The sequence below is a fragment of the Acinetobacter sp. YH16053 genome (assembly GCF_013417035.1).
GTDB lineage: Bacteria > Pseudomonadota > Gammaproteobacteria > Pseudomonadales > Moraxellaceae > Acinetobacter > Acinetobacter towneri.
Genome location: NZ_VPEP01000001.1, coordinates 230,687 through 288,357 on the forward strand (window position 1 = coordinate 230,687; position 57,671 = coordinate 288,357).

Annotated in this window: 54 protein-coding genes, 9 tRNA genes, 1 other RNA gene and 1 pseudogene (1 of these 65 cut by a window edge); 34 read left to right on the forward strand and 31 right to left on the reverse strand. The window is 41.9% G+C overall.

From position 1 onward, the window contains the following. The first annotated feature begins 260 nt into the window (after nt 1-260). On the forward strand, nt 261-695 hold the full coding sequence (locus tag FTV43_RS01100; RefSeq protein ID WP_179994681.1) for a hypothetical protein: 435 nt from the start codon (nt 261-263) through the stop codon (nt 693-695). A gap of 39 nt (nt 696-734) precedes the next feature. Here FTV43_RS01100 and FTV43_RS01105 read toward each other — a convergent pair whose 3' ends face one another. The 3 genes from FTV43_RS01105 to folD all read right to left on the reverse strand — a co-directional run bounded on the left by FTV43_RS01105 (nt 735) and on the right by folD (nt 2,522). Then, nucleotides 735-1,403 (reverse strand): methyltransferase, encoded by a 669-nt coding sequence (locus FTV43_RS01105; RefSeq protein WP_004972140.1) that lies wholly within the window; start codon nt 1,401-1,403, stop codon nt 735-737. Further along, nucleotides 1,400-1,591, reverse strand: a complete 192-nt coding sequence (locus FTV43_RS01110) for a hypothetical protein (RefSeq protein WP_179994682.1) — start codon at nt 1,589-1,591, stop codon at nt 1,400-1,402. Before FTV43_RS01110 ends, FTV43_RS01105 begins: the two co-directional genes overlap by 4 nt. A gap of 82 nt (nt 1,592-1,673) precedes the next feature. Continuing rightward, on the reverse strand, nt 1,674-2,522 hold the full coding sequence (gene folD / locus FTV43_RS01115) for a bifunctional methylenetetrahydrofolate dehydrogenase/methenyltetrahydrofolate cyclohydrolase FolD (protein ID WP_104488415.1): 849 nt from the start codon (nt 2,520-2,522) through the stop codon (nt 1,674-1,676). A gap of 152 nt (nt 2,523-2,674) precedes the next feature. Here folD and FTV43_RS01120 point away from each other — a divergent pair. The 3 genes from FTV43_RS01120 to FTV43_RS01130 all read left to right on the forward strand — a co-directional run bounded on the left by FTV43_RS01120 (nt 2,675) and on the right by FTV43_RS01130 (nt 3,690). Beyond that, nucleotides 2,675-2,748: transfer RNA gene (locus FTV43_RS01120), tRNA-Cys, on the forward strand. Nucleotides 2,749-2,763: 15 nt separating this feature from the next. Further along, nucleotides 2,764-2,849 (forward strand) — tRNA-Leu (locus tag FTV43_RS01125). Nucleotides 2,850-2,958: 109 nt separating this feature from the next. Further along, the gene (locus FTV43_RS01130; RefSeq protein ID WP_178318547.1) at nt 2,959-3,690 is read left to right on the forward strand and encodes a hypothetical protein; all 732 of its coding nucleotides are present in this window, start codon (nt 2,959-2,961) and stop codon (nt 3,688-3,690) included. Between the two features lie 79 nt (nt 3,691-3,769). Here FTV43_RS01130 and FTV43_RS01135 read toward each other — a convergent pair. Continuing rightward, nucleotides 3,770-5,502, reverse strand: a pseudogene (locus FTV43_RS01135) (alkaline phosphatase). 209 nt (nt 5,503-5,711) lie between these two features. Between FTV43_RS01135 and FTV43_RS01140 the strand changes: the two are divergent. Then, nucleotides 5,712-5,797 (forward strand) — tRNA-Leu (locus FTV43_RS01140). A gap of 119 nt (nt 5,798-5,916) precedes the next feature. Further along, nucleotides 5,917-6,342, forward strand: coding sequence for a hypothetical protein (locus FTV43_RS01145; RefSeq protein ID WP_179994683.1), 426 nt, complete (start codon nt 5,917-5,919; stop codon nt 6,340-6,342). A gap of 25 nt (nt 6,343-6,367) precedes the next feature. On the opposite strand, the gene FTV43_RS01150 is transcribed toward FTV43_RS01145, so the two are convergent. From FTV43_RS01150 to rlmE, 4 genes are all read right to left on the reverse strand, one after another. Continuing rightward, a complete protein-coding gene (locus tag FTV43_RS01150) occupies nt 6,368-6,682 on the reverse strand; it encodes a DUF5713 family protein (RefSeq protein WP_131260668.1) in 315 nt (104 codons plus the stop codon). Nucleotides 6,683-6,772: 90 nt separating this feature from the next. Then, nucleotides 6,773-7,627 (reverse strand): dihydropteroate synthase, encoded by an 855-nt coding sequence (gene folP / locus FTV43_RS01155; protein WP_218950760.1) that lies wholly within the window; start codon nt 7,625-7,627, stop codon nt 6,773-6,775. Nucleotides 7,628-7,802: 175 nt separating this feature from the next. Next, nucleotides 7,803-9,692 (reverse strand): ATP-dependent zinc metalloprotease FtsH, encoded by a 1,890-nt coding sequence (gene ftsH / locus FTV43_RS01160; RefSeq protein ID WP_004972155.1) that lies wholly within the window; start codon nt 9,690-9,692, stop codon nt 7,803-7,805. Between the two features lie 136 nt (nt 9,693-9,828). Beyond that, nucleotides 9,829-10,479, reverse strand: coding sequence for a 23S rRNA (uridine(2552)-2'-O)-methyltransferase RlmE (gene rlmE, locus FTV43_RS01165; protein WP_004972157.1), 651 nt, complete (start codon nt 10,477-10,479; stop codon nt 9,829-9,831). 297 nt (nt 10,480-10,776) lie between these two features. Between rlmE and yhbY the strand changes: the two genes are divergently transcribed. Then, a complete protein-coding gene (gene yhbY, locus FTV43_RS01170) occupies nt 10,777-11,100 on the forward strand; it encodes a ribosome assembly RNA-binding protein YhbY (protein ID WP_004972158.1) in 324 nt (107 codons plus the stop codon). A 6-nt stretch (nt 11,101-11,106) separates the two neighbouring features. Continuing rightward, nucleotides 11,107-11,646, forward strand: coding sequence for a DOMON-like domain-containing protein (locus FTV43_RS01175; protein ID WP_179994684.1), 540 nt, complete (start codon nt 11,107-11,109; stop codon nt 11,644-11,646). Between the two features lie 125 nt (nt 11,647-11,771). Here FTV43_RS01175 and FTV43_RS01180 read toward each other — a convergent pair whose 3' ends face one another. Next, a complete protein-coding gene (locus FTV43_RS01180) occupies nt 11,772-12,251 on the reverse strand; it encodes a hypothetical protein (RefSeq protein WP_179994685.1) in 480 nt (159 codons plus the stop codon). A gap of 323 nt (nt 12,252-12,574) precedes the next feature. Here FTV43_RS01180 and carA point away from each other — a divergent pair, with 323 nt between their 5' ends. The 6 genes from carA (at nt 12,575) to FTV43_RS01210 (ending at nt 19,203) form a co-directional block, all read left to right on the forward strand. Continuing rightward, a complete protein-coding gene (gene carA / locus FTV43_RS01185; protein WP_179994686.1) occupies nt 12,575-13,714 on the forward strand; it encodes a glutamine-hydrolyzing carbamoyl-phosphate synthase small subunit in 1,140 nt (379 codons plus the stop codon). Between the two features lie 15 nt (nt 13,715-13,729). Beyond that, nucleotides 13,730-16,960 carry a carbamoyl-phosphate synthase large subunit gene (carB, locus tag FTV43_RS01190; RefSeq protein ID WP_019836765.1) on the forward strand — a complete coding sequence of 1,077 codons (3,231 nt, stop codon included), beginning with the start codon at nt 13,730-13,732 and terminating at the stop codon, nt 16,958-16,960. An 81-nt stretch (nt 16,961-17,041) separates the two neighbouring features. Further along, nucleotides 17,042-17,518: a transcription elongation factor GreA gene (greA, locus tag FTV43_RS01195; RefSeq protein ID WP_179994687.1), complete on the forward strand. Its 477-nt coding sequence runs from the start codon at nt 17,042-17,044 to the stop codon at nt 17,516-17,518. A gap of 110 nt (nt 17,519-17,628) precedes the next feature. Beyond that, a complete protein-coding gene (locus FTV43_RS01200; protein WP_070153934.1) occupies nt 17,629-17,841 on the forward strand; it encodes a hypothetical protein in 213 nt (70 codons plus the stop codon). A 93-nt stretch (nt 17,842-17,934) separates the two neighbouring features. Further along, the gene (locus FTV43_RS01205) at nt 17,935-18,573 is read left to right on the forward strand and encodes a CatB-related O-acetyltransferase (RefSeq protein WP_179994688.1); all 639 of its coding nucleotides are present in this window, start codon (nt 17,935-17,937) and stop codon (nt 18,571-18,573) included. 189 nt (nt 18,574-18,762) lie between these two features. Continuing rightward, nucleotides 18,763-19,203: a universal stress protein gene (locus tag FTV43_RS01210; RefSeq protein WP_019836772.1), complete on the forward strand. Its 441-nt coding sequence runs from the start codon at nt 18,763-18,765 to the stop codon at nt 19,201-19,203. A 181-nt stretch (nt 19,204-19,384) separates the two neighbouring features. Here FTV43_RS01210 and FTV43_RS01215 read toward each other — a convergent pair whose 3' ends face one another. The 3 genes from FTV43_RS01215 to FTV43_RS01225 all read right to left on the reverse strand — a co-directional run bounded on the left by FTV43_RS01215 (nt 19,385) and on the right by FTV43_RS01225 (nt 21,676). After that, nucleotides 19,385-19,723 carry an MGMT family protein gene (locus FTV43_RS01215; RefSeq protein WP_179994689.1) on the reverse strand — a complete coding sequence of 113 codons (339 nt, stop codon included), beginning with the start codon at nt 19,721-19,723 and terminating at the stop codon, nt 19,385-19,387. Between the two features lie 86 nt (nt 19,724-19,809). After that, nucleotides 19,810-20,715, reverse strand: coding sequence for a neutral zinc metallopeptidase (locus FTV43_RS01220; RefSeq protein ID WP_179994690.1), 906 nt, complete (start codon nt 20,713-20,715; stop codon nt 19,810-19,812). Nucleotides 20,716-20,749: 34 nt separating this feature from the next. Then, entirely contained in the window at nt 20,750-21,676 is a 927-nt protein-coding gene (locus FTV43_RS01225; protein WP_004972181.1) for a DUF808 domain-containing protein, read from the reverse strand. A gap of 206 nt (nt 21,677-21,882) precedes the next feature. On the opposite strand from FTV43_RS01225, the gene trpS reads away from it, so the two are divergent. Continuing rightward, nucleotides 21,883-22,896, forward strand: coding sequence for a tryptophan--tRNA ligase (gene trpS, locus FTV43_RS01230; protein ID WP_004972183.1), 1,014 nt, complete (start codon nt 21,883-21,885; stop codon nt 22,894-22,896). Between the two features lie 593 nt (nt 22,897-23,489). Here the strand turns inward: trpS and sucD are convergent. The 9 genes from sucD to sdhC all read right to left on the reverse strand — a co-directional run bounded on the left by sucD (nt 23,490) and on the right by sdhC (nt 35,566). Continuing rightward, nucleotides 23,490-24,383, reverse strand: a complete 894-nt coding sequence (gene sucD, locus FTV43_RS01235) for a succinate--CoA ligase subunit alpha (RefSeq protein ID WP_179994691.1) — start codon at nt 24,381-24,383, stop codon at nt 23,490-23,492. 11 nt (nt 24,384-24,394) lie between these two features. After that, nucleotides 24,395-25,561 carry an ADP-forming succinate--CoA ligase subunit beta gene (sucC, locus tag FTV43_RS01240; RefSeq protein WP_070153939.1) on the reverse strand — a complete coding sequence of 389 codons (1,167 nt, stop codon included), beginning with the start codon at nt 25,559-25,561 and terminating at the stop codon, nt 24,395-24,397. Between the two features lie 174 nt (nt 25,562-25,735). Continuing rightward, nucleotides 25,736-27,169: a dihydrolipoyl dehydrogenase gene (gene lpdA, locus FTV43_RS01245; RefSeq protein WP_179994692.1), complete on the reverse strand. Its 1,434-nt coding sequence runs from the start codon at nt 27,167-27,169 to the stop codon at nt 25,736-25,738. Nucleotides 27,170-27,229: 60 nt separating this feature from the next. Continuing rightward, nucleotides 27,230-28,444: a 2-oxoglutarate dehydrogenase complex dihydrolipoyllysine-residue succinyltransferase gene (odhB, locus tag FTV43_RS01250; protein ID WP_179994693.1), complete on the reverse strand. Its 1,215-nt coding sequence runs from the start codon at nt 28,442-28,444 to the stop codon at nt 27,230-27,232. A gap of 16 nt (nt 28,445-28,460) precedes the next feature. Next, on the reverse strand, nt 28,461-31,283 hold the full coding sequence (locus FTV43_RS01255; RefSeq protein WP_179994694.1) for a 2-oxoglutarate dehydrogenase E1 component: 2,823 nt from the start codon (nt 31,281-31,283) through the stop codon (nt 28,461-28,463). Nucleotides 31,284-32,166: 883 nt separating this feature from the next. After that, complete coding sequence (locus tag FTV43_RS01260; protein ID WP_004972196.1) at nt 32,167-32,877, reverse strand: succinate dehydrogenase iron-sulfur subunit; 711 nt, start codon at nt 32,875-32,877, stop codon at nt 32,167-32,169. Nucleotides 32,878-32,891: 14 nt separating this feature from the next. After that, on the reverse strand, nt 32,892-34,790 hold the full coding sequence (locus FTV43_RS01265; protein ID WP_004972199.1) for an FAD-binding protein: 1,899 nt from the start codon (nt 34,788-34,790) through the stop codon (nt 32,892-32,894). Between the two features lie 12 nt (nt 34,791-34,802). Beyond that, complete coding sequence (sdhD, locus tag FTV43_RS01270) at nt 34,803-35,168, reverse strand: succinate dehydrogenase, hydrophobic membrane anchor protein (protein WP_179994695.1); 366 nt, start codon at nt 35,166-35,168, stop codon at nt 34,803-34,805. Further along, the gene (sdhC, locus tag FTV43_RS01275) at nt 35,168-35,566 is read right to left on the reverse strand and encodes a succinate dehydrogenase, cytochrome b556 subunit (RefSeq protein ID WP_026438062.1); all 399 of its coding nucleotides are present in this window, start codon (nt 35,564-35,566) and stop codon (nt 35,168-35,170) included. The genes sdhD and sdhC overlap by 1 nt, the downstream gene beginning before the upstream one ends. Before the next feature lie 1,154 nt (nt 35,567-36,720). Between sdhC and gltA the strand changes: the two genes are divergently transcribed. The 3 genes from gltA to FTV43_RS01290 all read left to right on the forward strand — a co-directional run bounded on the left by gltA (nt 36,721) and on the right by FTV43_RS01290 (nt 40,688). Continuing rightward, entirely contained in the window at nt 36,721-37,995 is a 1,275-nt protein-coding gene (gene gltA / locus FTV43_RS01280) for a citrate synthase (RefSeq protein ID WP_004972202.1), read from the forward strand. A 205-nt stretch (nt 37,996-38,200) separates the two neighbouring features. Further along, nucleotides 38,201-38,707: a hypothetical protein gene (locus FTV43_RS01285; protein ID WP_026438293.1), complete on the forward strand. Its 507-nt coding sequence runs from the start codon at nt 38,201-38,203 to the stop codon at nt 38,705-38,707. A gap of 355 nt (nt 38,708-39,062) precedes the next feature. Then, complete coding sequence (locus FTV43_RS01290; RefSeq protein WP_179994696.1) at nt 39,063-40,688, forward strand: NAD+ synthase; 1,626 nt, start codon at nt 39,063-39,065, stop codon at nt 40,686-40,688. A gap of 144 nt (nt 40,689-40,832) precedes the next feature. Here FTV43_RS01290 and FTV43_RS01295 read toward each other — a convergent pair. Beyond that, nucleotides 40,833-40,909 (reverse strand) — tRNA-Met (locus FTV43_RS01295). A 179-nt stretch (nt 40,910-41,088) separates the two neighbouring features. On the opposite strand from FTV43_RS01295, the gene FTV43_RS01300 reads away from it, so the two are divergent. Next, the gene (locus FTV43_RS01300) at nt 41,089-41,514 is read left to right on the forward strand and encodes a hypothetical protein (RefSeq protein WP_179989241.1); all 426 of its coding nucleotides are present in this window, start codon (nt 41,089-41,091) and stop codon (nt 41,512-41,514) included. 40 nt (nt 41,515-41,554) lie between these two features. Here FTV43_RS01300 and FTV43_RS01305 read toward each other — a convergent pair. The 4 genes from FTV43_RS01305 to coaD form a co-directional block, all read right to left on the reverse strand. Further along, nucleotides 41,555-41,631 (reverse strand) — tRNA-Met (locus tag FTV43_RS01305). Between the two features lie 73 nt (nt 41,632-41,704). Continuing rightward, nucleotides 41,705-42,082: RNase P RNA component class A (rnpB, locus tag FTV43_RS01310), an RNA gene on the reverse strand. A gap of 27 nt (nt 42,083-42,109) precedes the next feature. Further along, entirely contained in the window at nt 42,110-42,373 is a 264-nt protein-coding gene (locus FTV43_RS01315; protein ID WP_004972206.1) for a YfhL family 4Fe-4S dicluster ferredoxin, read from the reverse strand. A 1-nt stretch (nt 42,374) separates the two neighbouring features. Then, nucleotides 42,375-42,866: a pantetheine-phosphate adenylyltransferase gene (coaD, locus tag FTV43_RS01320; RefSeq protein ID WP_004972207.1), complete on the reverse strand. Its 492-nt coding sequence runs from the start codon at nt 42,864-42,866 to the stop codon at nt 42,375-42,377. A 179-nt stretch (nt 42,867-43,045) separates the two neighbouring features. On the opposite strand from coaD, the gene smpB reads away from it, so the two are divergent. Then, a complete protein-coding gene (gene smpB, locus FTV43_RS01325) occupies nt 43,046-43,522 on the forward strand; it encodes an SsrA-binding protein SmpB (protein ID WP_004972209.1) in 477 nt (158 codons plus the stop codon). Nucleotides 43,523-43,600: 78 nt separating this feature from the next. On the opposite strand, the gene FTV43_RS01330 is transcribed toward smpB, so the two are convergent. The 3 genes from FTV43_RS01330 to rluD all read right to left on the reverse strand — a co-directional run bounded on the left by FTV43_RS01330 (nt 43,601) and on the right by rluD (nt 46,077). Next, nucleotides 43,601-44,170 carry a flavodoxin family protein gene (locus FTV43_RS01330; protein ID WP_004972210.1) on the reverse strand — a complete coding sequence of 190 codons (570 nt, stop codon included), beginning with the start codon at nt 44,168-44,170 and terminating at the stop codon, nt 43,601-43,603. 39 nt (nt 44,171-44,209) lie between these two features. Then, the gene (pgeF, locus tag FTV43_RS01335; protein WP_167845845.1) at nt 44,210-44,953 is read right to left on the reverse strand and encodes a peptidoglycan editing factor PgeF; all 744 of its coding nucleotides are present in this window, start codon (nt 44,951-44,953) and stop codon (nt 44,210-44,212) included. A gap of 71 nt (nt 44,954-45,024) precedes the next feature. Beyond that, nucleotides 45,025-46,077, reverse strand: a complete 1,053-nt coding sequence (gene rluD / locus FTV43_RS01340) for a 23S rRNA pseudouridine(1911/1915/1917) synthase RluD (protein WP_004972212.1) — start codon at nt 46,075-46,077, stop codon at nt 45,025-45,027. 71 nt (nt 46,078-46,148) lie between these two features. On the opposite strand from rluD, the gene FTV43_RS01345 reads away from it, so the two are divergent. Together FTV43_RS01345 and FTV43_RS01350 are read left to right on the forward strand one after the other, a co-directional pair. Beyond that, the gene (locus FTV43_RS01345; protein ID WP_178866169.1) at nt 46,149-47,129 is read left to right on the forward strand and encodes an outer membrane protein assembly factor BamD; all 981 of its coding nucleotides are present in this window, start codon (nt 46,149-46,151) and stop codon (nt 47,127-47,129) included. A gap of 198 nt (nt 47,130-47,327) precedes the next feature. Next, on the forward strand, nt 47,328-49,292 hold the full coding sequence (locus FTV43_RS01350; RefSeq protein WP_179994735.1) for a DNA primase: 1,965 nt from the start codon (nt 47,328-47,330) through the stop codon (nt 49,290-49,292). A 68-nt stretch (nt 49,293-49,360) separates the two neighbouring features. Here FTV43_RS01350 and hemA read toward each other — a convergent pair whose 3' ends face one another. Next, complete coding sequence (gene hemA, locus FTV43_RS01355; protein WP_136144465.1) at nt 49,361-50,635, reverse strand: glutamyl-tRNA reductase; 1,275 nt, start codon at nt 50,633-50,635, stop codon at nt 49,361-49,363. A gap of 78 nt (nt 50,636-50,713) precedes the next feature. Here hemA and FTV43_RS01360 point away from each other — a divergent pair, with 78 nt between their 5' ends. The 11 genes from FTV43_RS01360 to panD all read left to right on the forward strand — a co-directional run bounded on the left by FTV43_RS01360 (nt 50,714) and on the right by panD (nt 56,814). Continuing rightward, on the forward strand, nt 50,714-52,426 hold the full coding sequence (locus FTV43_RS01360; protein WP_004972219.1) for a tetratricopeptide repeat protein: 1,713 nt from the start codon (nt 50,714-50,716) through the stop codon (nt 52,424-52,426). Nucleotides 52,427-52,433: 7 nt separating this feature from the next. After that, the gene (lolB, locus tag FTV43_RS01365; protein WP_179994697.1) at nt 52,434-53,012 is read left to right on the forward strand and encodes a lipoprotein insertase outer membrane protein LolB; all 579 of its coding nucleotides are present in this window, start codon (nt 52,434-52,436) and stop codon (nt 53,010-53,012) included. A gap of 19 nt (nt 53,013-53,031) precedes the next feature. Next, nucleotides 53,032-53,862 (forward strand): 4-(cytidine 5'-diphospho)-2-C-methyl-D-erythritol kinase, encoded by an 831-nt coding sequence (ispE, locus tag FTV43_RS01370; RefSeq protein ID WP_179994698.1) that lies wholly within the window; start codon nt 53,032-53,034, stop codon nt 53,860-53,862. Further along, nucleotides 53,861-53,935: transfer RNA gene (locus FTV43_RS01375), tRNA-Gln, on the forward strand. The genes ispE and FTV43_RS01375 overlap by 2 nt, the downstream gene beginning before the upstream one ends. A 27-nt stretch (nt 53,936-53,962) precedes the next feature. Then, nucleotides 53,963-54,037: transfer RNA gene (locus FTV43_RS01380), tRNA-Gln, on the forward strand. 19 nt (nt 54,038-54,056) lie between these two features. Then, nucleotides 54,057-54,131 (forward strand) — tRNA-Gln (locus FTV43_RS01385). Nucleotides 54,132-54,224: 93 nt separating this feature from the next. After that, nucleotides 54,225-54,299: transfer RNA gene (locus FTV43_RS01390), tRNA-Gln, on the forward strand. A gap of 36 nt (nt 54,300-54,335) precedes the next feature. Beyond that, entirely contained in the window at nt 54,336-55,289 is a 954-nt protein-coding gene (locus tag FTV43_RS01395) for a ribose-phosphate pyrophosphokinase (protein ID WP_004972226.1), read from the forward strand. Nucleotides 55,290-55,390: 101 nt separating this feature from the next. After that, nucleotides 55,391-55,687 carry a 50S ribosomal protein L25 gene (rplY, locus tag FTV43_RS01400; protein ID WP_168418024.1) on the forward strand — a complete coding sequence of 99 codons (297 nt, stop codon included), beginning with the start codon at nt 55,391-55,393 and terminating at the stop codon, nt 55,685-55,687. A gap of 18 nt (nt 55,688-55,705) precedes the next feature. Then, nucleotides 55,706-56,287 carry an aminoacyl-tRNA hydrolase gene (pth, locus tag FTV43_RS01405; protein ID WP_178318531.1) on the forward strand — a complete coding sequence of 194 codons (582 nt, stop codon included), beginning with the start codon at nt 55,706-55,708 and terminating at the stop codon, nt 56,285-56,287. Nucleotides 56,288-56,433: 146 nt separating this feature from the next. Further along, complete coding sequence (gene panD / locus FTV43_RS01410; RefSeq protein WP_179994699.1) at nt 56,434-56,814, forward strand: aspartate 1-decarboxylase; 381 nt, start codon at nt 56,434-56,436, stop codon at nt 56,812-56,814. A gap of 95 nt (nt 56,815-56,909) precedes the next feature. Here panD and FTV43_RS01415 read toward each other — a convergent pair whose 3' ends face one another. Continuing rightward, on the reverse strand, nt 56,910-57,395 hold the full coding sequence (locus FTV43_RS01415) for a DUF1289 domain-containing protein (protein ID WP_004972234.1): 486 nt from the start codon (nt 57,393-57,395) through the stop codon (nt 56,910-56,912). A gap of 217 nt (nt 57,396-57,612) precedes the next feature. On the opposite strand from FTV43_RS01415, the gene FTV43_RS01420 reads away from it, so the two are divergent. Beyond that, on the forward strand, nt 57,613-57,671 hold the 5' portion of the coding sequence (locus tag FTV43_RS01420; RefSeq protein ID WP_004972236.1) for a rhodanese-related sulfurtransferase. Its footprint extends 874 nt past the window's final position; the window shows 59 of its 933 coding nt (coding positions 1-59); its start codon is at nt 57,613-57,615; its stop codon lies off the right edge, out of view.

Consider the following 57,671-nt stretch of genomic DNA (forward strand, 5'->3'; position numbering starts at 1 on the left):
GTGACCTTTTTTATTGCCCTAATATTTTAGTTGCTAAAAACATCAACATTCCAGCTTCAACATCCCCCGCTGATGTGTAAATACTAAATAATACGAAGATTCAAGGTAAAAACATGACATCATCAAAACACACTTATCACCCCCAATATAGACAGCCTACCACATCACCAACAAAGCCATGCTTTGTCCACTCAGCTATGGCATACTTAAAACAAGAATGAAATGACATCAAAACATGAGACATGATCATGAATAAAACCATGAAGAATACAATGATTATTTTGGCTATGACGGGACTTGGGTTAGGTTTATCCGCTTGTCAAAGTTTGCCTGAGCAAAACGAGAATAGTTTTATTGGCTATAAAGTCGAAAGCAAAACTGATCGCACTGCCGTATTGGCTTATACGCTTGCAGGACGTCAAAACCAACAGCGCGATGAAAGTAAATTACAGCGTGCCTGCCAAAAAGAACTTGGTGCGCATAAAACTTATCAATTGCGGATTTTAAGTATTAATGAAGTGGTGAATCCTGCAGCCAACCAACAAGACCCGTATGGTCGCCAACTTGGGCAAAGCCGCACCTCTATTGGCTTATCGAACACACCTGAGCTACATAGCAGTGAAAACTATGCTACACGTCAGGCCTTAGATGCTCGCCCAAGCACACTGCGCATTGTGCGTTATAGCTGCAATTAATTCGCGCCACAAAACTGGCTTCCTATAAGACGTGATGAGTTATCGCGTCTTATAAAAACTCACATTACGGAACTCTTTGGCTTCATCCAAATCTGGCCATGTGGTCGCGCTGCGTTCATCTATTTTTATATATTGTGGATGACTAAAGTTTTTCACTCGGCTGTCTGCCACCCAAACTTCTGGGGCGAACTTTAAGAACTCATCTAAAAAAAAGCGATTGCATTGATCATAAAGTACATCGGCAGCCAACAATACATCCACTTGTTCTGCTTTGTATAGATCATCTAAATATTCAAGCACCACATCATTCAATTCAGCATTGGCTCGACAGGCTGCAAGGCTAATGGGGTCAATATCACAACAAATTACCCGTTTGGCACCTGCCATTTTTGCAGCAATCGCCACCACGCCCGAACCTGCACCAAAGTCTAAAACGACTTTATTTTTTACTTGCTGCGGTTCTGCCAATAACCATTGCGCCATTGCAAGTCCTGAAGCCCAACAGAAAATCCAGTACGGCGTATCATTCCAAATACGACGAATCACTTCATCATCTAGCTTGTCGGTAGGAAATACTGGTGGAATAAGCCAAAGTGAAATAGGCGTTTCAGGCAATTGCTGTGCCAGTAATTCACAATTTGGAATTACATCATGTAAAGCATCTAAAAGATGTTCAGGGGCTTTAGGAAATTGAAAGGTACAGCTCATTGGATTTTTATTCGTTCTAATTTAAAAAGTTCCCTCTGCTTTTTTAAAGGAGAGGGAGCATTCATTATTTTTACAATGAATTCCCCACTCTTTTTTAGGAGAGTTAGGGAGAGAATTTTTAAGCCCTCATCCCAGCCTTCTCCCTGAGCCGTATACGGCGCAAGAGAAGGAGCATCCATTATTTTCACAATGAATTTCCCCTCTCCTGAGCAAAATTTAAAGCACTGCTTTTAAATTGAAGCGCAAGAGAGGGTTAGGGAGAGGTCTTCATCAACCTAACGCTTTCTCAGCCGCTTCAACCGTTTGACGAATCAAAGTTGTAATGGTCATTGGGCCAACACCACCCGGTACAGGCGTATATGCAGAAGCGATTTCTTCAATCCCTTGTAGTTGAATATCACCCACACCGCCACCATCACGTGGATGGAAACCGGCATCAACCACTACCGCACCCGGCTTAATCCAGTCTTTTTGAATCAATTCTGCTTTACCAACAGCACCCACAATAATGTCGGCCTGTTTTACAAAGTCTGCCAAGTTTTGTGTACGTGAATGGCAAGTTGTTACCGTTGCATTGGCTTCAAGCAGCATCGCAGCCATTGGTTTACCTAAAATTGCTGAACGACCTACAACAACAGCATGTTTGCCTGCAATTTCAATGTTGTTTTCTTTTAAAATGGTCATAATGCCTGCTGGCGTTGCAGAACCATAAGCAGCCTCACCCATCGCCATGCGCCCATAACCAAGGCAAGTCACACCGTCTACATCTTTTTCAAGCGAAATTGCATCAAAGCAAGCACGCTCATCAATTTGCGCAGGAACTGGATGTTGCAACAAAATACCGTGCACATCCGGATTCGCATTCAATTTTTCAATTTCTGCCAAAAGTTGTTCTGTGGTGGTTTCTGTAGGCAATTCCACCTTTAAAGAATCCATGCCCACACGGCGGCAAGCATTGCCTTTCATGCGCACATAAGTTGCAGATGCACCGTCATCACCGACCAAAATAGTCGCTAGAATTGGGGTACGACCTGATTTTGCTTTTAACGCTTCTACACGTGTTAACAGATCAGCTTCAATTTGTTTTGCCAATGCACGACCGTCTAAAATTAATGCCACGGCACATCTCCAAATGTTGATATGAATCAATTTTGCAAATAATACATGATTATTTAGACTATTTTATTCTATATGTCGAATTAATGTGCATCTGCTCATTTAATAGTATTGTTTTTTTTTCAGAGCTTGCTAATATACGCATCACAAGACGCGGCGGGGTGGCAGAGTGGTCATGCAGCGGACTGCAACTCCGTGGACGCCGGTTCGATTCCGACCTCCGCCTCCAATCTTGTAAAACTATGCCCGAGTGGTGAAATCGGTAGACACAGGGGATTTAAAATCCCCCGCCCTCAAAGCGTGCCAGTTCGAGTCTGGCCTCGGGCACCATTTTAAAATAGATTAAAATGGTGCAAATAAAGAACCCAGCATTAAGCTGGTTTTTTTATGCCTAAATTTTAGGTTTTCCCCTCTTTATTCAATATTCAATGATGCCTCTATGAACCCTAAACAAGCGCTTCTTGATTTGCAGCAATTGCAACAACAATACCCTGCTGCATTTAAAAGAAATATTTTGTTTTATGGTTTTATTCAAAGCAAAGGCATGCTGGATGATTGGAAAGAAATGATTCCATGGGTCTTGGCCTGCCTGATTTTTATTCCTATTTCAATCAGTCTGGCGCACGGGATTCAAAACTTTGCACCGCAGTACGATGCCTTTCAAGCCAAGGCATTGGCGATTTTAGCCATCATGTTAGGTTTTATGCTGCTTCTACCTTATGTGTTGTATCAAATTAAACACAGTTCGGCATCGTGGTATCAACTACAGCAACATGCCACCATAAAAATAGCAGTATTGATTCTGCTACAAGCGGTAAATTTCGCCTATTTTCAGAGTGCAATTCTGCAAGGGATTTTATTCTTTTTCTGCATCAGTTTTGGTTTTGTACGTTTCTATAAAGAGAATATGTTCCGTGACCACATAAGCCTTGAACAAAAATATTGCTTAACGCAATTTCGCCGTGCTGCGTATTGGTCATATCGTCAAGCTGCTAAAATTCAATATCGGATGTATTTTTCCAATAAAAATAGCCCTCGTTTTGCCCAATTGAATCAGCAATATCAACATGCAATTCAGTTACATCAACAACTGATGCAGGCTGAACACAATTTATGTAAAAGGATTAAGTACATAGATTTAGATAGTTATATTCAAGATAAACTCGATTAAAACATCACGCCAAACATCAGAAAGATTATCAAAAAACCGAGCAACTTAGGCTCGGTTTTCTGTAAGTATCAGACTGATTTTAAGCAGTTTTAGCGACATCACTGATTGGTTTTAAGTCTACACCATACTTCTGTTGATGACCACGCGTATCATCGAGTTTGTATTCACGTGCCTTAACCGTATCTATAAACTTCCAATCTGCAACCACTTGCGCACGATCAAAAGTCACCGTTAAATAACCACGTTGATTTAACTTGCAATAATCCAGTTCATCAATCAGTTCTTGAAAGGCATATTCCAACGCTGCCATTTCGTCTGCAGGCACATTTAAGTAATACTCAATTCCGGGCGATGATACCGAGCTGGTCGCGAATTCCAACCCAACCTTATGATTTGTTTCATGTGTATGCAAGGTTGCAGCCCAAGCATTGTGAGTATCACCTGCCAACACCACTGCTTTTTTCCCAAGTTGCTGCAATGTCCCATACACAACTTCTCGCTCGTAGGCATAACCATCCCAAGCATCGAGGTTATAAGGTGCAACCGCATACAAACGTGCCTTATCTACTGCTGTCAAAGTTGGATCATTCGCTTTTAAACGCAATTTCAGCGTGACCAATTCTGTAATTTTCTGCTTCATTTGTGCAAGTGTTTCAGGTTGCTGATCACCATTGGTGATTTTTGCTAAAGGCAATAACAGTTCTTGTGGAATCAGCATTTTCGCCATCAACACTTGTTGAGCCAAAACATTCCAAGTAGCCTTAGACTGCCCCAACTGCTTTTGCAACCATTCTCGTTGAACTCCACCCATCAATGTGCGTTGATCACTAAATAAATCTGCCTGAAATTTAGCAGCATCAATTGACGCGCCAAAATACGCGTATCCAGCATCATCAAATTCACCAAACCACCAAAATCAAACTGGCGATAAATATTCAAATGATCATTTTCTGCAACTGGACGAATTGGCATCCACTCGAAATAAGCCTGTAATGCCGCAATTTTACGTTCTATAAAGCTGCCTTCACCTTCTTGATGATTATCTGCACCCGCTTCCCAAGTATCATTACTGAGTTCATGGTCATCCCAAATGACAATAAATGGATGGCGTTGGTGAGCAGTCTGCAAATCAGCATCGGTACGATATAAAGCATAACGTTTACGATAATCATCTAACTTGATAATTTCTTTATCATTGTCTGCAGCAAAGGTACGTCCTAACTGTTTTGCATCGTCAGTCGCGTAGCCACCTTGTCCATATTCATAAATATAATCACCCAAGTGAATAATCACATCCAGATTGTTTTCCTGTGCCATTTCTTTATACACATGAAAATAACCTGCGGGATAGTTCGAGCAAGAACAGACCGCAAATTTCACTTGATCGCTGCGTTGTGGCAAGGTTTTGGTCTGTCCTATAGCAGAAACCGTATTACCAAAGCGGAAACGGTAATAATATTTAGTCCCTGCCTGTAAACGATCTGCGTCCACTTTAACAGTAAAATCTTGCGCTGCGCTGGTTTGTACTTTGCCAGTATTTACCAATTGCTTAAACGCCTCATCGCTGGCAATTTCCCAAACCACTTCAATGCATGCTGCCATGTCACTTGGCGTTACACGTGTCCATAAAATGATACGATCATGCAGCGGATCACCACTGGCGACACCATGCAAAAACTGCACCTTTAATGCATTTTCTGCTGTATTTTCATTGTCATCACCACATGCAGTTAATGCGACTGGCAATGACAACGCCCCAAAACCAGCCAAATTTTTTTTAATCAGCTCTCGGCGAGTTAAGCGAATGTTCATGAATATTCCTTTTATTTTTCTTGAGCGCTCAACATAGAAATTTATGATTTCGCTTTGATCTCAAATTCATGAAATATTGATGACAAACAGCAGAAATATACTGCAAACCGAACTTTTTTCAAGCTAATAAGTTGAATTGATTGAAAAGAAAGCAATTGTAAATAAATTTACTTGCCAAGATTTATTTCGTCCTCTATTATTGCGCACATGCCCGAGTGGTGAAATCGGTAGACACAGGGGATTTAAAATCCCCCGCCCTCAAAGCGTGCCAGTTCGAGTCTGGCCTCGGGCACCATTTTAATGAATCAAATCATTCAAATGGTGCAAATAAAGAACTCCAGCATTAAGCTGGTTTTTTTATGCCTAAAAAATATAATATTGAAAACGATAACACTTATGTGCCGATGATTTGAAATGTCTCTACAACGCTTTATCTTCTCTTTCAAATGGGTGATCTGTTTATGCTGCTTGCTCAGTTTTGCAAGCCATGCACAAAATCCCAGCCTTGAGTCAGCAACCGAATCCGTAAACCCAATTGAAACTGATGCAGAATTTTATGATGTTTTTGCAGGAACATTGCAATATAAAAATCAAGAATTACAATTACGTCGTTGCAGCTTAGGCAACAATTTATATTTATTAAATTTCCAAAATCCTGAAGAAGAAAAGCAACTCAAAACTTTGCTGCAACAAAATACAAAGTTTTGGGTCAATTTAATTGCACAGCCGAATGAACATAATGGGCTATATACGTTGAATGTTCGGGAAATTGCAGAACTACTTACACAGCAAAGTTGCCATTTGGATGATGTTTTAGATGATTTATTGAATCACCCATAAATTAAAGCTGAAAGAGAGTGACCTATCACCACTCTCTCGTTGCAATCAACTCTTCCATTTCAATCTCGAAATAGCCTTGATCTTGCAGCACCATCATCATCGCCTCAGCAATATAATCTGCTGCGGTATCGTCCAAATCTGAATCCAGATCTTCAAATTGTGGTTTCATTTTATTAATGGCTTGCACGGTCTGATCTGCAAAATGATAAATATCGGTTTCAGATAAATTGGATTTAGACACGTGTTTTGCAAACTGTTGAATCAGTTGTTTTAACTCAGCAACTAAAATATCAGGATAAAACTCATCATCAAACATCGGGAGAAGTAAATCTGCAAACATACAGGCACTCAAAAATATAGAGATTCAAGCGTGCCTATATAGCATAAGCAAGGCTTTAATTCTAGCTTCGCCCCAATTTGCACACTGCGATTAATTTGCCAACTGCATTGCTTGCCAGACTTTAATGGCGTCAGACATGGCTTTCACATCATGCGCACGCACCATACAAGCACCTTGCTGAATACTGAGTAAATGTGCCGCTACAGAACCAACTGCACGCTGTGTTGGCTCTGCCCCACCCAAAGCTTCACCAATAAAGCGTTTACGGGACAATGCCGATAAAATTGGATACCCCATACCATTAAGTTGATGCAACTCATTTAACAATTTCAGATTCTGTTGTGCATTTTTCGCAAAACCAAAACCTGGATCAATCATGATATTTTCAGGCTTGACCCCTACCGCCAAAGCATCAGCGACACGTTGCTGCAATTCTGCAATCACATCTGCAGTGACATCATCATATTGATCTAAATTGTTCATGGTGGTCGGTTCACCACGCATGTGCATAATAATCACGGGGATATTTAACTCAGCAGCTGTTTGCAACGCATTTGGACGGGTCAGCGCACGTACATCATTCCAGATATGCGCCCCCGCAGCTACCGCAGCACGAATCACTTCAGGCTGTGACGTATCAATCGAAAGCACTACATCATAAGTAGATAAGGCTTCCGCCACAGGAACCACACGACGAATTTCTTCTTCTACACTCACAGGACTTGCCCCCGGACGTGTAGACTCACCGCCAATATCAATCACGGTTGCACCTTCGGCTATCATTTCCAAAGCACGCGCCACAGCAGCATCTTTTTCATTATGTCGCCCACCATCACTAAACGAGTCTGGTGTCACATTTAGAATTCCCATCACATGCGGCTGAGATAAATCTAAACTCAAACGTCCACATTGCAATACGCGCTTGGGTAATGGCATTAGCTGCATGCTGGTCTTCCTTTCAATTTGAAAAGCTTATTTTAACAAGGCTAATTTTGAAGATGTTGAATTCTTTTCAGTGCGCTTCAACATTACCAATATTCCTGTTGCAATTGCGCATAAACCACACGAATAAAAAAAAGAGCCTTTATACAAAGACTCTTTTTAACATTATGTGAACTGATTAGCTCGCTGGTAATGGCGGCGGTGTGCTAGGACCATCAGTTGGTGTTACATCAATCACAGGATTGTCTGCAATATACACCTTCGGTGGCTGTGGCTCACGACCTTCCATAATGTCACGGATTTGGTCACGATCAATGGTTTCCCATTCCAACAATGCTTTTACCATTGCATGGGCAATATCTTGGTTATTTTCCAAAATATCACGGGCAACTTTATATTGCTCATCAATAATACGACGAACTTCAGCATCCACTTGTTGTTGAGTTGCTTCAGAAATCGTACGACTACCTAAACTGCCCATGAATGATTGTTGTGTATCGTCTTCATAGACCATTACGCCTAACTTGTCAGACATACCGTATTTGGTCACCATCGCACGTGCTAATTTCGTCGCGCGCTCAAAGTCATTCGATGCACCTGTTGACATTTGATTAATAAAGACTTCTTCTGCAATACGACCACCAAATAAAATGGACAAGTCATTTAGCATTTTGTCTTTATAATGGCTAGTTTGATCATGTTCAGGCAATTGCCATGTCACACCCAATGCCCAACCACGCGGCATAATCGTCACTTTATGCACAGGGTCTGTACCTGGCAGCATTTCAGCGACAATCGCATGGCCTGCTTCATGATAAGCAGTTGCACGGCGCTCTTCTTCACGCAGTACCATCGACTTGCGTTCAGGGCCCATATACAACTTGTCTTTAGCATCTTCAAAGTCGTGCATATCCACCGTGTTTTTATTACGACGGGCAGCAAACAATGCAGCTTCATTCACAAGGTTCGCCAATTGCGCACCAGAGAAGCCTGGTGTACCACGTGCCAAGACTTTGACATCTACACCTGTAACTGAAGGCAGTTTTTTCAAGTGAACATTCAGAATTTGCTCACGACCTTTAATATCTGGCAAGCCAACCATTACTTGACGGTCAAAACGACCTGGACGCAATAAAGCTTTATCCAGTACATCGGCACGGTTTGTCGCAGCGATAACAATAATGCCTTCATTGCCTTCAAAACCATCCATTTCAACAAGCATTTGGTTAAGTGTTTGCTCACGTTCATCGTGACCACCACCTGTACCTGAACCACGGTGACGACCTACCGCATCAATCTCATCAATAAAGATGATACATGGTGCATGGCGTTTAGCTTGCTCAAACATATCACGGACACGAGAAGCACCTACACCCACGAACATTTCAACGAAGTCAGAACCAGAAATGCTAAAGAATGGTACTTTGGCTTCGCCTGCAATGGCTTTGGCCAATAAGGTTTTACCTGTACCCGGTGGACCCACCATCAACACACCTTTAGGAATAGTTGCACCTAAACGTTTGAATTTAGCAGGGTCTTTTAAGAAATCTACAATTTCAACCACTTCTTGTTTTGCTTCGTCACAACCTGCTACATCGGCAAATGTGACTTTAATTTGGTCTTCAGACAACATTTTGGCTTTAGATTTACCAAAGCTCATCGGGCCGTTTTTACCACCTGCACCGCCACCCATGTTGCGCATAAAGAACATGAATAACAAAATGATTAAAAGTACAGGGAAACTTGCGATCAATAGTTGCATTAACAAACCTTGACGTTGAGGTGCAGTACCTTCAACAACAACGTTGTTTTTAATCAGATTCGGCATCAGTTCAGGGTCTTGAACTGCTGGACGAATGCTTTCAAAGGACGAGCCGTTGACTTTTTCGCCACTAATTCTTTCGCCATCAATTGTGACTTGCTTAATTTGACCAGCATTCACCGCTGTAACGAACTCTGAATAGTTCATTGCAGTTGGCTTTTCACTGTTATTGATGTTGCTGAAAATTAGAATCAGCACACCAAGTATAATCAGCCACAATACGGCATTCTTGAAGAGATCGCTCAAAGCTTTATTCCCATATCAATCTAATTTGATCATGCCCGTTACTGGGTGACCTTTCATTCAAAAAGCTGAAGATCAGCTAGACAATTCATTAAAAACGTACAAAATGCACAATTTTTAACGGCTTGGCAAGTAAACTTTATTTAGACGCTTTTTTACGTCCTTGTCCAATAAGGAATACTTCTTTGGAACGCGCCCGTGAAGCAGCGGGTTTTGCTGTCTTTAGAACATCAAAACTGTCCACGACCTGTTTACGAAATTCGTCAAACCCCGAACCTTGGAACACTTTGACCACAAACTGGCCATTGGGTCCCAATACACGGTTGGCAAAATCGAGCGCCAACTCGCATAAGTAAATTTGACGCGGTTGATCTACAGCTTTATTACCTGATGTATTGGGGGCCATATCGGAAATTACAACGTCTACCGTGCGTCCGTTTAAAATATTTAACAATTTTTCGAACACTTCTTCTTCACGGAAGTCACCTTGTAAAAAGGTCACATCTGGTAATGCGTCCATTTCCAAAATATCGGAAGCGATCACCAAACCTTTGTCGCCGACAAGTTTCCCTGCGATTTGCGACCAACTGCCTGGTGCTGCTCCCAAGTCCACCACCGTCATGCCAGGTTTGATCAGTTTATATTTTTCTTGAATCTCAAGTAGTTTGTATGCAGCACGTGCACGATACCCTTCTTTTTGCGCTCTTTTCACAAAGGGATCATCTAGGTGCTCTCTCATCCACGCACGACTACTTTTGGATAACTTTTGGTTGGTAATGCGTGTTGCCATAACTCTCTTAGTAACGAATAGCCATCTAAATTGCGATTGTACGTGAAAATTAGCAAGCTTGCAGTAGACATCTGTATCTAAATGCCAATAACTGACAAGTTTTTTCTATTAAATCCATCGCTTATTTCTGTACTGTGGCATAAAAAACCACACTCATCACTAATGGATAAACCTAAGCAAATGTTCAATTTTGATATTTTTGTACTGCTGCAAGATCGCGGATTATTTGCATAGAATTTACAGCGTTTCAAATTGGCTTTTGTTATACTAAGCCGTTTTTAAAATTAGGTTATCTTTATGGCGGCTCTCTCTATTCAGGAACGCAAGCGTTTACGTCAAATTGGTCATGCACTTAACCCTGTAGTGATGGTTGGCGGTCAAGGTTTGACTGAAAATGTAATTGAAGAAACCAACCGTGCTTTAAACGATCACGAATTGATTAAAGTTAAAATTGGTGGTGAAGACCGTGAAGTACGTGCAGCTGTAATTACTGAAATTGCTGCAGCAACAGGTTCTGAAGTGGTACAAACAATTGGTAAAATTGCTTTACTTTATAAAAAAGCAGCAAAACAAAATGCCAAGTTGTCAAATTTAGTTCGTCACGCTCATTTGTCTAACTAAGCTTATATGGCAAGTTACGAACTCAGCGCCTTTGATCGTCAGTTTCAAGCGATTTCTTTGGTCGGTGCAATTGAACAACAAAGTCCGTTTAGCTTAAATGTAGGTTATTGGCTGCGTGATCCGAATCAATGGGTCGAATGGCCTGCATTGGTGGCTTCACATCCGCGTCAGGACTTTTTGTGGGAACACACCTGCTTTGAAATTTTCATTGGCGTTCAGGGCGAAGATTTTTATCGTGAAATCAATCTCTCCCCTTCTCAAGCTTGGCAAGCCTATGCCTTTGAAGAATATCGTTATCCTGAGCAAATGCCACCTGTGGCCGCTTATGATATTGAGTTGAATCAGCTAAAACGTACGCATTACGGTTTAAATGTCAGTTTGGATTTAACCAAATTTATGCTGAAACATAAACTGAAATGGACAGATTTGTTTATTGGGCTGACGGCTGTGCTCAAAACCAGTCAAGGCGAGCAATTTTATGCCATGCAACACAGCAGCCCTGCCGCCGATTTTCACAATAAGCGCGATTGGCTACATCAGTTCTAACTGTGATTAATAGTAGTTTAGATTGAAACAACTAGTTTTTGGTTTGAGCAAGAAATTTAAATAAAAAAGTGAGGCGCATGACCTCACTTTTTTTTATGGCTGAATCAGCAACAGATTAAACTGGATTATGCTTGATCAGTTTCATCATTAGTTTCAGTTTTTGATGGATTTACTTTTTTCCACGCTTCTAGTGTGTGCTCTTTAGAACGCTTAAAAGTTTCAGCCAATTGATCTTTGTGTTTTACTGAAATGCTGCTGACATCCTCTTTCAACTCTTTACCAAGTTTAGAAAGATCTTCAATAATTGCGCTAAATTCAGTTTTTACAAAGTCTTTTAATTCGCCTAAATCTTTAGGTGAACTACCAAATTGTGCTTTCAATGCTTCAATTTTTTGCAATACATCTTGCTTTAATTGACCCAATTGCTCTTGCACACTGGCATTTAATTGCTTTGCTTCGTTTTGCAGTTTTTCCTGCGTTTCAGCGACAACTTCAAGCACCTGTTCTTTGGCATCATGAGTGACTTTTTCAAGCTTTTCAGCCCCCTCATGCACCGCATCTTTGATTGCTTTATTGTCAGCTACTGATTTTTCTTGTTCAGTCATTTTGCTTCACCCAAGGTCGTTGTTGTTTATAAATTAAGCATAAGGCAATTTAGACTCAAATGGGTTTTGGATTGTCTAACAATCGTAGATTGCTTACATTTGGACTACACGCTAAAACATAAACCTAGCAAAAAAAGCAAGTCTTTTATCTTACATATTCGTTAGATTCACAATGGACTTTTGGCGAGTTCATGCGTATAATGCAATGTTAAGTTCAAGCGAGCAGACATAGGAGGGTAGGTTTAAATATTGACCTTCCTTTTTTTTCGTCTACTCGCTTTTTTACAGCCCTATTTTTGTGGTTTTAGTTCAGGAGCTTTGGTTTGAGCACCCCCGCCATTTTAGCCCTCGCCGACGGTACAATCTTTAAAGGTACGTCTATCGGTGCAACGGGAAGCACGACTGGTGAAGTCGTTTTTAACACTGCCATGACTGGCTATCAAGAAATTTTGACCGACCCGAGTTATGCACAACAACTTGTGACTTTAACTTACCCACATATTGGGAACACTGGTTGCAATGATGAAGATGTTGAGTCAGGTCGAATTCATAAAGTATGGGCAAACGGTTTAATTATCCGTGATTTGCCTTTATTACACAGTAACTTCCGTTCTACTCAATCTTTAGGCGAATACTTACAACAACACAATGTTGTTGCAATTGCCGATATTGATACCCGTAAATTGACCCGTATTTTACGTTCCAAAGGTGCGCAAAACGGTTGTATTCTTGCTGGTGAAAATATCACTGAAGAAGAAGCAATTGCAAAAGCACGTGCATTTGGCGGCTTAAACGGCTTAGATCTTGCAAAAGTATGCTGCGACCCTGAAGGTTTTGAATGGACTGAAGGTTCATGGGAACTTGGCAAAGGCTTTACTCAACCTGAACTTAAATATCATGTGGTTGCATACGATTACGGTGTCAAAACCAACATCCTGCGTATGCTCGCAGACCGCGGTTGCAAATTAACCGTTGTTCCTGCACAAACCCCTGCTGAAAAAGTCCTTGCGTTAAACCCAGATGGCATTTTCTTGTCAAATGGCCCTGGCGACCCTGCTGCATGTGACTACGCAATTGAAGCTGTAAAAACAATTGTAGAAACCACGAATACTCCTGTATTTGGTATCTGTTTAGGTCACCAAATTCTTGCACTTGCATCAGGTGCAAAAACAATGAAAATGCCGAACGGACACCACGGCGCAAACCATCCTGTACAGAACTTAGAAACTGGTACAGTGATGATTACTTCTCAGAACCACGGCTTCGCGGTAGATGAAAGCACCTTACCAAGCAATGTACGTTCAACGCATCGTTCATTGTTCGATGGCACAAACCAAGGTATTCATCGTACAGACAAGCCTGCATTTAGCTTCCAAGGTCACCCAGAAGCAAGTCCAGGTCCACATGACTGCGCACCATTGTTCGATCATTTCATCGAACTTATTGAAGCCGCTAAGAAGTAATTAAGGAGCGAAATAATGCCTAAACGTACGGATATTAAAAGCATCTTAATTATTGGTGCTGGTCCTATTGTTATTGGTCAGGCTTGTGAGTTTGACTATTCTGGTGCTCAAGCATGTAAAGCGCTGCGCGAAGAAGGTTACCGCGTTATTTTGGTAAACTCGAACCCTGCGACCATCATGACTGACCCTGCAATGGCAGATGCAACTTATATCGAGCCAATCACTTGGCAGACTGTTGCAGCAATTATTGAAAAAGAACGCCCAGATGCAGTACTTCCGACCATGGGCGGTCAAACTGCGTTGAACTGTGCGCTTGCATTAGATGCCAACGGTATTTTAGCCAAATACAATGTTGAATTAATTGGTGCAACCAAAGACGCGATTGAAAAAGCCGAAGATCGTAAATTGTTTGATGAAGCAATGCGCAAAATTGGTCTTGAGTGTCCAAAAGCTGCGATTGCTGAGTCTATGGAAGAAGCCCTTGAGATTCAATCTCGCTTTGGCTTCCCTGTGATTATTCGTCCATCATTCACTATGGGTGGTTCTGGTGGTGGTATCGCATACAACAAAGAAGAATTCCTTGAAATCTGTGAACGCGGTTTCGATCTTTCTCCAACTAAACAGTTATTGATTGATGAATCACTCATTGGTTGGAAAGAATACGAGATGGAAGTTGTACGTGACAAAAACGACAACTGTATCATTGTATGTTCAATCGAAAACTTTGACCCAATGGGCGTGCACACAGGTGACTCAATCACCGTTGCTCCTGCGCAAACCTTGACAGACAAAGAATACCAATTGATGCGTAATGCATCTTTAGCGGTACTTCGTGAAATTGGTGTAGAAACTGGTGGTTCTAACGTTCAGTTCGGTATTTGCCCGAATACTGGCCGTATGGTTGTGATTGAGATGAACCCGCGTGTATCACGTTCATCTGCACTTGCATCTAAAGCCACTGGTTTCCCTATTGCAAAAGTTGCAGCAAAACTGGCTGTAGGCTACACCCTTGATGAATTGAAAAATGACATCACAGGCGGCACAACACCTGCATCATTTGAACCATCAATTGACTACGTTGTCACTAAAGTTCCACGTTTCAATTTTGAAAAGTTCCCGCAAGCAGACGCGACTTTAACCACACAGATGAAATCTGTAGGTGAAGTCATGGCGATTGGTCGTAACTTCCAAGAGTCTGTAAACAAAGCCCTTCGTGGTTTAGAAACTGGTGCGTGTGGTTTTGACGAAAAAATTGAAGTGGGTGCTGAAGGCGCACGCGACAAAATTTTAGTTGAATTAAAAGTTCCAGGCCCTGAGCGTATTTGGTATGTGGCAGATGCATTCCGTCACGGCTTTAGCTTGGACGAAGTTTTTGAAGCGACCAAAATTGATCGTTGGTTCTTGATTCAAATTCAAGACATCGTTAACACTGAAAATGAAATCAAAACTTTAGGTTTTGGTGATCTAAACGCTGACAACATCCGTTCGTTCAAACGTAAAGGTTTATCTGACTTGCGTATTGCGAACTTGATGGGAATTTCACAAAAGCAATTCCGTAAACACCGTTGGAACTTGGGCGTAACCCCAGTTTACAAACGTGTGGATACCTGTGCTGCAGAGTTTGAATCTGACACAGCATATATGTATTCAACTTACGATGAAGAATGTGAATCAAATCCTTCAGCGAAAGATAAGATCATGGTGATTGGCGGTGGTCCAAACCGTATTGGTCAAGGTATCGAATTCGATTACTGCTGTGTACACGCTGCGCTTGCAATGCGTGAAGATGGTTATGAAACCATCATGGTGAACTGTAACCCTGAAACAGTATCTACCGATTACGACACTTCAGACCGTTTGTACTTCGAACCAATCACTTTGGAAGATGTACTTGAAATCGTTCGTACTGAAAAGCCAAAAGGCATTATCGTTCAGTACGGTGGTCAGACTCCGCTTAAATTGGCTCGTGCTTTAGAAGAAGCGGGGGCGCCAATTATTGGTACATCACCAGATGCAATTGACCGCGCAGAAGACCGTGAGCGTTTCCAGCAAATGATTCAACGTCTGCAATTGCGTCAACCTAACAACAGCATTGTAAAATCTGCTGAAGAAGGTATCGCAGAAGCAGCGAAAGTAGGTTATCCGCTGGTTGTTCGTCCATCTTATGTATTGGGTGGTCGTGCAATGGAAATTGTGTATAACGAAGAAGAATTGAAACGTTACCTGCGTGATGCAGTTCAAGCTTCTAACGATGCACCTGTACTGTTGGACCGTTTCCTGGATGATGCGATTGAAGTTGACGTAGACTGTGTATCTGACGGTAAAGATGTGGTGATTGGCGGTATTATGCAGCACATCGAACAAGCAGGTATTCACTCTGGTGACTCAGCATGTTCAATTCCACCTTACTCATTGTCAGATGAAGTACAGGACGAAATGCGTCGTCAAACTGTTGCCATGGCAAAAGAGTTGGGCGTTATTGGTCTAATGAACGTACAGTTTGCAGTGAAAGGCAATGACGTTTATATCTTAGAAGTGAACCCACGTGCATCACGTACTGTTCCGTTCGTTTCTAAGTGTATTGGCGAATCATTGGCTAAAGTTGCAGCACGTTGTATGGCGGGTCAATCTTTAGAAGCTCAAGGCTTTACTAAAGAAATTATTCCGCAACACTTCTCTGTGAAAGAAGCTGTGTTCCCATTCAACAAGTTCCCTGGTGTAGACCCAGTGCTTGGGCCTGAGATGAAATCTACAGGTGAAGTCATGGGCGTGGGCAAAACTTTTGGTGAAGCATTCTATAAAGCTGTGCTAGGCTCGAATGATCGCTTACCAGGAATCCCAACTGAAGGCGAAGTGAAGCATGCGTTCTTGTCTGTACGTGAGTCAGATAAACCGCATGTAGCGCGTATTGCAAAACAATTGGCTGATTTTGGCTTCAAACTTGTTGCAACAGGTGGTACGCACAAAGTCATCACCGATGCAGGTATTGAGTGTGAACGTGTGAATAAAGTGACTGAAGGTCGCCCACACATTGTAGACCGCTTGAAAAATGGTGAGATTCACCTCATCATCAATACTTCTGAAGGCAAACAAGCGCAGCAGGATTCATTCTCAATCCGTCGTTCTGCATTGCAAGGTAAGGTGTATTACACCACGACCTTGAATGGTGCAGATGCTGTATGCCAAGCCTTAGCGATTAAATTACCAATGGATGTATATCGCCTGCAAGATCTTACTGTAGGTTAATATATCTCAATAGAGTCCCGTCACCTTTCGGGTGGCGGGCTTTTTTCATTTATAGACTTCAATATTTTAAAGAGGGACAACATGCAACGTTATCCTATGACGCCTGAAGGTAAACAGGCTTTAGAGCAGGAATTACAAAAACTTAAATCGGTTGAACGTCCACGTATTATTGCAGCGATTGCTGAAGCGCGTGAACATGGCGACTTAAAAGAAAATGCCGAATATCATGCTGCGCGTGAGCAGCAAGGTTTCTGTGAAGGCCGCATTCAGGACATCGAAGGTAAACTGGGTGCTTGCCAGGTGATTGATGTTAAAGAACTGGAGCAAAACGGTCGTGTAGTTTTTGGCGTCACTGTGACTATTGAAAATCTGGACACTGAAGAACGCAAAACTTACAAAATCGTGGGTGATGACGAAGCTGATTTTAAAATCAATAAAATTTCAGTGAACTCACCAATTGCACGCGGTTTGTTGGGTAAAAATGAAGGGGATGAAGCCAAGATTGTTACTCCACAAGGCGAAGTAGAATACGAAATTGTGAGTGTAGAATATCTTTAAGAATCAAAGATAACTGCACGCAATGCCCCTCTTTGAGGGGTTTTTTATTGCCTATTAATCATACAGCCGAGCTTATAGATTATACTGCGATAAAAATAGAGGAAAAATAAGTGGAAAATCGCATCATTCATGCATTTGTTTATGCGCTTTCTGGGGCTGTGTTAGGACTGATATTAATTCCAGTCTGGGGACTCTTCATCAATACACAAACCGGTCCCGTCAGTATCGTATTGGCATCATCACTCTTTTTTGGCATTTGGGGATTCTTACTTCCAAACAGTGTTAAAAATGTTTTTATGTATTTGTGGAATTGGTTTAGATAATCAGAACATCCCTACACCGAAAAGCTTGCGCACTTTTTAGCAGTGCTGAGCAATATTCGTTATAATTCCCTCACCTTCCCACACGAAAAAACCATGTCAGAAGCGCTGATTAATTCCCCTGTAAAACACTGGTGCGAATTTGAGTTTATCTCCAAAACTGTAAAAAATCCGAATATCCATATTAAAGGCAATTATTCGTATTATTCAGCTTATTGGGATCAGGGCTTCGAGCGTTGTGTCGTGCGCTATTTGCACGACAAACCCGCCACAGCAGAAAAACCTATTGATCAGCTCTTTATTGGCAATTTTGTCTGCTTTGGTGCGGAATGTGTGATTATGATGGGGGGCAATCAATTGCATCGCAGTGATTGGATTTCTGCTTTTCCATTTGACACCCGTAGTTTTGTAGCTGGAGGTGATACCAAAATTGGGGATGGATGCTGGATTGGTAGTCGTGCCATGATTATGCAAGGCGTTGAACTAGGTGAAGGTGCAATTGTGGCGACAGGTGCAGTGGTCACACAAGATGTACCGCCTTATGCCATCGTGGCAGGTGTGCCCGCCAAAGTAATCAAATACCGTTTTAGTGAAACAGAGATTGCTCAACTTTTGGCGCTAAAACTGTATGATTTAGATGAAAAATATTTACTGAAAATCCGCGAACAATTGCAGAGTGATAATGTTCACCAACTGATCAATTTTTTGAAAAACACGCAAACAAAAATTGATTAAAACTTTAGTTGAATTGAAAGCACAGCTTCATAATTTCATGCTAAATTATGGTGAAATAAGGACTTACAGCACTCAATTATCTTTATGAAATTACTGGGTTTTATTCTATATAAATTCAGCGTAAGATAAGACAGCACTCAGAGCGAATATTTTATTACAGTATTGAAATTACAATAAGGAGAAACACTCATGGCTTACCAAAACATCCTCGTACCAGTGGACGGTTCTGAAACTTCTTTTGCTGCTGTTGCAAAGGCTGCTGAACTTGCAAAAGCATTTGGTAGTAAAATCACTGTGGTACAAGTACTTACACTTGACCCGTATATTGCTGCAGAATACATCACTGCAAACCAAACCAATGACTTGATTGAACGCGCGCGTGCTTCTATCGTGAAAACTTTAGAAGAAGCAAAGCAAAAATTCACTGAACAAGGTGTTGAAGCTGAAACTAAACTACTTGAAGGTCAAGTGATTGCACGCGAAATTACCAACGCTGCGAAAGAGTTAAATGCTGACCTTATTGTGATTGGTTCACATGGTCGTACTGGCTTGAAAAAATTATTCTTAGGTAGCGTTGCTCAAAGCATTTTAAGCGAAGGCACAACACCTGTACTTGTGGTACGCCAATAAGTTTTTTGTTCCTCATTTCTTCGGAAATGGGGAACTTTTCGCTTTTTCTTTCTTTTTCACATCTTCATGCACTTAAAACTATACTGTTTTTCATTTCAACAATTTCTTAAACCACTTTGCTTACAACATAATATTTAGTCTGCTTAAGCTTTGCTTTCTTCCCTCTTGTTTTTTCAACGACTCAAGGTCGCCATTGGTATTGTTTTAAATTTACTTTACCTTCAAGCACAACTATTTCTTCAGCCATTAGCTTTAATACTTGTATATTCTCTCCCTGAGTATTCAACTTACTTAGGCTAATTTTGCCTTGTGCATTAATCACTCTATGCCACGGGACTTGATGACCTGCCGACAAATGCTTTAAGACATACCCCACTAATCGCGCATGCTTGGGTAAACCTGCCAATGCCGCCACTTGTACATAAGTCGCTACATGCCCTTTAGGAATTAGACACACCACGGATAAAATCTGCCGTGCTAATTCATCACTGGGTTTTGTAATAGGTATATTTGACTTCATAAACAGCCTAATTTCCTGCAATTGTTAAAAAGAAAAAGGAGTGAATCAATCACTCCTTTTATCATAATCATACAAGTTTAAGTCACTCAAATTGCAGCATTAAAGGTATCACAATCATTAATCAAACCTGACTTTAAGCCTGTTTGGAACCATTGTACACGCTGCGCACTAGTACCATGCGTGAAGCTGTCTGGTACGACTTGTCCACGTGCACGTTTTTGCAAGTAATCATCCCCAATTTTATGTGCAGCGTCCATCGCTTCTTCAATATCGCCCTGCTCTAAGAATTGAGTACGTTGATGGTTATGATGCGCCCACACACCCGATAAACAGTCTGCCTGTAATTCTTGACGAACTGAAAGCTGGTTGCCCTGCACGTCACTGACTTGCTGACGTGCTTTATGCACTTGTTCAGAAATGCCTAAAATGGTTTGAATATGATGTCCAACTTCATGTGCCACCACGTAAGCTTGTGCAAAATCACCAGCCTGATCGTTTCGGCTAAGTTCAGTCTGATTTTGCTCTCCACCAATCCCCATTTGCTGACGCATGGCTTGGAAGAATGAAGTATCAATATATACTTTTTGATCGGCAGGGCAATAAAATGGCCCCATGGCAGATTGTGCAGTACCACAACCCGAATTCACCACGCCCGTAAACAACACCAATTTAGGTGGAATATATTGGCTATTTAATTGCTGCTGAAACACTTGTGACCAGGTGTCTTCAGTATCTGCCAAAACAGTGCCCACAAACTCCATCGCCTCTTGTTGTTCAGGAGTTGGATTATCTAAACCTTTAGTTTCAGCACTTTGCGCATGTGAGGTGACTTGCTTGGTCGCTTGATAAGCCGATTGCGGATCGATGCCAAAGAACTTCCATGCAACAAAGGCCACCACTAAGCCCAAAATACTGATACCGCCCGCTTTTGCTCCACCGCCACCACGGCGGTCTTCTACATTCGTGCTAACTCGACGACCTTTCCAACGCATTATTCTTATCCTTCTCTTAAACTCTGATAATAGATTAAGCCGATTTAGACTTTGACCACACTTTTTGAACAAGTGCGACCACAATCACCACCAAGATGCCTGCCAAAATACCCACGACAAGGTTCATCAACATTGGCGTGACTGAACCTACAATACTGCCCATCGTTGGGATGTCTTGTACATACTCTACCGTATCTTCTGTGAAATGGTGCACAAAAGGAATAGCATGATTGATAATTCCTCCACCAACCAAGAACATCGCTGCAGTACCCACCACAGATAAAGTCTTCATTAAAATTGGAGCAAATGCCAGTAAACCACTCCCAATACGTTGTTTAAAATTGGCAGCTTGTTCTGTGAGGTATAAACCAATGTCATCAATTTTGACAATTAACGCAACGAACCCATAGACACCCACCGTCATGGCAATCGCAATTAAACTTAATACTGTCACTTTGGTTAGAAAGCCTGCCGCAGCCACAGTCCCCAAAGAAATCACCACAATTTCCGCCGATAAAATAAAGTCAGTACGCACAGCACCTTTAATTTTTTCGGTTTCATAAGCCGCAAGGTCTTGCTCAGTTTGAATTAGCTCAAGTTGCGCTTCTTTAGCCGTTTGGGCTTTTTTGTGTTGTAAGGTGTGCATGATTTTTTCCACACCTTCATAACTTAAAAATAGACCACCAACCACCAATAAAGGATTGATTAACCACGGCGCAACGACACTAATTAATAACGCGAGCGGTACTAAAATTAGCTTATTGATGAATGAACCTTTAGCCACACGCCATACCACAGGCAACTCACGCTCTGCACGTACACCACTGACTTGCTGCGCATTCAACGCCAAATCATCGCCCAAAACCCCTGCGGTTTTTTTTGCAGCCATTTTGCTCATAACTGCCACATCATCTAAAACTGTTGCAATGTCATCTAATAAAAGTAATAAGCTGCTCGCCATTGCGTTGTTATCCTTATATGATTTTCAAGTTATTTTAAAACTGAATTTATATAGGGTCTGTATTTACTTCATTAATTTTTACAGCAAAATTTTTTACAGCAAATTCTATTCAACTCACTTAAGGAAGTGACATTGAAAAATGTTATGCCTTACAATGTAGCAATTCATCGGTACATAGATGTCGTAGATACGACTTGGAATAAAAAATGAGTAATCAAGATAATCGTCCTGTGATTTTGACAGGCGATCGTCCGACTGGACAGCTACATTTAGGTCACTTTGTGGGTTCTTTACGTTCACGTGTAGGTTTACAAGACTCACATCATCAACACCTGTTACTTGCCGATGCTCAAGCCTTAACTGACAATGCCGATAACTTTGAAAAAGTCCGTCGTAATATTATTGAGGTAGCAACCGATTATTTAGCGGTGGGGATTGATCCAACAAAAACCACCATTTGCGTGCAATCTTGCCTGCCTGCATTAAACGAACTCACCATGTTGTATTTAAACTTCGTGACTGTGGCACGTTTGGAGCGTAACCCAACCATTAAATCTGAAATTCAGATGCGTGGTTTTGAGCGTGATATTCCTGCAGGTTTCCTGTGCTACCCTGTAGCTCAAGCAGCCGATATTACTGCATTTAAAGCAACGGTCGTTCCTGTAGGTGAAGACCAAATTCCAATGATTGAACAGACCAATGAAATTGTGCGTCGGGTGAATCGTCAAATTGGTCATGACTTGCTACCTGAATGTCAGGCATTGTTGTCAAATGTCGGACGTTTACCTGGTTTTGATGGTAAAGCGAAAATGTCAAAATCACTGGGCAATACCATTGTGTTAGATGCCACAGACAAAGACATTAAAAAAGCTGTCAATGCAATGTACACCGACCCAAATCACCTGCGTATCGAAGACCCAGGTCAGGTTGAAGGCAACGTAGTATTTACTTATTTAGATGCCTTCGATACCAACAAAGAAGAACTTGAAGAACTGAAAGCGCATTATCGTCGTGGTGGTTTGGGCGATGGTACGGTGAAAAAGCGTTTGGAAGGCATTCTAAAAGAATTGATTGGGCCGATCCGTGAACGTCGTATCGAACTTGCTAAAGATCCTGACTACATTATGGATATTTTGAAAACAGGCACCGACAAATGCCGTGATATTACCCAGCAAACTTTAGATGAAGTGAAAGCTGGCTTGGGTGTATTCCGCTTCTAAGCATTTTGTAGATACAAATATTTTAAAGTCTCTTATTCACATGAATAAGAGACTTTTTATTTGAGTAAAAATCAACATAAGATGACGTGATTCACAAAAAACACTTATTACTTACGTGATTTAACATCACGTAACCTGAATACTGCGGATTAGTATTTCTTCTCAGTTTAGTATACTTACATGCTTTAGGAGTAATCCTAATTTCATAACATTTCTCCGTTATCGAAGCTGTGAAAGCAGATTCGTTTTCATACGCAATGATCACCCCAATCATTGCGTATTTTTTTTATTTGAATCAGCTGTTTATACAGCTTGTTCAACAATAAAAAATCATTTCCCTAGATGCAAAAACTACTTGAACGGCTTTGTCGCACAAAGATTTCATAACTATATGATTTAAAAGTTTTGATTATTTTTTGATACAAAATTAAATTTATTTAAATCAGATGCTTACATATTTATGCAACAAAGCAATACCAAATTAACTCTTATCATATAATTTATCTCTCAAATGTGGCTAATTTTTCAGCATAAGAAAATCCCCAATATTGGGGATTGAGTGCTAAATAAAATCAAGCTCTTCAAAATTTGACTTATTTAAGCATACCTTGATCTTTTAATACTTGCCACATGGTAGAACCCAGTTCTGCAGGGCTACGCGTATAAGCAATTCCAGCACGCTCAAAGGCTGCAAATTTTTCTTCCGCAGTGCCTTTACCGCCTGAAATAATTGCACCCGCATGTCCCATACGCTTACCTTTAGGTGCCGTCACTCCTGCAATATAACCCACCACAGGTTTGCTGACATTCGACTGGATATATTCCGCAGCCTCTTCTTCTGCTGTACCACCAATTTCACCAATCATAATAATCGCATCGGTATCTGGGTCGTCTTGGAACAGTTTTAAAGCATCAATTTGGTTCATACCTGGAATCGGGTCACCACCAATTCCGATACAAGTCGATTGTCCTAAACCTAACTTAGTGGTTTGTGCCACAGCTTCATAGGTCAAAGTACCTGAACGTGAAATAATGCCAATTCGTCCTGGTTGATGAATATGCCCTGGCATGATGCCAATTTTACATTCGCCTGGTGTAATCACACCTGGGCAGTTTGGACCCACTAAACGTGTACCATTGCCATTGGTTTCTAAATAACGTTTGGCTTTGAGCATGTCGATGGTTGGCACACCTTCCGTAATCACCACAATCAAATCCACGCCTGAATCGACTGCTTCTACAATCGAATCTAAAACAAACGGTGCAGGTACATAAATCACCGATGCATCTGCGCCTGTTTCACGTACGGCTTCTTTCATGGTGTTAAATACGGGTAATTCCAAATGGGTTTGACCACCTTTTCCTGGCGTTACACCGCCCACCACTTTGGTTCCATAATCAAGTGCTTGTGCTGAGTGAAAAGTACCATTTTTACCAGTGAAACCTTGTACCAATACTTTGGTGTCTTTATTAATTAATACGCTCATCCTGATTCTCCTTAAGCTTTCACTGCAGCAACAATTTTTTCTGCGGCATCAGACAAGCCGTTTGCAGAAATAAGTTTTAATCCTGATTCATCCAGTAATTTTGCACCAAGTTCCGAGTTGTTCCCTTCTAGGCGAACCACTACAGGTACCGTCACATTTACTTCCTGAACCGCTGCAATAATTGCTTCCGCAATCATGTCACAACGTACAATTCCACCAAAAATATTAATCAGTACGCCTTTAACCGAGTGATCTGCCAAAATAATTTTAAAGGCTTCAATTACGCGTTCTTTGGTTGCACCACCACCTACATCCAAGAAGTTCGCAGGCTGACCACCATAGAGTTTAATAATATCCATAGTTGCCATTGCTAAACCTGCACCATTCACCATACAACCGATATTGCCTTCTAAAGCAACATAGTTCAGGTCAAATTCTGATGCACGCAATTCACGTTCATTTTCTTGTGTTTTATCGCGCAGTGCCAAGACTTCAGGCAAACGATACAGCGCATTGGAATCAATACCGACTTTGGCATCGACACATAAAATGTCGCCATTTTCACGTACAGACAATGGGTTAATTTCAAATAAGGCAAAATCATTGTCGATAAATGCCTGATAAGCCGCTGTCATAATCTTCACAAACTGCGTGATTTGACTGTCTTTGAGTTTTAATGCAAAAGCCACTTCACGTGCCTGAAATGGCAATAAACCCACTAAAGGATCAACTTCTACTTTAATAATTTTTTCTGGGGTTTCTTCTGCCACTTTCTCAATTTCAACACCACCTTCAGTAGATGCCATAAAAGTGACGCGACGGCTAGAACGATCTACCACTGCACCCAAATACAGTTCACGCTCTACAGGATAAACATCTTCAGCCACTAAAATACTGTTTACAGGCTGACCATAGGCATCGGTTTGATAGGTGACCAAACGTGTTCCAAGAATTTGGTTGGCATAGTCTGCTGCTTCTTGTGCAGATTTTACGACCTTCACGCCGCCCGCTTTACCGCGACCACCTGCATGCACCTGAGCTTTCATCACTGCAAATTTACCGCCCAGTTGCTCGAAAGCTTGCACAGCTTCTACGGCTGTAGTTGCCAAAATGCCTTCTTGTACTGGCATACCATATTTTTTTAATAGCGCTTTTGCTTGATACTCATGTAGATTCATTGACTAACCTTTTACTACTTCTTTTATTCAGTTATCACCACCAATATCAAACCGAAGTTTTAATATTGCTTTCCTTGTGTGGTGTTTTTCCTATGCTCTTTACTTTTAGATGATTATTCCCATAAATACAACCATCAAATGCAAAAAGAGCGGCCTAAGCCGCTCTTTTTAGTTTTATTTGCGTTTACGCTGAATCGCGTGAATCGCACGCCCATCTACAGCTAAAGCGGCTTCATGCACCACTTCAGAGAAGGTTGGGTGACCAAATGTCATTAATTGTAAATCTTCAACTGAAGATACAAACTCAAGTGCAATCATACCTTGGTGAACGATGTCAGACGCAGCAGGTCCAATCACGTGCATACCCAATAAACGATCTGTTTTTGCATCTGCAACAAACTTCACGAAACCAGCACCTTCGCCTGCAGCTAAAGCACGACCATTTACCGCGAAACCGAATTGACCAGTTTTCACTTCGTGGCCTTTTTCTTTCGCTTGCTCTTCAGTTAAACCAACCCACGCCGCTTCAGGGTGTGTGTAGATTACTGAAATGATTGTGTCGTAGTTAACTTGTGCAGCATGACCATGAATACGCTCAACTGCCATTACGCCTTCTTCCATTGCTTTGTGTGCAAGCATTGGACCACGTACTAAGTCACCAATTGCATATACACCTTCAACAGAAGTTGCACACCAATCGTTTACTTCAACCAAACCACGTTCAGTCAGTTTAATACCGCAGTCATCTGCCAATAAACCTTCAGCATAAGCACGACGACCTACACAAACGATCAATTTATCGAATGTTTGTTCTTTGTCTTCGCCGCCTTGGGTATATTTAACAGTCACTTCACGACCATTAACTTCAGTACCTGAAACTTTCGCACCGATACGGATATCCATACCTTGCTTAGTCAACAGTTTTTGGTAGTCTTTAGCCAATGCTTTGTCAGCCATTGGTAAGAATGCATCCATTGCTTCAAATACTACAACTTCTGCACCCAAACGACGCCATACTGAACCAAGCTCAAGACCAATGACACCTGCACCAATCACACCTAAACGCTTAGGTACTTCAGGGAACTCAAGTGCACCTGTTGAATCAACAATCAGGTCTTGATCTACTGGCGCTACAGGAATGTTAACTGGTACAGAACCTGTCGCAAGAATGACATATTTAGGCTCTAGAACCTGAGTTTCACCTTCGTGAGAAACGAACTCAACTTTCTTGCCAGCAAGTAATTTACCTGTACCTTTTAACCACTCAATACCGTTACCTTTTAATAACTGATCAATACCGCCAGTCAATTGGTCAACGATTTTGTCTTTACGTGCTAAAAGTTTTGCAAGGTCAAACTGTACTTCGCCTGTGGTGATACCGTGATCAGCCAAGTGATGCACTGTATCTTCATAACGATGTGAAGAATCAAGTAATGCTTTAGATGGGATACAACCCACGTTTAAGCATGTACCACCTAAAGATGGTTTGCCTTTATGAATACGTTTTTCGATACACGCAACTTTAAAACCAAGTTGTGCAGCACGAATTGCCGCTTCATAACCACCTGGGCCACCGCCAATAACAACAAGATCAAATTGTTGAGACATTTTTATCTCCAAAAATGGGCTTAGAGGATCGCTCCAAGCCCACTGATTTATTCTTTAGAATTAAAGGTCAAGGATGAGTTTAGCTGGTTCTTCTAACAATTCTTTGATTGTTACAAGGAAACCTACAGCTTCTTTACCATCAATTAAACGGTGGTCATAAGAAAGCGCTAAATACATCATTGGCAAGATTTCTACTTGGCCATTAACCGCCATAGGACGCTCTTGGATTTTGTGCATACCCAAAATTGCAGTTTGTGGCGTATTTAGAATTGGAGTAGATAACAATGAACCGAAAGTACCACCGTTAGTAATGGTGAATGTACCGCCAGTCATGTCTTCAATACCCAACTTACCGTCACGTGCTTTGTAAGCATAGTCACGGATACCGTTTTCTACTTCAGCATAGTTCATACGGTCTGTATCACGTAATACAGGAACCACTAGACCACGGTCAGAAGATACAGCTACACCGATGTCGTAGTAACCGTGATACACGATATCATCGCCATCAATTGAAGCGTTAACAGCAGGATAACGCTTAAGTGCTTCAGTTGCAGCTTTCACAAAGAAAGACATAAAGCCTAAACGTGCACCATGACGTTTTTCAAACGCATCTTTGTATTGTGCACGCATTTCCATGATTGGCTTCATGTTTACTTCGTTAAACGTAGTCAACATTGCAGTTTCTTGAGTCGCTGCAAGTAAACGCTCAGCAACACGCTTACGTAAACGTGTCATAGGAACACGTTTCTCGATACGCTCACCTACCGCAACACTTAATGGCGCAGCTGCAGCAGCAGGTTTAGTTTGATGATTTGCAACATCTTCTTTAGTGATACGACCACCACGACCTGTACCCGCCACGTCTGCAGCATTGATACCTGTTTCAGTCAAGGCTTTACGTACTGCTGGCGCTTGGTCAGCAACAGGTTGTGCACGCTCAACAACTGGTGCAGCGCCCGCTTCAGTTTGTGCTGCAGCTTGCTCTACCTGACCTTCAGACTGAACTGCTTGAGTTTGAGCCGCACCAGAAACAGCGCCAGCTTCAAATTGAGCAATTACTTCGTCAGAAAGAACAGTGTCGCCTTCGTTTTTAATGATGACAGAGATCGTACCATCTGCAGGAGCGACTACTTCCAAAACAACTTTATCGGTTTCAATGTCACAGATCACTTCATCACGTGATACTGCTTCACCTGGTTGTTTGTGCCAAGTTGCAATCGTACCGTCTGCAACTGACTCTGGAAATACCGGTGCTTTAATTTCGGTTGCCATTACTTCGAATCTCCTGTTATTCAGCTACGATCGCAAGCGCGTCATTGATGAGCTGAGCTTGTTGTTTTGCATGCAAATATGGTGAACCACACGCTGGTGCTGCAGATGCTTCACGACCCGCATAACTAATACGAATCTGTTTACCAGTTTTCATTACGTCATCATATAAACGTGGCGCGATGAATAACCAAGCACCTTGGTTCTTCGGTTCTTCTTGAGCCCAAACAAGTTCTTTCACGTTTGGATAAGAAGCAAGAACTTCAGCAATATGTTGTTCTGGATATGGGTACAACTGTTCAATACGAACAATTGCAGTGTTGTTCAATTCTAATTCACGACGTTTTTCAAGCAAGTCGTAATAAACCTTACCACCACATAGCACTAGACGAGTCACGTCTGACTTGTTGATATTATCAGTTTCATCAATCACAGTCTGGAATGTACCAGTTGCAAGCTCATCCAAGCTAGACACAGCTAACTTGTGACGAAGTAAAGACTTCGGTGACATGATGATCATTGGCTTACGGATTGGACGAATCGCCTGACGACGTAAAGCGTGGAAAATCTGTGCTGGTGTTGTTGGTGTCATCACTTGCATGTTTTCTTCCGCACAAAGCTGTAAGAAACGCTCTAAACGTGCAGATGAGTGCTCTGGACCCTGACCTTCAAAGCCGTGTGGAAGTAGCATAGTCAAACCACACACACGCTCCCACTTAGTTTCACCAGATGAGATGAACTGGTCAATCACCACTTGAGCACAGTTTGCGAAGTCACCAAATTGTGCTTCCCAAATGATCAAGCTCTTCGGAAGTGTCGTTGCATAACCGTATTCGAATGCCAATACTGCCATTTCAGACAATAAAGAGTCGTAGATTGCAACACGTGGTTGGTTCTCTTTGATATGGCATAACGGAATATAAGTTTTACCATCGACTTGGTTGTGCAATTTCGCATGACGGTGTGAGAAAGTACCACGACCTACGTCTTCACCAGTCAAACGAACTAAATAGCCTTCATCCAACAAAGTTGCATAAGCTAAAGTTTCAGCTGCACCCCAGTTCAGTGGCATTTCACCTGTTTGCATTTTTAAGCGATCATCAATCACTTTTGCAACTTGGCGCTGCATCACGAAACCTTCTGGAAGTTTACGCATGGTTTGACCAAGTTCTTTCAAACGCTCAACCGGGAAAGTCGTATCCCAAACGTCTGTATAGTCATGACCTAAATACGGAGACCAATCTACAAACATTTTGGTATTTGGCTCAAGTACCAACGCATTCGCAACGTGATTACCCGCTTCCAAATCAGAACGGTAGTCTTCAACCATTTGATCTGCCGCAGCGCGATCCAACACACCTTCTTGTACCAATTGGTCAGCATATAAAGTACGTGTTGTGGTCTTTTTGTTAATCACTTGGTACATCATCGGCTGAGTTGCTGCTGGCTCGTCAGCTTCGTTGTGACCACGACGACGGTAGCAGAACAAATCAATCACAACGTCTTTACGGAATGTGTGACGGAAATCATGTGCCAATTGAGATACAAAAATCACAGCTTCAGGGTCATCGCCATTCACATGGAAAATTGGCGCCTGAATCATTTTTGCAATGTCAGTACAGTATTCTGTAGAACGCGCGTCACGTGGGTCAGAAGTTGTGAAACCAACTTGGTTGTTAATCACAATGTGAACTGTACCACCTACGGTATAACCACGAGTTTGTGACATTTGGAAGGTTTCTTGGTTCACACCTTGACCTGCAAATGCTGCGTCACCGTGTACGATTAATGGCAATACGTCATCACCACCAATGTCTTTTCGACGTACTTGGCGTGCACGAACAGAACCTTCAACCACTGGACCAACAATTTCCAAGTGTGATGGGTTAAACGCAAGCGCCAAGTGCACTTCACCACCTGGTGTCATCACGTTAGATGAGAAACCTTGGTGATATTTCACGTCACCCGAACCTTTTTTGTGTAAGCTCTTACCTTCGAACTCACCAAATAGGTCTGCTGGGTTTTTACCCATGATATTCACAAGTAGGTTCAAACGACCACGGTGTGGCATACCAATCACAACTTCTTTACAACCTACAGCACCTGCACGTTGAATAATTTCGTTGACCATTGGGATAAATGATTCGCCGCCTTCTACACCAAAGCGTTTAGCGCCCACGTATTTGTTACCTAGATATTTTTCTAGACCTTCAGCTGCTGTTAAGCGCTCAAGTACATGTTTCTTTTGGTCTGCAGTGAACGTAAATTTACCGCGTGCGCTCTCTAAGCGTTGTTGAATCCAGCGTTTCTCTTTGGTATCAACAATGTGCATGTATTCTGCACCAATTGAACCGCAGTAGATTGACTGCATGGCTTCAACCATTTCACCTAGGGTCGCTTCAGCTTTATCAATCGCCAAGTTACCTGTGTGGAATACCGTGTCTAAATCTGACTTGGTTAAACCATGCGCAGCAAGATCTAAATCTGGCACGTCTTCACGTTTTGCCAAACCTAATGGATCTAATTTTGCTTTTTGGTGACCACGGTTACGGTAAGCTGCAATCAGTTGCAACACGCCAATTTGACGTTGTTCGTGTTCAGAACTCACTGAACCTTGAACAATGGCTTGAACGCGATTTGAATTACGACCTAATAAAAGGAATTGCTCACGTACATTGCTGTGTGGTTGATCACCCTTCGGGAATTTATCGAAATATTCGCGCCAATCAGCACCGACTGATTCCGGTGACGTCAAATAATGCTCGTAAAGTTCTTCAATATACGCTGCACTATCAGCGGAAAGTTCAGTGTCAAGACGCAGTGCGTCAGCAACTTCTTGCATTTGTGGACCCATTTCCTATTGCAAAAACATTTTCCAGGATGCTTTTTAAGCAAAACCCATGATTGATAATGTCAAATTGGTAACATGACATTAGTCCCCAGTTGACATATGTCATGAGGCGTTATCACTACATTAGGAAAACCCAATGTCATTTATGAATCATAACGCCCTCATTGGCATCATCACTCATTTATATACTCGACCCAAGCCGAGCAATTTTTTGCAAAATCGTTTTAGAAAAAATAAGTGCTCAGTCTTAGCTTTTCTAATACGACTTTTCTGCAATAGTCCTGATTTAATAACACATCATTTGCACTTAAAATATTGATAAAATGTACAAAAATTCAACATTTTTCAGATATAGTCATTTGTTAATCGTAACATGATCTCAGAAATGCAATTGATTTTTTTGACACATACCTCCTATAAATTGGCGAAATACACTGATTCTATTTTCATCTAACATATGGTGCTTTATTTAAAAAACAGATGCAATTTAGACCAAAGTCCAACACCGCTATTTCAGATAAAATAAAAGAGAGCACATCTCTCAATCTGCCCTCTCACTTACACGTTACATGATAACATCTAAAAATAAATATTGCAGCTAAACTTGGCATTTGCCCATGCTTTACAACAAAATAGCAGCACTGGATTACAATTGTGTGCAACTTTAGTCGGCTAAATGCTGTTTTTGTCTATTTATCCAACAGTTATACCTAAAAAATATCAAATACTCACTTTTTAATCACTTCTTTGCATGCAACATTTTTCATTTACGTACTCATCAAAAACAAGCAACTTATCACACGACTTTTATCGTAATTTTGGCACAAAAAAAAGCACACCTAGGTGTGCTTTTCTCAACTGATCACGCAGTCTATTAGCCAGCCATATCTAAAAGCATGTTACGGATGTGACCGATTGCTTTAGTTGGGTTCAAGCCTTTAGGACATACAGATACACAGTTCATAATACCTTTACAACGGAACAAAGAGAATGGATCGTCAAGACGAGCCAAACGCTCTTGAGTTGCAGTATCACGCGAATCGATAATGAAACGATATGCATTCAACAACGCTGAAGGACCCAAGAACTTGTCTGGGTTCCACCAGAATGATGGGCATGAAGTTGAACAACATGCACAAAGAATACATTCATACAAACCATCAAGATGCTCACGCTCTTCTTGAGATTGTAAACGCTCTTTTGGTGGCGCAGGTTGGTTGTTGATCAAGAACGGATGAATCTTGTTATACTGATCGTAGAACTGATTCATGTCTACAACCAAGTCTTTAATTACAGGAAGACCTGGAAGCGGACGAATTGTGATCACTTCTGGTAAATCGTTTAGGTTCCAAAGACACGCTAAACCATTTTTACCATTGATGTTTACACCATCAGAACCACAAATACCTTCACGACATGAACGACGGAATGTCAAAGATTCGTCTTGTACCTTCAATTCAAGAAGTGCATCAAGCAACATACGGTGCTTATCAGTCAATTCAAGCTTAAAAGTTTGCATGTACGGTGCTTTATCCTTATCAGGATCGTAGCGGTAGATATTAAATGTACGAGTACCTCTACTCATCTTACTTCTCCCAATTAGAATGTACGTGGTTTAGGTGGAATAGCAGCTACAGTAAGCGGCTTGTAACGTACTGGTTTGTACTCAAGACGGTTATCTGTAGAGAACCATAAAGTATGCTTCATCCACTCATCATCACGACGACCATAAGAATAAGTTGGGTGATCTGGTGGTAACTCAAAGTCTACAACCGTATGCGCACCACGACATTCTTTACGTGCAGCAGCTGAGATTAGTGTCGCTTTAGCAACTTCATACAAGTTTTCAACTTCTAATGCTTCTACACGTGCAGTGTTGAATACTTTAGATTTGTCTTTCAAATGAATGTTGCGAACACGTGGCTCAAGCGCAAGAATTTGTTTCACACCTTCATCAAGCAATGCTGAAGTACGGAATACACCTGCGTGGTCTTGAACGATGTTACGAATTGCATCAGCAACTTCTTGAGCGTTTTCACCTGAAGTCGATTCGTCAAGTTTACGAATACGGTTCACAGTATTTTCAAGTACAGTTGTTGGAAGTGGTTCGTACTCACCATCATGTTGCTTAGTCACATACTCAATGATGTGTTGACCAGCAGCCTTACCAAATACAACCAAGTCAAGCAATGAGTTTGTACCTAAACGGTTTGCACCGTGTACAGATACACATGAACACTCACCAATTGCATAGAAACCTTTTACTGGTTTAGCAAAGTCACGGTCACCCGCGTTGGTTGTATATGTATCAGTTTCTGCGTTGTAGTTCGCAACCAACTCTTGAGTTTCACGGCTTTCTGGAACAACCACTTGACCATGAATATTGGTTGGAATACCACCCATTTGGTAATGGATTGTAGGCACAACAGGAATTGGCTCTTTAGTACAGTCAACGTTCGCGAATTTCTTACCAATCTCAAATACAGATGGAAGACGCTTCATGATTGTGTCTGCACCCAAGTGCGTCATATCAAGCAAGATGTAGTCTTTGTTTGGACCACAACCACGACCTTCTTTAATTTCTTGGTCCATAGAACGTGATACGAAGTCACGTGGCGCCAAGTCTTTCAAAGTTGGTGCATAACGCTCCATGAACGGCTCGCCTGAATCGTTACGAAGGATACCACCCTCACCACGACAGCCTTCCGTTAACAATACGCCCGCGCCCGCAACACCTGTTGGGTGGAACTGCCAGAATTCCATATCTTGTAATGGAATACCTGCACGCGCAGCCATACCAAGACCGTCACCAGTATTGATATATGCGTTTGTAGATGCACGGTACACACGACCTGCACCACCTGTAGCAAACAATGTCGCTTTCGCTTGGAATACTGCAATTTTACCTGTTTCTTGGTCAATTGCAGTCACACCTAGTACATCGCCAGCTTCGTTACGGATCAAATCAAGAGCAATCCATTCTACGAAGAATTGAGTACCCATTTTCACGTTGCTTTGATAAAGCGTGTGAAGAAGTGCGTGACCTGTACGGTCAGCTGCAGCACATGCACGTGGAACCGCTTTTTCACCGTAGTTTGCAGAGTGACCACCGAATGGACGTTGGTAAATTGTGCCGTCTGCGTTACGGTCAAATGGCATACCCAAGTGTTCTAATTCATAAACCACTTGTGGCGCTTCACGCGTCATGAATTCAATCGCGTCTTGGTCGCCCAACCAGTCAGAACCTTTTACTGTGTCGTAAAAGTGGTAGTGCCAGTTATCTTCTTGCATGTTACCAAGAGATGCACCAATACCACCCTGCGCTGCAACAGTGTGTGAACGTGTAGGGAATACTTTGGTCAATACCGCAACTTTCAAACCTGCTTGAGCAAGTTGGTAAGATGCACGCATACCTGAACCACCACCACCAACGATGACTGCGTCAAAGAATTGGTGTGGAATATTTGTATAATCTTCTTTAGGGTTAATCGCGCCCATGATATTTTCCTATCAATTCGCCCAGAAAATCTGGATTGCCCAGATTGCGTATGCAAAAACAGCAACAATCACTGCTGAAGTCAGCACTAGGCGTAAACCTGAAGCTGAAGGACCCATTTGACGAGTAGTCACATAGTCAGTGAATACTTGCCACATACCGATCCAAGCATGTGCAACAAGAGATAAGACTGCCAATAAAGACATAATCTTCATTGGTAATGTCATCATAAAGCCGTACCACTGTTCAAAGTTGAATCCACCGTTAAGAAGAATCCAACCAAATACCACAACGGTATAAACAGCAAGAACAACAGCACTAATACGTTGGATAAACCAATCGCGAGAACCTGAACCCGTTAAACCTGTAGCACTTTTCATTAGATTACAATCCATACAAATGCTGCAACGATACCAATTGCAGACAAGATCAATGAAATAGTAGCTGCAATGCGACCACTTTGCAGTTCTTCTGCAAAACCAAGGTCAGCAAGTAAGTGCTTAACACCAGCAATGAAGTGATAGATTAAGCCGGCTACAAATACCCATACGATAAAGCGCACAAAGAAACCGTTAAAAATTTCTTGAACTTGAGCAAAACCTTCAGGTGAAGACAAAGACTTGTCTAACAACCATAAAAGTACCGGTACGAGTAAAAATACGATGACACCAGAAAGACGGTGTAGAATTGATGCAATAGCCACGGGCGATTTTAAGTTTACTTCTAAAACTTGACCCATGGACAAATTGACAGGTCTGTTGCTTTTCACAGCGGGCATCCTGTAAGTAAAAACTCCATCCGGAGTTTGTTGGAATAAATTCGAAGGAAAGCTGGCATTGTTAGGCAAATTCATGCCTAACCTTAAAACGACACTGAATTATAAAACGTCAACTGTTAAAATACAAACAACTCTACTCGGCTTTTTGGCTAAAAAACCCTTAAATAAGAATCATTAACAAGTATAAAGACAAACCAATTACCATCCACAACCACACAATCAAACATAAATCTATGTTTTTAAATAAATTATTAAAGTGAAAACTCTTGATGACACAATCAGTGGCTTTAGAATATTTAGACTAAAGATAAATTTGTACTTTGTTTTTCAGATGTTCTTCGGGTTTTCACATACTTATATATAAGTAGCAGCACTATATATGTGTGTACTCCACTGTTTGCAGCAATTTACAACCACAACACAAGATTCTTAGATCCAGACAGCCCATCACTTTGCTTTGGTCAAGGTACACCTGATCATGGCTTAAACTTTAATGTCGGCACATACCTCAATCTATTTATACAACTTATATTTACTTTAAACACCACACCTAAATAAATATTAAAAATGATAATCATCATGCGAATGAATGACTTATCCAGTATTTTTTGTATCTGTATGGATAAATAACCGCGCTTTATTCACAAAGATTTCATCATTTCCCACTCAAAATATGATGGGTTATGGCTATTTTCAGGAGTTTAATCAGTCATTTTTTGATCAATCAATATCGAATTTAAATACCAGACTTACTGCCTATTACAAACAATCTGACCACCCTACCGTGTATGTAAAAACGTGTAAGTTATGAGAATTAGATAAATTTAAGTATTGGACTGAATCCTGCTAAAGAAATAGCACATCAAAACCAGTATTTAAAATTGCTTACAATTAATCCGTATTGATGATTTTTTTCTGCACATCCGACAAATTTTGACTTATGATACGGCGGCTGTGCTGTGATTTTATTGATTTTTTTACTGGAATTTTTTCGACTTTTTCTATAAATAGTCGTCTGCTTAATCCATAAGTATAATTGACAAAATTTCAGTACTCTCTAATCTTAGAGCTAATTTTTAATCCGTCTGACTTGCGCATTAAAAGATTGATACTTCGAGTCAGATCAACATTCACCAGGACAGGAGATCTATTGAATGTCTGAAGCAACTGGCAAAAAAGCCGTATTACAGCTTGATGGAAAAGAAATTGAATTACCAATTTACAGCGGCACATTAGGCCCAGATGTAATTGACGTTAAGGATGTGTTGGCGGCAGGTCACTTTACTTTTGATCCTGGTTTTATGGCAACAGCGTCTTGCGAGTCTAAAATTACGTTCATTGACGGTAACAAAGGTATTCTTTTACACCGTGGTTACCCAATTGACCAATTAGCGACTAAAGCTGACTACTTAGAAACTTGCTACTTATTATTAAATGGTGAGCTTCCAACTGCAGAACAAAAAGCTGATTTTGACGCTAAAGTTCGCAACCACACTATGGTTCACGACCAAGTAAAACGTTTCTATAACGGTTTCCGTCGTGACGCTCACCCTATGGCAATCATGGTAGGTGTTGTTGGTGCGTTATCTGCGTTCTATCACAACAACTTAGACATCGAAGATGTTAACCACCGTGAAATCACAGCGATTCGTTTAATCGCGAAGATTCCTACTTTAGCGGCTTGGAGCTACAAGTACACTGTTGGTCAACCATTTGTTTACCCACGTAACGACTTAAGCTACGCAGAAAACTTCTTGTACATGATGTTTGCTACACCAGCAGACCGTGATTACAAAGTAAACCCTGTTCACGCTCGCGCAATGGATCGTATTTTCACGCTTCACGCTGACCACGAACAAAACGCGTCTACTTCAACTGTACGTTTAGCTGGTTCTACTGGCGCTAACCCATACGCATGTATCTCTGCAGGTATTTCTGCACTTTGGGGTCCTGCTCACGGTGGTGCGAACGAAGCTGTTCTTAAGATGCTTGATGAAATCGGCTCTGTAGAACACGTTGCTGAGTTCATGGAAAAAGTGAAGACTAAAGAAGTTAAACTTATGGGCTTTGGTCACCGCGTTTATAAAAACCATGACCCACGTGCAACTGTAATGAAGCAAACTTGTGACGAAGTACTTAACGACTTAGGTATCAACGATCCACAACTCGCTCTTGCAATGGAACTTGAGCGTATTGCGTTATCTGATGAATACTTCATCAAGCGTAACTTATACCCTAACGTAGACTTCTACTCAGGTATCATCCTTAAAGCGATTGGTATCCCAACAGAAATGTTTACTGTAATTTTCGCACTTGCACGTACAGTTGGTTGGATCAGCCACTGGTTAGAAATGCACAGCGGTCCTTACAAAATCGGTCGTCCTCGTCAGCTTTACACTGGCCACACTCAACGCGACATCAACCGTTAATTCGGTCTGCGTTGTAGCGTGTAAAACGACACGACAAAAAAACCACCTTCGGGTGGTTTTTTTATTGCTTTTATTTAGCTCACCAAACTCATTTCTGTTTGGTTTGTCCTAAACCACAACCAAAACGTAAAATAAAATTTAGATCATTGCGGATTTAGGCTATATTTTTGATGTCTGCCACTTACGACTCATTTCCATGCTACAACTGCATTTATTCATTCTCAGCTTATTGATGCGACTGCTCAAACTAGATCAGTTTAGATGTCGAAGCCTAACTGCAATGGAAATACAGTTGTGCCAATCTGTGTTTGGCAATCTGATTGACTACAGCCAAGTCAAAGTCATGAACCATCCTTATTTGCCTTGGCAGCCACAGCACATTTTTATGGCCCCCTGTGGCTATATTCATGTGCGTAATCGGCATTATCTAGCCGACTACAGCCAAGCACACCGTGGCTATCAAGCGATCTTTATTCATGAGATGGCGCACATTTTACAGCATCAACATCACATCAATGTCTTACTGCGTGGTGCGGTATTGCAAACCGCGTATTTTTTGAGTTTTAAGCGTTACAATCCATATCATTATCGCTTAATTGAAGCGAAACCTTTTTTTGCTTACAACATTGAGCAACAAGGTGAAATTGCCAAAGATATTTTTCTTAAAAAAATAGACAATATTATTTTAAACAGCCCGCACCGCTCGACTTAGCCCACTCATCTTGGTACATGCTTATTTCACGAAAAACACATGCATCATACAACCTAAAAATATAATGCTTTTCAAATAAATAGCATAAAAATTCTGTCACATTTCAATGATATTCTTGCAGACAAGACAATAAAGTGTATTCGATGCTAGCATCTATTCTAAATTAAGATAAAATAGCAAAAGTCTCCATTTTTGCACTGCAAAATAAGATCTTTATCTGTTAGATAATAAATGGTTTTTATTTGTGCCTTTCGGCAGTCGTTTAATCCACAATACACTACGCTGAAATTTTTATAACAATAATCATCAGCCACTTACGTGTATTCTACACCTATAGGAATAGGACTTAATTTAAATGAAATCTTTTAAAATTGCCCTTGCACAGTTCTCTCCACACATTGGCAATCTCGAAGCAAACGCGCAAAAAATGCTTGAACAAGCAAATGAAGCGAAAAAACAACATGCAGATTTGATTATTTTTCCTGAACTTTCAATTTTGGGCTACCCTGCAGAAGATTTATTACTGCGCCCAAGCTTGAATCAACGCACACAACAAGCATTTGAACAATTACGTGAAATTAAAGATATTGTTTTAGTTTTCGGCTTTGTCAATGAAACTGAAGATGGTCAGCGCTTTAACTCGGCTGCCGTCATGAAAGATGGCAACATCTTAGGTATTTACAACAAGCAAAATTTACCAAATTATGCTGTATTTGATGAAAAACGCTATTTTGATGAAGGTCATCAACACTTAGTTTTTGAATACCTTGGTCATAAATTTGGCGTTTTGATTTGCGAAGATTTATGGTCTTTGCCAACCGTGCAGCAATTGGCACAGTTGAATGTAGAAACTGCACTGGTCTTGAACGCATCGCCTTATGAAGTGGGTAAACCGCAGCATCGTGTACAGACCATGACCGAACTGGCAAAACAATTACATCTCAATGTGGTGTATGTAAACCAAGTTGGCGGTCAAGATGATTTAATCTTCGATGGCACTAGCTTCGTGATCAATCAAGCGGGCGATGTTGCACTACAAGCACCGACGTATCAGGAAGGTGTATTCTTCGTTGAATATGATGCTGCTCAGAAATACTTTAAAACTGCAGAGATTAGCCCCGCTTTAGATACGTTGGCAGAAATTTACCAAGGCTTGGTTTTAGCTACACGTGACTATGTTCAACGTTCAGGCTTCCCTGGGGTTATTTTAGGTTTATCGGGTGGTATTGACTCTGCGCTGACACTTGCAATTGCAGTCGATGCCATTGGTGCAGACAAAGTACAAGCGGTGATGATGCCATATACTTATACTGCGCAAATCAGTGTTGAAGATGCGGCAGAGCAAGTCAAAGCTTTAGGCGTAACCTTCGGTATTGCGGAAATTCACCCTGTAGTGAATAGCTTCATGCAAACCTTGTATCCGTTCTTTGGCAATAGCCCAAGTGACACCACTGAAGAAAATTTACAAGCCCGTGCACGCGGTACAATTTTGATGGGGCTTTCCAACAAATTTGGTAACTTAGTCCTGTCTACAGGCAACAAATCTGAACTGGCTGTTGGCTATTGCACCTTATACGGCGATATGGTTGGTGGTTATGCCGTACTCAAAGACGTATATAAAACCATTGTATTTGAACTGGCAAAATACCGTAACAGTATTGCTGATGCGCCTGTCATTCCAGAACGTGTGATTACTCGTCCACCTTCTGCAGAATTACGCCCAGATCAGAAAGACCAAGACTCTTTACCACCGTACGAAATTTTGGATGCAATTTTGTATGCCTACATTGAAGAAGACCAAAGCCAAGAAGATATTATTGGCAAAGGCTTTGAACGTGCAATGGTTGAGAAAGTGATTCAATTGGTCGATCGCAATGAATATAAGCGCCGCCAAGGTGCCTTAGGACCACGTATCAGTTCACGTGCATTTGGCCGTGAACGTCGTTACCCATTAGTGAATGGCTGGAAACCTGGAATTTAAGCGAAAGTATAGCTTGAACAGAAGCGTAAAAAACCAAGCGAAGGCTTGGTTTTTTATTGCCTGTATTTTAAGAACGGGGGCAATAAAGCGTATCTTAAAATTTGATATAAAAAAAGACCAAGCTGAGAGCTTGGTCTATAAAAATGGTGGCTATGACGGGACTTGAACCTGTGACCCCCGCATTATGAGTGCGGTGCTCTAACCAACTGAGCTACATAGCCATAAACTGTGTGCGCATTATCTAAACTTAGCTCTGCATCGTCAAGTATTTTAATTTACAAACGCTCACAGTTTAAACAAATACTTTTCAATTTATTAGTTTTTAGGCAATTTACCTTTTTCTTACGGATTATCATCCATATTTATTGCAAAATTTATTCAAATGACCAGAGAAAATACTATGTCTTCTACTCTTCGTTTTAAATGGCTTGCTGTTGCAGGCTTAGCTTTGAGCTTAGGTGCATGTCAGGTCGTTGGGCCAATTTTGGTTGACTACAACGGTGTACGCCGTGACGTAGCACAGTATATCAACTCAAAAATGAGTTACGGCTTTGCAGATAAACGCGTATTGGTAGCCTATGCCAAAGGTCAGCAAAAGATTCTTACTGCAGATCGTCTCAGTCCTGAAGCCCAGCAGCAATTGGCCTATGAGCGTGCGGTGGGGCGTTATTGCGCATCACAACATATTTCACTGAAAAAGTTAAATCAGGTGGATGCCAAAATTTTTAGCTATCCTGATCAGCAAGCCAACTGGCAACATATTCAAAACCTGCAAATGCAAATTCAGCTCGACACCAACAACATAGATTGCACAGGTAAATTTTAAAGATAAAAAAAGACCACATTAGTGAATGTGGTCTGAAAAATGGTGGCTATGACGGGACTTGAACCTGTGACCCCCGCATTATGAGTGCGGTGCTCTAACCAACTGAGCTACATAGCCAAAAACTGTGCGCGCATTATCTGCTGTAATGCTATAGACGTCAAGCATTATCACACAACTATTGCTTAAAATTTGGTGAAGTGAACCGATAAGCCGGGTTCTGTCAAGAACGATCATTCCTCTAGGCGTACAATCACTCATACGCTCAAGCGACCTACCCGAATCCAGTACGGGCCGTACCTCAGGATTCCTATTTGGTCTTGCTTCTGGTGGGGTTTACCATGCCATGAACTGTTACCAGCCATGCGGTGCGCTCTTACCGCACCCTTTCACCCTTACCTTCAATTTCTTCCGAAAAAGAAACCATACGAAGGCGGTCTACTCTCTGCTGCACTTTCCGTCGGCTCACGCCGCCCAGGCGTTACCTGGCACCCTGCCCTATGAAGCCCGGACTTTCCTCCCCTGTTTCAGTCACGGAGACCTCCACAGCAGCGATCGTCTGGTTCACTTCGAAGGCGCATCTTAGCAAAATTATAAGTTAATTGCTTGCGCTTTTTTGAGCAATCAGTTTTTTATATTTTTCCAGCAATTGTTCCTGTGTTTCTACATGCTCTGGATCGAGCGGAATACAATCGACTGGGCAAAATAACTGACACTGCGGCTGCTCGTGATGTCCTACACATTCAGTACATAATGCTGGATTAATCTCATAAATCAGCTCACCCATATAAATTGCCTCATTTGGGCATACAGGTTCACAGACATCACAGTTAATACATTCATCGGTAATATATAAAGACACGCTACCAACCTTGTCGTAATTTACGCTCAAAGGCTTCGACCACAACAGGTGCAACAAATTTAGTCACATCACCTTTTAAGCGTGCAATTTCACGAACTAATGTAGAAGAAATAAATGAATATTGCTCTGAAGGAGTCAGAAATACCGCTTCATATTTCGCATCTAATTGACGGTTCATATTTGCCAACTGAAATTCGTATTCAAAATCTGAAACAGCACGCAAACCACGCAAAACTGCAGTCGCATTTTGCTCACGGAAAAAATTAACCAATAAACCATCAAATCCGACAAATTCAACATTAGGCAAATGCTTTAAAGATGCCTGTGCCAATTCCACACGTTCTTCCAAAGTAAAAATTGGATTTTTATGATGTCCAATGGCAATTGCGACCACGACTTCATCAAACATTTTTGCAGCACGTGTCACCAAGTCAATATGACCATTAGTAATCGGGTCAAAGGTGCCCGGATAAATTACGCGAGTTTTAGACATCCATTATGCTCTAGTTGGTTTTGTCAAAGTTAGTTTAACAAATACAAAAAATTTTAGTGAACTAAAGTCTACCAAATTATGAAATATCAAAGCAGTTTAGCCAACAGTTGTGATGATTTTGATTTGTCAGCAAGCCTTGGTTTGAGGCACAATAGTCATAAGTTTGGAAGTAATTGAATATGGCGAAGCTAACTGTAGTTAAAAAAAATACGGGCGGAACAATTGCACAGAATAAACGTGCACGCCACGATTATTTTATTGAAGAAAAATTTGAAGCAGGACTTTCTTTGCAAGGTTGGGAAGTCAAATCTTTGCGCGCAGGACGTATGACTATTACCGAAAGTTATATCCTGTTTCGTGACAATGAAGCCTTTTTATTTGGTGCACAAATTCAACCACTCTTGTCGGCTTCAACGCATGTAGTGCCTGAAGCGACCCGTACCCGCAAACTCTTACTTTCACGACGTGAAATTGAAAAGTTGATGGGTGCAGTCAATCAAAAAGGTTATTCTTGCGTACCTTTAGCATGTTATTGGAAAGGCCCTTTAGCGAAGCTTGAAATTGCTTTGGTGAAAGGTAAACAATTGCACGATAAACGCGCTTCTGAAAAAGACCGCGATTGGCAGCGTGATAAAGCACGTTTGATGCACAAATAATTTTGCACATTCCGCCCATAAAAAATGCTCGAGATCAACATCGAGCATTTTTTATGGAAGTTGTAAAACTAAAAATGCTTAGTCTTTAAGTTTTAATTCCACCAAATATTTACCAAATTTGACTGCAGTTTCCAAATCACCTTCGGGTGGCGTAACTTCAACACTGGCATTATCAGACTGCGTCATTAAACCCAAAAAGCTCGACATGCGGTTAATATCGTGTGGACTACGCCCTGTCGGCATAAACGGTAAACCTGACCACAACATGCCATGCTGCATCGCAAATAAATTAATTTGTTGCAGCACCGCCAGTTTATCGCCACTTAAACCACCGCCATTGGTAAAACCTGCCGCCAGTTTACCCTGCCAAGTTCTGGCCAACCAACGCTTAGACGATTGCTCCATAAACTGTTTTAAAGCCGAAGTAATGCTGCCCATATAAGTTGGACAGCCCATAATGATAATATCGGCTTGATCTAGGCTATCCCATTCAATTTCAGCCACATCCATCAAAGTCACCTGAGCATCCATTTGCGCAGCACCTTGTGCAATATGCTGTGCCACCTTAGCAGTATGACCATAAGGACTGTGATAAACCACCGCCACACGAATAGCAGCGCAAGAAGATGTTGAATGAGTCACTGACATGAGAATGTTTAAAACCAAATAATTAAGTCAAGTTTAACACTAAGCCTGCATAAACACGAATGTTGCCATACGTCCTGTACGTGCTTGACGGCGGTAAGAATAGTAATCATCGGCTTGTTGATACGAGCACTGATCACCGCCCAAGACCGTTGTAACACCATGCTGCTGCAAAATAAAACGCGCGATCGCATACAAGTCAGCGAGATATTTACCTTGCTGCTGCCCTGCAATAAAAGCCGTGTCTAATTCAGGATATTTATCGCAAAATGCCTGTTTCACCTCAGCCCCAACTTCAAAACACGGCTGACTAATAGCCGCACCCAACCACGCCCATGTTGGCGCACTTTGCATTTCGACGATGGTGTTTTCGATAATACCGTTGGCAAGACCACGCCAGCCTGCATGCAGATTCGCAACCTCAGTGCCTTCGGCATTGCCCAAAACCACAGGTAAACAGTCTGCGGTCATCATCATTAAAGCATGCGCTTTACGCTGAGTGACCAAACCATCGCCTTCTAAAGCTTCACAAGTGATTTGCTCATTAATGGTCTGACACAACACGCTATGTGTTTGCGTCATCCACGTCATTTTATCGACCCCATATTCAGCAAACTCTGCCAGTAAACTCATACGATGCTGCTGCACACGCCATGCATCATCCTGCACATGCAGCGCCAGATTAAAACCAGATACATCGGCACAGTCTGTCGCTAAAGCTTGCACATGTTGTATGCGGGTTTGCCCAACATACACACCTGCAGGTAATCCTTGAACAAATTGCATAAATCTATCCTTAGTCGTTTTCTGGCATTGCCGTATCTGAGTTGATCTTGTTAATGCTGTCTATGCAACAATTAATAGGCAGCATTTTCACTGCGTAACACGTCTACCAATTGTTTAAAGTCTTCAGGCCACGGCGCTTCAAACATCATTTCTTCTTGAGTACGTGGATGCACCAAACCGAGTTTGACGGCATGTAAGGCCTGACGTTTAAAGTTACGCAAGGTATCGTTTAATAATGCCGATGCGCCTGCTGGCACACGTACACGTGGCGTATAAACAGGATCGCCAACCAAACCATAACCAATATAACTTAGATGCACACGAATTTGATGAGTACGTCCAGTTTCCAAACGCGCCTGAACACGAGTGAAATGCTGAAAGCGTTCTTTAACATTGTAATGTGTGACGGCGTCTTTGCCGCCCGGCAAAACAGCCATTTTCACTCGATCTACAGGATGGCGTTTAATCGGCTCATCGACAGTGCCTCCCGCAATCATGTTGCCGTACACCACCAAGTCGTATAAACGATAAACTGACTTTTTCGCCAGTTGCTTGGTCAAGGCAAACTGTGCTTCCAGATTTTTGGCAACCACCAGCAAACCCGAAGTATCTTTATCAATACGATGCACCAAACCTGCACGAGTTAACTCTGCCGATTTTGGATAATGATGCAGCAAGGCATTTACCAGAGTTCCAGAGCTATTTCCCGCCCCCGGATGCACCACCATGCCCACAGGTTTATTAATCACCATGATATCATCATCTTCATAAATAATATCCAGTGGAATATCTTCAGGCAGGCTGCGGGTTTGCGCTTCAAGCTCGACTTCTAGGGTAAGAAGCTCATCACCTTCACACTTATATTTAGGTTTGACCGTGTTACCATTTACCAACAAATGACCGTCTTTGAGCCACTGTTTTAGCTTTTCACGTGAAAATTCACTCCAAATGATGGCTGCAACTTGGTCGATGCGTAGTCCTAAGTGGCTGTCATCCAATTGAAATTGCAACGATAAACGTGTTGCAGTTGAGTCTGAAGTATGGTTATCTGCATCCTCAGCATCTTCAAGTAAATTGAACTCAGTTTCAGGTAAATTGGAATGGGTAGATTGTGCTTGACTCATTTGCTCATTCAGACAAAAGTGGTTTAATAGCGCAATTGTAGCTCATTGCCCGTATTAACAGAGGAATTTTTATGTCGCTACCACGTTATAAAATAACAATGCTTGCTCTTTCACTCGGCGTTGCGTCTGCAATTGTGGGCTGTAGCAGCAATCCAAAAAAAGAAGTGGTCGATACTGGTCCGCAATCTAGCGAACAGGTTTATATTGAAAAAGCAGAAAAAGCACTGGATCGTGGTCAATACACCGATGCCGTTAAGCATCTTGAAGCTTTAGAAACCTATTATCCAACGGGTGATTATGCGCAGCAAGCGCAGCTTGAATTGTTGTATGCAAAATTCCAGCAAAAAGATTATGAAGGCGCAATTGCTGTTGCAGATCGTTTTATCCGCATGAACCCGCAGCATCCTAAAGCCGATTATGCCTACTATGTACGTGGCGTAGCGAATATGGAACAAAACTATGATGGTTTGTTGCGTTATACCTCGCTCAAGCAAGCGCACCGTGATGTCAGCTATTTAAAACTAGCGTATCAAAACTTTGTCGATTTTATCCGTCGCTATCCATCAAGCACTTATGCGGTAGATGCTGCACAGCGTATGCAGTTTATTGGTCAGGAACTGGCAGAAGCCGAAATGAATGCAGCACGTTATAACATTAAACGTAAAGCATGGGTGGCTGCAGTAGAGCGTTCATTGTGGGTAGTTGAGCATTATCCGCAAACTCCGCAAATTCCAGAAGCGTTGGCAACGGTGGCTTATGGTTATGGCAAACTGGGCGATCAAGCCACAGCTCAGCAATATATTGATGTGTTGAAACTGAACTATCCAAATTTGGTTAAAGCAGATGGTAGCGTGAATTTACGTGCTGCCCGTCATGACGCAAGCTGGATTAACCGTGCAACTTTGGGTATTTTCGGACGTGAAGCGCAAAGCAGCACCGAAGCACAACAGTCAGATACTAAAGCACAAGCAGAGCCATCACGCAGCCTCACCAACCGTTTGAGTTTTGGCTTGCTCGATCGTCCAAAATCTCAAAACGACAGCACTGAATAAAACCATTCCGACTGATTTTTCAGTTTTGAAAAATGCAAAGGGCAAGTTATGATACTTGCCCTTTGTTCTTTTATGGGCTTGTTTCCTGTCCTAGAAAAAGATACAAAAGAGAATGCTCATTGAGTCAATCAGCACAGTCTGATGTATTCAACCTGTTCGGCGAACCTTTCACTACCAAGAGATAACAGACAAAACCGTATGGCCATTCCACAGCACACGATTGATCAAATTTTAGATCGCACTGATATTGTCGATCTGATTGGTCAGCGCGTGAAATTAAAAAAAACTGGTCGTACCTATTCGGGCTGCTGCCCGTTCCATCAGGAAAAAAGCCCGTCTTTTCACGTTTACCGTGACAAGCAGTACTATCATTGCTTTGGTTGTCAAGCAAATGGTAACGCCATCCGTTTTTTAATGGATATTGATAACCGAAATTTTGTAGATGTCATGAAAGACTTAGCCAGTCAAACAGGCATCGAACTCCCGAAAGATCAGCACGACAGCAAAAAACTCTCCTATAAACGTGAAGCCAAAAAGCCAGCAACAATTACAAAGCCAAAACCGCCTGTAAAAGATCAGCAGGAAACTGCTGCGGCTCCAACTGCAACAAACGAACATGCTAACGATGCTGACACGAGTGTGGGAATCGACTTTGATCCTTTTGCCGAGTTTCAAAGCACTGAATACTCAAGTTCTGAATTTCAAAACAATGCCGACCCGTTTGCAGGTTTTGAGCAATGGGACACCATGCAGGACACACCTGCACAAGAAGGCAACTTATACGACTTGCTAGAAAATATAGCGCAATATTATGAGCAGCAATTGCCGCACAGCCCTGCCGCGCAACAGTATTTTCAAAAACGTGGTTTAACCGCACAAACCTTGCAGTTTTGGCGCTTGGGTTACGCACCCGAAGATTGGCAGCATTTAGAAAAAGCCTTTCCGCAAGACATTGCAGGTTTAAAACTGCTAGGCTTAATTCGTACCAGTGACAAGGGACGTGACTTCGATTTATTACGTGATCGGGTGATTTTTCCAATCCGTGACAGCAAAGGACGTGTGGTCGGCTTTGGTGGTCGCGCACTTAATGATGAAATCAAACCCAAATACATCAACTCGCCCGATTCGGAAGTGTTTCATAAAAACCAATTGCTCTATGGTTTATATGAAGGACGCAAACAAAAAGCCCAAGATTATTTAATGGTCGAAGGCTATATGGATGTGATTGCCTTGCAGCAATACGGCATTCATGGTGCTGTAGCGACACTCGGTACAGCCAGTAATACCGATCATTTAAACATTCTATTCCGCCAAAACAACCGCATTACCATCGCGTTTGATGGCGATGCCGCAGGTCAAAAAGCCGCACGTCGTACACTGGAAATTGCACTGCCTTTGCTCAATGATGGACGTGAACTGAAGTTCTTTGTTTTACCCAATGAGCACGACCCTGACTCACTTATTCGTCGTGAAGGCATCGAAAATTTCCGACGTTTATTAGATCAAGCACCTTTGCTATCAGATTTTGTCTTTGCGCATCTCACCCAAAACCATAATATCAGTACCCCTGAAGGCAAAAGTCAGGTCATGGGTGAACTGCGGCAGTTGACCGAACTTTTGCCCAAAACGGGTTCTTATCGCTATTTGCTGCAACAGTTTTTCCGTGAAAAGTTAGGCTTTAACCGTAAATGGCAGGCACAGACCAATAACGATGCATCTTTGAGTTTTAGCACCAAAGTCGATGCCGAAGAATATGTGATTGCGATTCTAATCAATCACCCGTATTTGTATATTCACTTTGAACCGTTACGTGCGCTGATTCCAAATGATCATCTGCTACACCAAATCTTAAATATTTTAAATACTATTTTTGATGATCTACCCGATGATCCTGAACAAGCCAAATATTATATTTTGGGTGCATGCTCAGCGTATCACTATGAATTACAGCGCATTTTACAACAAGCCAATGTCAGTGATTACACGACTTCTCCTGAACACGTCGATAAATTGGCGCAGGATTTTTCGACCAAATTGCAATACGACTGTTTACAGCAAAAAATTCGCTCCAAAAAATTCAGCAGTATTGAAGAAATGAAGCGATTGAAACATCAAATTTATGAAATTGATAAAAAAAGATCGCTGACCTTGTTAGAGGAATAAGCGATCTGGTCTGATTAGATTAAGTTTGTATCGTCAAAAATCTTTTTTGTAAATCACGTTAATCTTACTTATTTGCGACGACGTTTGGCAGTCGCTGCTAAATTTTCCTGCATAAACTCAAAACATTCAGGCTCATCACCTTTGGCTGCTTCACGCAATAAAATAGAAGTTGGATGCAGCAGTTTTTGGGTTAAACGATAGGAAAATTCTTGCATAACTTGTGCAGCATCTTCACCTTTGGCAATACGCGCCATCGCCAAATTTAATTCTTCCTGACGCAAGCTTTCGCCATGTTCACGGTAAGCATGAATGGTCGCACCTGCTTGCTGAACTTTTTGATGGGTCACCAACTCAGTCACAAGCTGATTGACCATTAGCTCTGCTTCCACAGCCGCCTGACGACGCTGCGCCAAGTTTTCATCAATCACGCTTTGCAGGTCATCGACCCCGTACAAATACACGCCATCCAAATTTTCAATTTTAGGATCAATATCACGTGGTACGGCCAAATCGACCAACAACATTTGCTGATAGCGACGTTTCTTTAACGCTGCTTTCACTTCAGGATAAGCAATCACCTGATGCAAACTACCCGTACAGCTTGAAATTACATCAGCGCGGTGTAAATTGGCCGCTAACTGATCAAATTCAATAATTTCAACTTCAACCCGATGCGCAATTTCTTGTGCCAAAGCTTCGGCACGAGCGCGGGTACGGTTACAAATTAAAATTTTAGCGACGCCCATCTCGGCCAAATGCTTCGCCACAAGGCTATTCATTTCGCCTGCAGCCACCACCATCACTGTTAGTTTTTCAGGATGGCTAAATACTTGTAACGCCAGTTGCGCTACCGCATAACCCATAGACACGGCATGGCTGCCTACGGCAGTTTCTGAACGTACCCGTTTGGCAGCATAAAACGCATATTCAAAAATTCGGTTGAGTTGTTGCGAAACCGTATGTGAGTCTTTGGCTAAAGACAGCGCAGTTTTGACCTGACCTAAAATTTGCGGCTCACCCAACATGAGTGAATCTAGCCCACTGGCTACGCGCATTAAATGCGACACCGCCTGTGCATTTTCATAACGATAAACATGACGACTCAATTGATTCGCATCAATACCATTGACGTGTGCAAGCCAATCCAACACCTGTTCTGGATGTTCAGACATGGCGTAGACTTCGGTACGGTTGCAGGTAGACACCACCACCAAATCATTCAGTTCGGGATGTTGGCTTTGCTCAGCAAGTAAGGCACTTAACTTTTCTGGGTTAAATGCAATTTGCTCGCGCAACTCTACAGAGGCGGTTTGATGGTTGACACCCAATGCAAAGAAAGACATATCAGATCATCATTTCGCTAAATTTATGCTATTGTGCAATAACGGTGTCATAAAAAGCATTACTTGGATCAAGAAAAATTGCGTCAAACAAATAGCCGACCATACGGCGCGACAATTAAGCAATATTCTACCACATTCTTACTGGTCGGTAGCATGGCTTCAGTTGCTCATCTTAGAGCATCTGAAGAAATTTATCATGCAAATTCAAATTATAATGCGGTAAAACAAACCATGGTGGCAGAATTTGCCTTGGCTTATGGTGATATTCCAACTGCATTACACAACTACACGGTCTTGGCAATTAAGAACAATTCGACTTCCATTAAACAACGCGCCCTGAATATTGCCATTGAACAAAATGACCTACGTGCCGCATTAGATATTGCAACACATTGGGTGGTACAAGAACCATCCGATGTCCCTGCACTGTTTTATTTGGCGCACATTGCACTCAAAGCGCATGAATATGACTTGGCTGCAGAAACCTTAGATAAAATTCTAAATATTGATGCCACGGCTGACTTAGAACAAATTTTGGCGGGAATTTCCCCTGAATCTGTAGAAGACCGTGAATTTCTGATTCAAGCCCTGCGCACCAGCAAAGCCAAAGACAATCCATCTATTTTGGTATTGATTGCAGGTTTAAAAGCGCAAAATGGACAATATCAAGCCGCGCTCGATACCATTAACCGAGCGCTGCGTAAACGCCCGAAAGTCACTGGCTATATTTTAATGAAAGCCAATTTGTTGAGCGTACTTGGCAATGAAGAAGAAACGGCAGCTTGGTATGCTAAATCTAGCCGTAAGCACAACAATAACTTTGAAGTCCGTTTAGCCGAAGCCAAATATCTGGTCAAAAAAAATGAAGCCACTTTGGCGCTAACAAAGCTAGAAGCTATTTTAAAAAAATGGCCTACGGAAGATGAAGCCTTATTTATTGCAGGTTTGACCAGTATTGACTTAAAACAATACGAAAAAGCCGAAAAGTATTTGGTAGAGCTACGCTATTCGGCACAATATCAAAACGAAGCCTATTTTTATTTAGCGGTCAATGCCGAACGTAAACAGCACTTTGAAACAGCCAAAGCCTATTATCGTTTGGTGGATGGTAGCCTCTATACGGTTTCACGTCGCAACATGATCAGTATTTTTGCCCAGCAAGATAAACTGAACGATGCCCTGCGCTTTTTAACGCAGGAACGGGTCAACTATCCGCAGCACGCCAGTTTTTTATATCAGGCACAGGCCGATATTTTAAAACGTATGGATAATAAAAAAGCAGCACTGCGTTTGTTAGATGAAGCCATCAAAAACCTGCCCGATGATCCTGACCTGATCTATTCAGAAGTCTTACTATTGGATGCACATCAGGAAAAAGACAAACTGGATCAACTGCTCACCAAGTTACTGGAAATTGAGCCGAACAGCCCAACCTATTTAAATGCCTACGCCTATACTCTTGCACTGCAAAATCGTCGTTTGGATGAAGCGCGTCGCTATGTAGAGCAAGCACTTGAGTTTGCACCTGAACAAGCCTCTATTTTAGATACTTTAGGTTATGTCAGCTATTTGCAAAATGACTACACTGCTTCGGCACAGGCTTTGGAAAAAGCCTACGCGCTGAGTCATAGTGCCGCGATTGGCTCACGTTATGCAAAATCGTTGTATATGCAAGGAGATATTCAAAAATTCAGCCAAGTGTTACAACAATTACAACAAAATCATCCGAATGATCCGCAATTGCAACAATTAAATTCGCTATTGTTACCGCAGCCAGTTAAAAAGAGTTAAAAGATTCATGCGTTTATTTTCAAAATTAGGATTAACCCTTTTTGCCACCAGTAGCCTTGTACTGACAGGTTGTCAGCCTTTCGTACAAAAACCAGCCAACATTTCACAGCAAGTTGAAGCCGAAAATCAATTTAACCTGCAAGGCAAAATTGGCGTGCGCACTCCGCAGCAGTCTGGCAGTGCCTTTTTTACTTGGGTGCAGCAGCAACAGCAGTTTGATATTGAACTGAGCGGTATTTTGGGTGTGGGTAAAACGCAAATTAGTGGACAACCGGGACAAGTCACCCTCAACAGTGCCAAAACAGGGTTGATTTATGCCGAAAGTCCTGAAGAACTGTTAGAACAAGCCACAGGTTGGCAAGCGCCCATCACCCACTTGGTCGATTGGGTACAAGCCCGACCTGCAACAGTGAATGCACAAATTCAAAAAGATCCCCAACAGCGCCCGACTCAATTTATTGAAGATGGCTGGACAGTCGATTTAAGCTATAACGACAGTGCCAGTTTGCCAAACCGTCTGATTTTGAAACAAGCACTTGAATCAGGGCAAGAAAACCGTATTACAATGCTCATCCAAAATCGTTAATCACTTGCCAAGTTTCGCCATGATTCGTGTACCCTCACCTGCCAAATTAAATCTGTTTTTGCACATTACTGGGCGTCGTGACAACGGCTACCATGAATTGCAGACTATTTTTCAACTGATTGATTTATACGACTGGCTAGAATTTGAAGTCAATGATACTCAAAGCATTCAAATTCAGGGTTTAAACAGTGTCAATTTAGAGCAAAACCTGATTTACAAAGCCACGCAAATTTTAAAACCCTACGCGAAACAAGTCACAGGTTTAAATATTAAAATTGAGAAGCACATCCCTATGGGTGCAGGGCTTGGCGGAGGTTCATCCAATGCCGCAACCACCTTAATTGTAGTCAATCAACTTTGGCAATGTGGCTTGGATACTCAAAAACTAGCTGAACTTGGTTTACAGCTCGGAGCAGATGTACCGATCTTTGTGCATGGTCGTAATGCATGGGCAGAAGGCATTGGTGAACAGTTAACATTCATAGACTTAGCCGCAAAACAATATATTGTGTTAAAACCTGACTGTTTTATCAGCACTCAACTACTTTTTTCACAAAAAACATTGACAAGAAACACGAAGCCCACTAAATTCTGCGGCTATCAGATAAAGCCATCTGACTTTGGAAATAATTTTGAGCCTGTGGCACGAAATTTATACCCCGAAGTTGATGAAGCAATGCGTTATTTAGACCAATTTGGTCAAGCAAAGCTTACAGGTACAGGTGCTTGTGTCTTTACTGAAGTGACTGCAGAAATGAATGTAGACGACATTTTGGCACACTCACCATGTACTGCGTACGTTGTGAACAGCTTAGATGAATCTCCATTACGACATTTCACAGTACAATAGGGGTATCGCCAAGTGGTAAGGCACCGGTTTTTGATATCGGCATCCGTTGGTTCGAATCCAGCTACCCCTGCCATCTCTTTCACCTGTAGATTACTGTATTAGGGGTATCGCCAAGTGGTAAGGCACCGGTTTTTGATATCGGCATCCGTTGGTTCGAATCCAGCTACCCCTGCCATCTTACAGTGATCAAATCTAGGGGTATCGCCAAGTGGTAAGGCACCGGTTTTTGATATCGGTATCCGTTGGTTCGAATCCAGCTACCCCTGCCATTTTCTCGCATTAGACAGAACCCCCAATATTACCGCTATCCTGTTAATTTACCTTGACAGAACGCAGTAAAAATATTAAAGTTCTGCCGCATTAGGGGTATCGCCAAGTGGTAAGGCACCGGTTTTTGATATCGGCATCCGTTGGTTCGAATCCAGCTACCCCTGCCATCTATTCCTACATACACCAACCGCCAAGGGTGCTTCATGCCCAATCTTGTCGTTTTTAGTGGAACCGCGCATCCACAATTCGCTCAAAAAGTCGTAAGCCACTTGCACATTCCTTTAGGTGCTGCATCAGTTTCTACCTTCTCTGATGGTGAGATTGCTGTAGAGATTACCGAGAATGTCCGTGGTAAAGACGTATTTATCGTACAACCTACTTGTGCGCCAACCAATGACAACCTCATGGAAATCTTGGTGATGGCTGACGCGTTGCGTCGTGCAAGTGCAGGTCGTATTACTGCCGTTATTCCTTACTTCGGTTATGCCCGCCAAGACCGTCGTCCTCGTTCTACACGTGTTCCAATTACCGCTAAAGTGGTTGCAGATATGCTCACCACTGTAGGGATTGACCGTGTAGTGATGATTGACTTGCACGCAGACCAAATTCAAGGTTTCTTCGACATCCCTGTAGACAACATTTATGGTACGCCTGCGCTATTGGCTGACCTGCGTCAACAGTCACACGACAATCTCATGGTAGTTTCACCAGACGTTGGTGGTGTGGTTCGTGCGCGCGCTGTTGCAAAACAAATGGGTGATATCGATCTTGCAATTATCGATAAACGTCGTCAAAAAGCGAATGAATCACAAGTGATGCATTTGATTGGTGATGTAAAAGATCGTGACTGTGTCATTGTAGATGACATGGTGGATACTGCAGGTACATTATGCAAAGCTGCCGATGCACTTAAAACTTTTGGTGCTCGCCGCGTTGTTGCTTATGCTACCCACCCTGTACTTTCAGGCAAAGCGATTGAAAACCTGAAAAATTCTGTAATTGATGAATTGGTTGTAACTGACACTATTCCTCTTTCAGAAGAAGCGCAAGCGCTTGGCAAAATCCGTCAAGTGTCTGTTGCGAGTATGGTTGCAGAAACAATTCGTCGTATTAACAACGAAGAATCTATTAGCGCAATGTTCGATTCTTATCTATAATAGAGCGCTGAATTTTCAAAGCCCTGCCAATTGGCAGGGTTTTCTATCACTAGATTGGTCGCAGATCTAGTTTATTTAAACTCAAAATAAGGATGTCTATCATGGCAAACTTCGTATTAAACGCTCAAGCGCGTGAAGCAGCTAACCAAGGGAAAGGTGCGAGCCGCCGCCTTCGTCACGCTGCATTAGTTCCAGCTATCATTTATGGTGGCGACGCTGAGCCAGTAGCTGTTACTTTAGAACTTCGTGAGCTTGTAAAAGCTTTAGAAAGCAACGCTTTCTTTGAAGAAGTTGTAGAAATCAAAGTAGGCGACAAAGTTGAAAGCGTTAAAATCCAAGCTTTACAACGTCACCCTGCTAAAAACACACCTATGCACGCTGACTTCAAACGCGCATAAGTGTTTACGGTGTAATTAGTGGCTAATATTTCACTGATTGTTGGTTTGGGCAACCCTGGTAAAGAGTATGCCCAAACCCGCCATAATGCAGGTTTCTGGTTTGTAGAACAGCTTGCAGATCAATATGGCATTACATTAAAAGCCGATCCTAAATTTCACGGGATCAGCGGACGTGGTAATATCGAAGGTCAAGACGTTCGTCTGTTATTACCCACAACCTTTATGAATCGTTCTGGTCAAAGTGTTGTTCCCTTCGCCAAATTCTATCAAATTGCACCTGAAGCAATGCTGATTGCTCATGATGAACTGGATATGAACCCAGGGATTATTCGCCTAAAAACGGGTGGTGGTCATGGTGGACATAATGGTTTACGTGACATCGTGCCGCACACAGGTCCAAACTTCCATCGTTTACGCATTGGTATTGGGCATCCGGGTTCAAAAGAACGCGTGTCTGGTCATGTACTGAGCAAAGCACCAAGTAGCGAGCAAACTTTAATGGATGATGCACTTGCACATGCATTAGGTCGTATCAAGTTACTGGTCAATGGCGAAGTACAACAAGCCATGAATCAAATCAATGCCTATAAACCGAACTGATGAATCCACAATTGTTGAACAATCACACTTGCCATGTCGCAATTTTCAGAGCAAAATGCGCTTTCTGCTCGGAACTGACATCCAGCAAGCAGTGTTTGAATTCAACCATAAGATAAAATCTTAGGTCCACTAAGGAGACGCTCACCATGCTATCTCGTTTATTAAAATGCAAAATCCACCGTGCTTTTGTAACTCATTCAGAACTTCACTACGAAGGTTCATGTGCAATTGACGGAACACTCATGGATTTGGCTGGCATTCGTGAATATGAAGAAATCCACGTATGGAACGTGACCAATGGTAAGCGCTTCACAACTTATGCAATTCGTGGTGAAGACAACTCAGGCATCATTTCAGTCAATGGTGGTGCTGCACACCAAGCCGATGTAGGCGATATTATTATTATTGCAACCTTTGGTGACTTCACTGAAGCAGAAGCCAATGCGCACGAACCACGTTTGGTCTATGCAAACCCAGACAATACCGTGAGCCACACTGCAAACTGTATTCCTGTACAAGTGGCTTAAGCCATTCCTGTATAAAATAAAAAACTCGCAAATTTTGCGAGTTTTTTTATGGCTCAATAAAAGTCTTTCTAGTCTTTAATCGCAAGAATTACAAATTAGTCATCGTGCAAGCTATGCAATAAGCTATGGCTAATACCATCAGCCCTTAAAAATGCAAAATCATAACTTGCGGTTGCAAGCGCCAACACGCGACGCTCAAATTCCTGCCACAAAGGTCGCACTTCTTTGTAGTGAATGCCCAAGCCACTTTCATCGGTAAAATGTCGATTTTTTTCACAAATTTTCAGTGCATGATACAACTTACGCCCTTTTGAAGCATCATCACGTAAACGCACCCGCTTAGAGCGGATAAACCCTTCGACATGACGCAGGTCAGCAAAAGGCAACATAGGCACTAAAATCTGATCGAGCTGTGCATCTAAACGACGCCAAACGGCAGTGTGTTGTTCAGACGTATAACTGTTCCATTGAATCACTTCATGGTTAAAGCGACGGCAACCTCGACAGACAGCATCACCAAACACCGTAGAACAACGACCTGCACACGGGGTTAAAGTGGCAATTTGACGATCCTTACTCAACACAACACTCCAATATTTAACAACACCTGTTGGCGCATCAACATGAACACAACATTCTTCTTTGAAACGAGTGGCATCATACCCCGTTCTGCTACATTTTTAAAATGTTGTGTCGTGCTTTAAAACCATGTACCGCACTCGGTTTTCTCGCATATTCACACAAAGCAGGTTAGAATATGCGCCTTAAATTTTTGTCTTTCATCTATTGGAGTACTCCATGAACGCTACTGTAGAACAGCTTGCACCTGTAGAACAGCCAGCGACCACGACTTGGGT

Excerpts from the sequence above, each read along its gene's own strand:
- FTV43_RS01100 (WP_179994681.1), top strand. The coding sequence starts at position 261 with ATGAAGAATACAATGATTATTTTGGCTATGACGGGACTTGGGTTAGGT.
- FTV43_RS01105 (WP_004972140.1), bottom strand. The coding sequence starts at position 1,403 with ATGAGCTGTACCTTTCAATTTCCTAAAGCCCCTGAACATCTTTTAGAT.
- FTV43_RS01130 (WP_178318547.1), top strand. The coding sequence starts at position 2,959 with ATGAACCCTAAACAAGCGCTTCTTGATTTGCAGCAATTGCAACAACAA.
- FTV43_RS01145 (WP_179994683.1), top strand. The coding sequence starts at position 5,917 with ATGTCTCTACAACGCTTTATCTTCTCTTTCAAATGGGTGATCTGTTTA.
- FTV43_RS01150 (WP_131260668.1), bottom strand. The coding sequence starts at position 6,682 with ATGTTTGCAGATTTACTTCTCCCGATGTTTGATGATGAGTTTTATCCT.
- folP (WP_218950760.1), bottom strand. The coding sequence starts at position 7,627 with ATGCAGCTAATGCCATTACCCAAGCGCGTATTGCAATGTGGACGTTTG.
- rlmE (WP_004972157.1), bottom strand. The coding sequence starts at position 10,479 with ATGGCAACACGCATTACCAACCAAAAGTTATCCAAAAGTAGTCGTGCG.
- yhbY (WP_004972158.1), top strand. The coding sequence starts at position 10,777 with ATGGCGGCTCTCTCTATTCAGGAACGCAAGCGTTTACGTCAAATTGGT.
- FTV43_RS01175 (WP_179994684.1), top strand. The coding sequence starts at position 11,107 with ATGGCAAGTTACGAACTCAGCGCCTTTGATCGTCAGTTTCAAGCGATT.
- FTV43_RS01180 (WP_179994685.1), bottom strand. The coding sequence starts at position 12,251 with ATGACTGAACAAGAAAAATCAGTAGCTGACAATAAAGCAATCAAAGAT.
- carB (WP_019836765.1), top strand. The coding sequence starts at position 13,730 with ATGCCTAAACGTACGGATATTAAAAGCATCTTAATTATTGGTGCTGGT.
- greA (WP_179994687.1), top strand. The coding sequence starts at position 17,042 with ATGCAACGTTATCCTATGACGCCTGAAGGTAAACAGGCTTTAGAGCAG.
- FTV43_RS01205 (WP_179994688.1), top strand. The coding sequence starts at position 17,935 with ATGTCAGAAGCGCTGATTAATTCCCCTGTAAAACACTGGTGCGAATTT.
- FTV43_RS01210 (WP_019836772.1), top strand. The coding sequence starts at position 18,763 with ATGGCTTACCAAAACATCCTCGTACCAGTGGACGGTTCTGAAACTTCT.
- FTV43_RS01215 (WP_179994689.1), bottom strand. The coding sequence starts at position 19,723 with ATGAAGTCAAATATACCTATTACAAAACCCAGTGATGAATTAGCACGG.
- FTV43_RS01220 (WP_179994690.1), bottom strand. The coding sequence starts at position 20,715 with ATGCGTTGGAAAGGTCGTCGAGTTAGCACGAATGTAGAAGACCGCCGT.
- FTV43_RS01225 (WP_004972181.1), bottom strand. The coding sequence starts at position 21,676 with ATGGCGAGCAGCTTATTACTTTTATTAGATGACATTGCAACAGTTTTA.
- trpS (WP_004972183.1), top strand. The coding sequence starts at position 21,883 with ATGAGTAATCAAGATAATCGTCCTGTGATTTTGACAGGCGATCGTCCG.
- sucD (WP_179994691.1), bottom strand. The coding sequence starts at position 24,383 with ATGAGCGTATTAATTAATAAAGACACCAAAGTATTGGTACAAGGTTTC.
- sucC (WP_070153939.1), bottom strand. The coding sequence starts at position 25,561 with ATGAATCTACATGAGTATCAAGCAAAAGCGCTATTAAAAAAATATGGT.
- lpdA (WP_179994692.1), bottom strand. The coding sequence starts at position 27,169 with ATGTCTCAACAATTTGATCTTGTTGTTATTGGCGGTGGCCCAGGTGGT.
- odhB (WP_179994693.1), bottom strand. The coding sequence starts at position 28,444 with ATGGCAACCGAAATTAAAGCACCGGTATTTCCAGAGTCAGTTGCAGAC.
- FTV43_RS01255 (WP_179994694.1), bottom strand. The coding sequence starts at position 31,283 with ATGCAAGAAGTTGCTGACGCACTGCGTCTTGACACTGAACTTTCCGCT.
- FTV43_RS01260 (WP_004972196.1), bottom strand. The coding sequence starts at position 32,877 with ATGAGTAGAGGTACTCGTACATTTAATATCTACCGCTACGATCCTGAT.
- FTV43_RS01265 (WP_004972199.1), bottom strand. The coding sequence starts at position 34,790 with ATGGGCGCGATTAACCCTAAAGAAGATTATACAAATATTCCACACCAA.
- sdhD (WP_179994695.1), bottom strand. The coding sequence starts at position 35,168 with ATGAAAAGTGCTACAGGTTTAACGGGTTCAGGTTCTCGCGATTGGTTT.
- sdhC (WP_026438062.1), bottom strand. The coding sequence starts at position 35,566 with ATGCCCGCTGTGAAAAGCAACAGACCTGTCAATTTGTCCATGGGTCAA.
- gltA (WP_004972202.1), top strand. The coding sequence starts at position 36,721 with ATGTCTGAAGCAACTGGCAAAAAAGCCGTATTACAGCTTGATGGAAAA.
- FTV43_RS01290 (WP_179994696.1), top strand. The coding sequence starts at position 39,063 with ATGAAATCTTTTAAAATTGCCCTTGCACAGTTCTCTCCACACATTGGC.
- FTV43_RS01300 (WP_179989241.1), top strand. The coding sequence starts at position 41,089 with ATGTCTTCTACTCTTCGTTTTAAATGGCTTGCTGTTGCAGGCTTAGCT.
- coaD (WP_004972207.1), bottom strand. The coding sequence starts at position 42,866 with ATGTCTAAAACTCGCGTAATTTATCCGGGCACCTTTGACCCGATTACT.
- smpB (WP_004972209.1), top strand. The coding sequence starts at position 43,046 with ATGGCGAAGCTAACTGTAGTTAAAAAAAATACGGGCGGAACAATTGCA.
- FTV43_RS01330 (WP_004972210.1), bottom strand. The coding sequence starts at position 44,170 with ATGTCAGTGACTCATTCAACATCTTCTTGCGCTGCTATTCGTGTGGCG.
- pgeF (WP_167845845.1), bottom strand. The coding sequence starts at position 44,953 with ATGCAATTTGTTCAAGGATTACCTGCAGGTGTGTATGTTGGGCAAACC.
- rluD (WP_004972212.1), bottom strand. The coding sequence starts at position 46,077 with ATGAGTCAAGCACAATCTACCCATTCCAATTTACCTGAAACTGAGTTC.
- FTV43_RS01345 (WP_178866169.1), top strand. The coding sequence starts at position 46,149 with ATGTCGCTACCACGTTATAAAATAACAATGCTTGCTCTTTCACTCGGC.
- FTV43_RS01350 (WP_179994735.1), top strand. The coding sequence starts at position 47,328 with ATGGCCATTCCACAGCACACGATTGATCAAATTTTAGATCGCACTGAT.
- hemA (WP_136144465.1), bottom strand. The coding sequence starts at position 50,635 with ATGTCTTTCTTTGCATTGGGTGTCAACCATCAAACCGCCTCTGTAGAG.
- lolB (WP_179994697.1), top strand. The coding sequence starts at position 52,434 with ATGCGTTTATTTTCAAAATTAGGATTAACCCTTTTTGCCACCAGTAGC.
- ispE (WP_179994698.1), top strand. The coding sequence starts at position 53,032 with ATGATTCGTGTACCCTCACCTGCCAAATTAAATCTGTTTTTGCACATT.
- FTV43_RS01395 (WP_004972226.1), top strand. The coding sequence starts at position 54,336 with ATGCCCAATCTTGTCGTTTTTAGTGGAACCGCGCATCCACAATTCGCT.
- rplY (WP_168418024.1), top strand. The coding sequence starts at position 55,391 with ATGGCAAACTTCGTATTAAACGCTCAAGCGCGTGAAGCAGCTAACCAA.
- panD (WP_179994699.1), top strand. The coding sequence starts at position 56,434 with ATGCTATCTCGTTTATTAAAATGCAAAATCCACCGTGCTTTTGTAACT.